45 protein-coding genes (2 of these 45 only partly in view) are annotated in these 57,671 nt (G+C 72.2%); 30 read left to right on the forward strand and 15 right to left on the reverse strand.

The window, feature by feature from the left end:
* Window positions 1-1,098: the 3' portion of a BTAD domain-containing putative transcriptional regulator gene (locus tag VF092_13250; GenBank protein HEX6748256.1), read on the forward strand. 1,539 nt of this gene lie to the left of the window's left edge; the window shows 1,098 of its 2,637 coding nt (coding positions 1,540-2,637); the start codon falls outside the window, past its left edge; its stop codon occupies window positions 1,096-1,098.
* Here the strand turns inward: VF092_13250 and VF092_13255 are convergent.
* Window positions 1,040-1,699: a hypothetical protein gene (locus VF092_13255; protein HEX6748257.1), complete on the reverse strand. Its 660-nt coding sequence runs from the start codon at window positions 1,697-1,699 to the stop codon at window positions 1,040-1,042. The two genes, VF092_13250 and VF092_13255, sit on opposite strands and share 59 nt — an antisense overlap.
* Before the next feature lie 281 nt (window positions 1,700-1,980).
* Window positions 1,981-2,265, reverse strand: a complete 285-nt coding sequence (locus tag VF092_13260) for a hypothetical protein (protein HEX6748258.1) — start codon at window positions 2,263-2,265, stop codon at window positions 1,981-1,983.
* A 30-nt stretch (window positions 2,266-2,295) separates the two neighbouring features.
* On the opposite strand from VF092_13260, the gene VF092_13265 reads away from it, so the two are divergent.
* Window positions 2,296-3,015, forward strand: a complete 720-nt coding sequence (locus VF092_13265; protein ID HEX6748259.1) for an NADPH-dependent F420 reductase — start codon at window positions 2,296-2,298, stop codon at window positions 3,013-3,015.
* 441 nt (window positions 3,016-3,456) lie between these two features.
* Complete coding sequence (locus tag VF092_13270; GenBank protein ID HEX6748260.1) at window positions 3,457-4,983, forward strand: hypothetical protein; 1,527 nt, start codon at window positions 3,457-3,459, stop codon at window positions 4,981-4,983.
* 379 nt (window positions 4,984-5,362) lie between these two features.
* Here the strand turns inward: VF092_13270 and VF092_13275 are convergent, their stop codons facing one another.
* A complete protein-coding gene (locus VF092_13275) occupies window positions 5,363-6,274 on the reverse strand; it encodes a LysR family transcriptional regulator (GenBank protein ID HEX6748261.1) in 912 nt (303 codons plus the stop codon).
* A 122-nt stretch (window positions 6,275-6,396) separates the two neighbouring features.
* Here VF092_13275 and VF092_13280 point away from each other — a divergent pair, with 122 nt between their 5' ends.
* The 5 genes from VF092_13280 to VF092_13300 all read left to right on the forward strand — a co-directional run bounded on the left by VF092_13280 (window position 6,397) and on the right by VF092_13300 (window position 10,443).
* On the forward strand, window positions 6,397-7,143 hold the full coding sequence (locus tag VF092_13280; GenBank protein HEX6748262.1) for an SDR family oxidoreductase: 747 nt from the start codon (window positions 6,397-6,399) through the stop codon (window positions 7,141-7,143).
* Between the two features lie 303 nt (window positions 7,144-7,446).
* Window positions 7,447-7,857, forward strand: a complete 411-nt coding sequence (locus VF092_13285; protein ID HEX6748263.1) for a cupin domain-containing protein — start codon at window positions 7,447-7,449, stop codon at window positions 7,855-7,857.
* A gap of 6 nt (window positions 7,858-7,863) precedes the next feature.
* On the forward strand, window positions 7,864-8,853 hold the full coding sequence (locus VF092_13290) for an aldo/keto reductase (GenBank protein HEX6748264.1): 990 nt from the start codon (window positions 7,864-7,866) through the stop codon (window positions 8,851-8,853).
* A 376-nt stretch (window positions 8,854-9,229) separates the two neighbouring features.
* Entirely contained in the window at window positions 9,230-9,943 is a 714-nt protein-coding gene (locus VF092_13295; GenBank protein ID HEX6748265.1) for a RibD family protein, read from the forward strand.
* Window positions 9,940-10,443 carry a GNAT family N-acetyltransferase gene (locus VF092_13300; protein ID HEX6748266.1) on the forward strand — a complete coding sequence of 168 codons (504 nt, stop codon included), beginning with the start codon at window positions 9,940-9,942 and terminating at the stop codon, window positions 10,441-10,443. The genes VF092_13295 and VF092_13300 overlap by 4 nt, the downstream gene beginning before the upstream one ends.
* 151 nt (window positions 10,444-10,594) lie before the next feature.
* On the opposite strand, the gene VF092_13305 is transcribed toward VF092_13300, so the two are convergent.
* The 4 genes from VF092_13305 to VF092_13320 form a co-directional block, all read right to left on the reverse strand.
* Window positions 10,595-12,508 (reverse strand): Ig-like domain-containing protein, encoded by a 1,914-nt coding sequence (locus VF092_13305; GenBank protein HEX6748267.1) that lies wholly within the window; start codon window positions 12,506-12,508, stop codon window positions 10,595-10,597.
* A gap of 253 nt (window positions 12,509-12,761) precedes the next feature.
* The gene (locus VF092_13310) at window positions 12,762-13,070 is read right to left on the reverse strand and encodes a hypothetical protein (protein HEX6748268.1); all 309 of its coding nucleotides are present in this window, start codon (window positions 13,068-13,070) and stop codon (window positions 12,762-12,764) included.
* A 118-nt stretch (window positions 13,071-13,188) separates the two neighbouring features.
* Window positions 13,189-14,319, reverse strand: coding sequence for an amidase domain-containing protein (locus VF092_13315; GenBank protein HEX6748269.1), 1,131 nt, complete (start codon window positions 14,317-14,319; stop codon window positions 13,189-13,191).
* A gap of 245 nt (window positions 14,320-14,564) precedes the next feature.
* Complete coding sequence (locus VF092_13320) at window positions 14,565-15,785, reverse strand: endonuclease/exonuclease/phosphatase family protein (protein HEX6748270.1); 1,221 nt, start codon at window positions 15,783-15,785, stop codon at window positions 14,565-14,567.
* A 117-nt stretch (window positions 15,786-15,902) separates the two neighbouring features.
* On the opposite strand from VF092_13320, the gene VF092_13325 reads away from it, so the two are divergent.
* From VF092_13325 to VF092_13430, 22 genes are all read left to right on the forward strand, one after another.
* Window positions 15,903-16,058, forward strand: a complete 156-nt coding sequence (locus VF092_13325; protein HEX6748271.1) for a hypothetical protein — start codon at window positions 15,903-15,905, stop codon at window positions 16,056-16,058.
* A 670-nt stretch (window positions 16,059-16,728) separates the two neighbouring features.
* Window positions 16,729-20,064 carry a hypothetical protein gene (locus tag VF092_13330; GenBank protein HEX6748272.1) on the forward strand — a complete coding sequence of 1,112 codons (3,336 nt, stop codon included), beginning with the start codon at window positions 16,729-16,731 and terminating at the stop codon, window positions 20,062-20,064.
* A gap of 9 nt (window positions 20,065-20,073) precedes the next feature.
* Window positions 20,074-23,175 carry a hypothetical protein gene (locus VF092_13335; protein ID HEX6748273.1) on the forward strand — a complete coding sequence of 1,034 codons (3,102 nt, stop codon included), beginning with the start codon at window positions 20,074-20,076 and terminating at the stop codon, window positions 23,173-23,175.
* Between the two features lie 28 nt (window positions 23,176-23,203).
* Window positions 23,204-27,028: a hypothetical protein gene (locus tag VF092_13340; protein HEX6748274.1), complete on the forward strand. Its 3,825-nt coding sequence runs from the start codon at window positions 23,204-23,206 to the stop codon at window positions 27,026-27,028.
* 96 nt (window positions 27,029-27,124) lie between these two features.
* The gene (locus VF092_13345; GenBank protein ID HEX6748275.1) at window positions 27,125-30,889 is read left to right on the forward strand and encodes a hypothetical protein; all 3,765 of its coding nucleotides are present in this window, start codon (window positions 27,125-27,127) and stop codon (window positions 30,887-30,889) included.
* A gap of 13 nt (window positions 30,890-30,902) precedes the next feature.
* The gene (locus tag VF092_13350) at window positions 30,903-31,499 is read left to right on the forward strand and encodes a hypothetical protein (protein ID HEX6748276.1); all 597 of its coding nucleotides are present in this window, start codon (window positions 30,903-30,905) and stop codon (window positions 31,497-31,499) included.
* A 1-nt stretch (window position 31,500) separates the two neighbouring features.
* Window positions 31,501-32,277: a hypothetical protein gene (locus tag VF092_13355; protein ID HEX6748277.1), complete on the forward strand. Its 777-nt coding sequence runs from the start codon at window positions 31,501-31,503 to the stop codon at window positions 32,275-32,277.
* Window positions 32,278-32,319: 42 nt separating this feature from the next.
* Window positions 32,320-33,756, forward strand: coding sequence for a phage tail sheath C-terminal domain-containing protein (locus VF092_13360; protein HEX6748278.1), 1,437 nt, complete (start codon window positions 32,320-32,322; stop codon window positions 33,754-33,756).
* A gap of 21 nt (window positions 33,757-33,777) precedes the next feature.
* A complete protein-coding gene (locus VF092_13365) occupies window positions 33,778-34,269 on the forward strand; it encodes a hypothetical protein (protein HEX6748279.1) in 492 nt (163 codons plus the stop codon).
* Between the two features lie 411 nt (window positions 34,270-34,680).
* Entirely contained in the window at window positions 34,681-35,178 is a 498-nt protein-coding gene (locus VF092_13370) for a hypothetical protein (protein HEX6748280.1), read from the forward strand.
* Window positions 35,175-36,386, forward strand: coding sequence for a hypothetical protein (locus VF092_13375; GenBank protein HEX6748281.1), 1,212 nt, complete (start codon window positions 35,175-35,177; stop codon window positions 36,384-36,386). The genes VF092_13370 and VF092_13375 overlap by 4 nt, the downstream gene beginning before the upstream one ends.
* Window positions 36,383-37,354, forward strand: a complete 972-nt coding sequence (locus VF092_13380; protein HEX6748282.1) for a hypothetical protein — start codon at window positions 36,383-36,385, stop codon at window positions 37,352-37,354. The genes VF092_13375 and VF092_13380 overlap by 4 nt, the downstream gene beginning before the upstream one ends.
* Window positions 37,351-38,025 carry a phage baseplate assembly protein V gene (locus VF092_13385; GenBank protein ID HEX6748283.1) on the forward strand — a complete coding sequence of 225 codons (675 nt, stop codon included), beginning with the start codon at window positions 37,351-37,353 and terminating at the stop codon, window positions 38,023-38,025. Before VF092_13380 ends, VF092_13385 begins: the two co-directional genes overlap by 4 nt.
* A gap of 36 nt (window positions 38,026-38,061) precedes the next feature.
* Window positions 38,062-38,394, forward strand: a complete 333-nt coding sequence (locus tag VF092_13390) for a hypothetical protein (protein HEX6748284.1) — start codon at window positions 38,062-38,064, stop codon at window positions 38,392-38,394.
* A gap of 272 nt (window positions 38,395-38,666) precedes the next feature.
* Window positions 38,667-39,146, forward strand: a complete 480-nt coding sequence (locus VF092_13395) for a GPW/gp25 family protein (GenBank protein ID HEX6748285.1) — start codon at window positions 38,667-38,669, stop codon at window positions 39,144-39,146.
* The gene (locus VF092_13400) at window positions 39,143-40,963 is read left to right on the forward strand and encodes a baseplate J/gp47 family protein (protein HEX6748286.1); all 1,821 of its coding nucleotides are present in this window, start codon (window positions 39,143-39,145) and stop codon (window positions 40,961-40,963) included. The genes VF092_13395 and VF092_13400 overlap by 4 nt, the downstream gene beginning before the upstream one ends.
* A 389-nt stretch (window positions 40,964-41,352) precedes the next feature.
* Window positions 41,353-44,319 carry a hypothetical protein gene (locus tag VF092_13405; GenBank protein ID HEX6748287.1) on the forward strand — a complete coding sequence of 989 codons (2,967 nt, stop codon included), beginning with the start codon at window positions 41,353-41,355 and terminating at the stop codon, window positions 44,317-44,319.
* Window positions 44,320-44,336: 17 nt separating this feature from the next.
* Window positions 44,337-45,059, forward strand: coding sequence for a PASTA domain-containing protein (locus tag VF092_13410; protein HEX6748288.1), 723 nt, complete (start codon window positions 44,337-44,339; stop codon window positions 45,057-45,059).
* Between the two features lie 49 nt (window positions 45,060-45,108).
* Window positions 45,109-45,549, forward strand: coding sequence for a hypothetical protein (locus VF092_13415; GenBank protein ID HEX6748289.1), 441 nt, complete (start codon window positions 45,109-45,111; stop codon window positions 45,547-45,549).
* A 155-nt stretch (window positions 45,550-45,704) separates the two neighbouring features.
* On the forward strand, window positions 45,705-47,408 hold the full coding sequence (locus VF092_13420) for a hypothetical protein (GenBank protein ID HEX6748290.1): 1,704 nt from the start codon (window positions 45,705-45,707) through the stop codon (window positions 47,406-47,408).
* 116 nt (window positions 47,409-47,524) lie between these two features.
* The gene (locus VF092_13425; protein HEX6748291.1) at window positions 47,525-48,964 is read left to right on the forward strand and encodes a hypothetical protein; all 1,440 of its coding nucleotides are present in this window, start codon (window positions 47,525-47,527) and stop codon (window positions 48,962-48,964) included.
* A 10-nt stretch (window positions 48,965-48,974) separates the two neighbouring features.
* Window positions 48,975-49,556 carry a TMEM165/GDT1 family protein gene (locus VF092_13430; GenBank protein HEX6748292.1) on the forward strand — a complete coding sequence of 194 codons (582 nt, stop codon included), beginning with the start codon at window positions 48,975-48,977 and terminating at the stop codon, window positions 49,554-49,556.
* 154 nt (window positions 49,557-49,710) lie between these two features.
* Here the strand turns inward: VF092_13430 and VF092_13435 are convergent, their stop codons facing one another.
* The 8 genes from VF092_13435 to VF092_13470 form a co-directional block, all read right to left on the reverse strand.
* Complete coding sequence (locus VF092_13435; protein HEX6748293.1) at window positions 49,711-50,292, reverse strand: DUF4126 domain-containing protein; 582 nt, start codon at window positions 50,290-50,292, stop codon at window positions 49,711-49,713.
* Between the two features lie 158 nt (window positions 50,293-50,450).
* Window positions 50,451-51,119 carry a YceH family protein gene (locus VF092_13440; protein ID HEX6748294.1) on the reverse strand — a complete coding sequence of 223 codons (669 nt, stop codon included), beginning with the start codon at window positions 51,117-51,119 and terminating at the stop codon, window positions 50,451-50,453.
* Between the two features lie 504 nt (window positions 51,120-51,623).
* Window positions 51,624-52,058 (reverse strand): hypothetical protein, encoded by a 435-nt coding sequence (locus VF092_13445; GenBank protein ID HEX6748295.1) that lies wholly within the window; start codon window positions 52,056-52,058, stop codon window positions 51,624-51,626.
* Window positions 52,059-52,243: 185 nt separating this feature from the next.
* The gene (locus VF092_13450) at window positions 52,244-53,152 is read right to left on the reverse strand and encodes an alpha/beta fold hydrolase (GenBank protein ID HEX6748296.1); all 909 of its coding nucleotides are present in this window, start codon (window positions 53,150-53,152) and stop codon (window positions 52,244-52,246) included.
* A gap of 81 nt (window positions 53,153-53,233) precedes the next feature.
* Window positions 53,234-54,025 (reverse strand): NAD(P)H-binding protein, encoded by a 792-nt coding sequence (locus VF092_13455; GenBank protein ID HEX6748297.1) that lies wholly within the window; start codon window positions 54,023-54,025, stop codon window positions 53,234-53,236.
* A gap of 13 nt (window positions 54,026-54,038) precedes the next feature.
* Entirely contained in the window at window positions 54,039-54,914 is an 876-nt protein-coding gene (locus VF092_13460; GenBank protein HEX6748298.1) for an alpha/beta hydrolase, read from the reverse strand.
* A gap of 431 nt (window positions 54,915-55,345) precedes the next feature.
* Window positions 55,346-57,025 carry an FAD-dependent oxidoreductase gene (locus tag VF092_13465; GenBank protein HEX6748299.1) on the reverse strand — a complete coding sequence of 560 codons (1,680 nt, stop codon included), beginning with the start codon at window positions 57,023-57,025 and terminating at the stop codon, window positions 55,346-55,348.
* On the reverse strand, window positions 57,022-57,671 hold the end of the coding sequence (locus tag VF092_13470) for a GAF domain-containing sensor histidine kinase (GenBank protein ID HEX6748300.1). It continues 694 nt past the right edge of the window; only the last 650 of its 1,344 coding nucleotides appear in the window; its start codon lies beyond the right edge, outside the window; it ends in the stop codon at window positions 57,022-57,024. The genes VF092_13465 and VF092_13470 overlap by 4 nt, the downstream gene beginning before the upstream one ends.

Consider the following 57,671-nt stretch of genomic DNA (forward strand, 5'->3'; position numbering starts at 1 on the left):
GAGCAGCTCCGCCGCGACGCGCGGGAGATGGAGGACGCGCGCGACACGCTCGACGCCGGCTCGGTGGCGCGGCTGCTGGCGCGCGCCGACTCGCTGCTGGCCGCGGCCGAGACGGCCGACCCGCGATGGGCGCGCGCGGCGCTGCTGCGCGGCTGGGTCGGCGCCGACCGCGCGGCCGTGGCGGGGATCCCAAGTGCGTCGGGCGATTCGCTGCTGCGCGACGCGGCGGGGCGGGCGGCGCGCGTCCTCGCCCGCGCGCCCGGCGACGCCGGGGCGCTGGAGCTGCGCGGCCTCGCCGTCTACCGCCTGGCGCTGGCCGCGGGCGACACCCTGCGCCAGCGCGCGCAGCTGGACGCCGCCGAGCGCGACCTGCGCGCCGCCGTGGCGCGCGACCCGTCGCTGGCCAGCGCGTGGGCCACGCTCAGCCAGCTCCTGCGCGTGCGCGGGCGCCTGGCCGAGAGCGACCTGGCCGCCCGCCGCGCGCTGGCCGAGGACGCGTACCTCGACGATGCCGCCGACATCCGCCACCGGCTCTTCTTCAGTACGCTGCGGATGGGCGACTATCCGCAGGCGCGCGCCGAGTGCGACGGGGGGCGCCGACAGTTCCCGACCGACTGGCGGTTCGTGGAGTGCGCGCTGACGCTGCTGGGCTCCGACCGCGCGCGCCCCGCCGACCCCGCGGCGGCGTGGCGGCTGGTGGCCGAGCTGGACCGGATGGACCCGCCCGGGCGCGCGCGGTCGCTGGGCCGCGCCTACAGCCCGGTGTACCGCCGCATGGTGGCGGCCGCCGTGCTGGCGCGCGCCGGGGCAGCCGACAGCGCCCGGGCCATCGTGGCCCGGGCGCGGCGGGAAGCGGGCGCCGACCCGGAGCTCGGCGCCTCGCTGGACTACGACGAGGCCTACGTGCGCCTGCTGCTGGCCGACACCGCCGGCGCGCGCCTGCTGCTGGAACGGGTGGCGGCGTACCGCCCCGCCCTCCGCCCGTACCTGGCGCGCGACCCGCTCTTCCGCGGCGTCATGACCGCGGCGCCGGCTTCCGCTACGGCCACACCAGGTCCAGCGCGTGCACGGCCCGGGCCTTCCCGTCCTTCCCCTTGATCGCCACGGCCAGGTCCGTCGGGAGCGGCCCATCGTCGGCCCTGGCCACGTACTCCGACTGGGGAAGGTGGATCAGCGCGAACACCTCGCCCTCCATCGGCGCCAGCTCGCTCGGCCCCCTGGCGCGCACGGTCACGGTGCTGCCGAGCAGCCCCAGCAGCCTCTCGATCTTCGTGACGGCGTGGCCGCCCGCCACCGAGGCGTAGTAGGGCAGCAGGAACTTCTCGACCGCCGACTGCGTCCAGAACACCGAGTCGCTCTTCATCGTCTCGCCGTCATGCCAAATCTCCAGCAGGTCTACGGCCTCCTTCCCGTCCTCGAACGGGCCGATCCAGGCGTACTCCACCGAATCGCGGTTCCCCCTCCCCTCTCCCACCACGGTGCCCACCACCAGGGCGCCCGGCCGCGGGGCGCCGTCCGGGACCTCCTCGATGCGGCCGTCGCCGTAGGCCGCCAGCCAGACGGTCACGCCCTTGCGCACGCCGCTGGCATACTCCGCCAGGCCGCGCAGGTCCGCGTAGGTGAGCAGCGGAGGGTCCACCGGGAGCGACGCCACGCCGTCGCCGTCGTTGGTGAGGGTGGCATTGATGGTCGTGCTCATGGTTTCTGTCTCCGGTCGGGGATGGGTGAAACCGCGGCACGGGGTGCGCCGCGCGGAAGACAATGTGCCGCAAGCGGATCAATCCCCCGTCAGTGCGGAGGTTGATGCGGCGGATCGGCGGAAAATGTCGGGGAGATGATGGGACTGCGGGGGATCGTTTCGACCTGACTGCGTTGCCTCACGCGGAGACGCGGAGTCGCGGAGAACTCAGCGCTGCGGTTAATTCTCCGCGCCTCCGCGTCTCCGCGTGAGGCCATGGAGATTATCATCGTATCGGGGGGTCAGTCCTTCGGTGCGCCTGGGGGAAGCAAGCGGGCGAGGCAGTCGCGGCCGGTCGCGGGAAGGTTCTCCTGCACGAACTCGCCGATCCCCGCGGCCGATTGGTCCAGCAGCCTGGAGTAGTCGTGCATCTGCTGGACGGAGACCTCGACCACGGCCTTGAACGTGCCGAGGATCAGGTCGCGCACGAAGCCGGGGAAATCGACCTCTTCCACGAGCCGCGTGAAGGCGTCGCTCCCCAGGTGCGCGCGGGAGCCGGCATCCGCGGCTGAATCCGTCGTGCTCATCGCTGTCGTCGCTCCGCGTTCGGGGTGACGGTGGGTGGTGCATCATGGATACCGCCGCGCCGGTCCCGCGTCCGTGGCACCGTCACCACTACGTCATCGGGGGATGGAAAGATGCGGATCGGAATCCTGGGGTCGGGGCTGATGGGCGGCAAGCTCGGGACGCTCTTCGCCCGCGCAGGCCACGAGGTGGTGTTCAGCTACTCGCACAGCCGCGAGAAGCTGGAGGGGCTCGCGCGCGACGCCGGCGGGAACGCGCGCCCCGGCACCCCGGCCGAGGCCGCGCGCGACGCGGACGCCCTCCTGCTCGCCGTGCACTGGTCGCGCTTCGGCGACGTGCTGGGGCAGGCCGGCGACCTCTCCGGCAAGGTCGTCGTCACCTGCTCGCTCCCGATGAGCGAGGACGACTCGCGGCTCGTCGTCGCCCACACCTCATCCGGCGCCGAGGATCTGGCCAAGCGGATCCCCAAGGCCCGCGTCGTCTCCGCGTTCAACACCGTGCCCAGCGAGGTGCTCTTCGACGTCTTCGAGCGCCGCGAGCACAAGACGCATCCCAGCCTCGTCTACTGCGGCGACGACGAGGGCGCGAAGAAGGTCGCCGCCGGGCTGATCCGCGACGTGGGCTTCGAGCCGGTCGACGCCGGCCCGCTGCGGATCGCCCGCTACACCGAGCCGTTCGCCCTCCTCGTCGCCCAGCTGGCGTACGAGGGGGACGAGCGACCCGAGCTGGCGTACCACTTCGAGCGATTCTGATCGCGCCTCCGCACGTCGAACGAGGAATCGGCGCGGGTGCCGAAAACCCTTGTAAATCCTAGATGTGCCCGAAGGGCCTCCCGGAAATCCCGCGCCACGATGCCGCACTTTCGCGGTAAACCTATCCCACAATCTATCCCATCCGCGCGGCTCGCCGTCGCAAAAGCTGCCGCCCGGCGCTACACCGTCTCCTATACCGAAGTCATCCGCGCCAAGCCAAGGGTGACAACGCTTCTGTGAACGCCACCTCGAAGGCCTCTCCGACCAGCCACCGGGTTGGATGCGTGCGATTTACTGGCGCTTGACGTTCGGGGGGAGGAGCATTATCTGGGTTGTAGGGGATTCGGCTATCCCCCTGAAAATGTAATTCTCGAACCTATGTTGCGGTCCCACCAGAGCACTCGCTCCTTTGTGTAGAGTATCCAAATGGAAACAGAAAAAATGGCCGCTGTGAGCGACTCGCCTCCGTTGCCTTGGTCGGGGGTACTCGCTTGGAAGCTCGCGGGATTTCTTACGAAACTGGTTTGGCAACTCTCGCTCGCGATCATCACATCAATTGGGGCAGGGCTGATTCTGCTCATTGGTGCCTACAACGTCATAAGTTTCGGCAGTCTCGGTGTGTCATTCGTCGGCGCACTCCTCCAGACGGCGATCAATTTGGTTTTCCTATTCCTTCTCAGCTTCATCGTGTCGTTCGTGGCTCTCGTTGCCATCATTCGCGCTTTGACTTATCTGTCGAGCCGCCGCATCCACTTCGGCCAGCGATGGAAGCTGCATTTGGTTCTACGGCAAGTTCGTCAGGGCGTGAGACGAATGCGAGCATTCGCTCGCACGCAACCTCGATCCGAACAGCTGGCGGCCGTCGCACGCGTCGTGTTGGTGATGACCGGTGTCCTGATGACCGTTTTCTTGAAAAGCTGCGACTCAGAGTCATGGAATGCCACCTTAAAGGTACGGTTATCGATGCGCGCTCCCGTCGGACGAATTGGTCGGAGCGCGACATCGGAACAAGTCTCAACCCTCTCCGACGTGTCCAACTACACAAAAGCTAGGCGTGACAAGGTCGCCACCCAAATAGGCGCTATGACACGGCTAGCGATCGCTCGCGGCAATCACCCGCTGATTTCTCGTTGCGGCAAAGCTTCTCCTCTCCACCCCGCAGAAGCGCGTCGTATCGCCGAATTGTATGTCGACTTGACGCAGGCTCCGCCGATCCTAAAGCGTGAGTATGTCCTAACGGAGGAACAACTGACAGCCACGCTATCATTGATACTCAGCGCGGATTCCGCGGCCTTGACCGTGGATTGCGTCGAACTCCATCCCGACTACATCCAGTTCTTTACGACATCTGTTGATTCCAATGGCTCTAGGCACAATCAGGCGCTCGGTATGTCAGTGGCCAAGGATGCCGGAAACCTCCGCATTGCGGTGGATCAGCTGTCAATCGGTCGCGCCTCGTTTCAGCTTGGCTGGTTGGGGCTCGGCGTCACTGGGGGCGGAGGAGGACTTGTGAGGGACGCCGAAGGACTGGAGTCGCTTGCAGAAACCTTGCAAGCCTTCGATTCTAGGGTCTTCAGTATCAAAGTGTTTGAAGGTTATCTGCGCATCGTGACTTGGCGCCTTCCTTCGGTATTTGCCGCCAGAGCTGCCATCGACGTTGGCTATGTGCAACAAGCGGTTGAGCACAGAGTTGAACCAAGGAATGACGCTGACTCCTTAGGTGTTATTCGCACCGGCGATGTCGTCTACGTCCTCGAACGTACGGACGAGTGGCTGTACGTGTGCTCGGAAGTTAGCGGGCGTTTGGGTTGGTTGCCGAAGGCCGCGTTTACGAGTCTAGAGAGTTGGCCAGGTCAGGCTCAGCCGCAGCGCGAAGCAGGCCCACTCCTCGGCCGAGGGCTCCATCGAGAACTCGGCCAGCGCGGCGATAGCGCGCCGGATGGAGACACGACGAAAGCACCTCAATAGTTAACGGTTTCGCTTCGCTCACGCGAACAGCGCCGCGTTTACCGCATCTCCGGCCACACCGATAGCGCTACGCGGGAACGCATCTACCAAAACCCGAACAACGAGCGGGTGCGGACCAAGGCGGCGGAGGCAACGCCGCAGCATGCGCGCTAATCTTGCGGAGGGTGAACGCCACCTAAAGAAAACCGTATGAACCTATCACACATCTATCCACCCCTAGAGTGCCGCATTTCGCCGGGTTGCGTAGATTGCAGCTAAAACAGCATTAGCAGCGGTTGAAACGATTGTGGGAGGGGTGACACGGAGGAAACGAAGGACTTTGGTCTTTCCTCCGTTCCCTCGGTTTCCTCCGTGTGAGCCTTCTCGATCTTTATGGGGATCAGGGAACGGGCGGCTCCTCCTGCCGCAGCCGCAGCAGGTAGTCGATCAGCGCGCGCAGCGCGGGTGAGGCGGTGCGGCGCTGCGGGTAGTAGAGGTAGAAGCCGGGGAACGGCGTGGAGAACTCGCCCAGCACCTCCACCAGCTCGCCGCGCGCGATGGAGGGGCGGACGATCTCCTCCATCGCCATCGCCAGGCCCACGCCGGTGCGCGCGAGGTGGACGATCAGCGGCACGTCGTTCGTCACCACCCGCGCTTCGAAGCCGACGGAGAAGTCGTGGCCGTCCTCGGTGAACTCCCAGCGATACGGCGGCGCGCCCGGCCCCGCGTGCCAGTTGATGCAGGCGTGCGAGGTGAGGTCGCGCGGGTGCGCTGGCGCGCCGTGCCGTGCGAGGTAGGCGGGTGAGGCGACGACCACCATTCGCTGTTTGCCGGACGCGGGCACGGCGACCATGTCCTGCTCGATCATCTCGCCCAGCTGCACGCCGGCGTCGTAGCCGCCCGCCACGATGTCCGCCGGCCCCCGCCCCACGATCAGGTCGAGCCGCACCTCGGGATACGCGCGCAGGAAGCCCTCGAGCACCGGTCCGCGCAGGAAGCTCTCCGCCGAGCCGGACACGCTGAGCCGCAGCGTCCCCCGCGGCTGGTCCGCCATCTCCCCCACCGCCTGCACCGCGGCGCGCACCTCGTCCAGCGCGGGGCGCACGGCCGCGTAGAGCCGCTCGCCCGCCTCGGTCAGCCGCACGCTGCGCGTGGTGCGCTGCACCAGCGCCACGCCCAGCCGCTCCTCCAGCCGCCGCAGCGCCTGGCTCACCGCCGAGCCGCTCACGCCCAGCCGCGCGCCCGCCGCGCGGAACCCCTTCGCGTCCGCGACCGCCACGAAGGTGGCGATCCCATCCAGGTCGTCTTCCATTGTGAAGGAGAGCTTATCACCCTGCGAAGCGTTGTCAAGTTTATCCCCCATCTCCCTTCCGTTAGCTTCTTCTCCCGGAGTGAGAAGGCGCGGCAGACGGCTCGAAGAGGAGAACCAGGGAGATGAGCAACAACATCGCGGGGAAAGTCATCGTCATCACCGGCGCCAGCAGCGGGCTGGGCGAGGCGGCCGCGCGGCTGCTGTCGGCGGAGGGCGCGGCGGTGGTGCTGGGCGCGCGGCGCGGGGATCGCATCCGGGCGCTGGCCGACGAGCTGAACGCCACCGGCGGCCGCGCGCTCGCCATCGAGACCGACGTCACCGACCGCGCGCAGGTGCAGCGGCTGGTGGACGCGGCGGTGGAGGCGTACGGGCGCGTCGACGTTGTCGTCAACAACGCCGGGCTGATGCCGCAGTCGCTGCTGGAGCGGCTGAAGGTGGACGAGTGGGACCGGATGATCGACGTCAACATCAAGGGCGTGCTGTACGGGATCGCCGCGGCGCTGCCGCACATGCAGCGGCAGAAGGGCGGGCACATCGTCAACGTCTCCTCCGTGGCGGGCCACAAGGTGGGCCCAGGGAGCGCCGTCTACGCGGCCACGAAGCACGCGGTGCGCGCGCTCTCCGAGGGGCTGCGGCAGGAGGTCAAGCCGCACAACATCCGCACCACGGTGATCTCGCCGGGCGCGGTGGCCACCGAGCTGCCGGGCACCATCACCGACGCGGACGTGGCCGCGCGCGTCAACCAGCTCTACGACGACGTGGCGATCCCCGCCGACTCGTTCGCGCGGGCCGTCGCCTTCGCCATCGCCCAGCCGGAGGACGTGGACATCAACGAGATCCTGTTCCGCCCCACGCGGCAGGAATACTGAGAATCGATGTGCGGGAGTGCGCTCCGCCGGCTGTCATCCTGAGGGCGCGGAGCACCGTGATCGCGGCCGCACGAATCCTTGCGCGCCCGAAGGATCTTGCATGGCCGGCTGGATGTCGGCTCGAACGGGCAGGCCTTTCCGCGGGGGCGAGCAGATCCTTCGGTCGGCGCCAACCGATGGTGCGATGGAAGGTTAGGCACGGCGCCTCCCTCAGGATGACATCGGAGGGGGTTCGGGATCCTGGTTTGGTGACGTCACCAGGATACTGTGCCGGTGACTGGTTCGAGAAAGGGAGAAACGATCATGGAGATCATGCGAGCGGGGTCGCGGCCGTCCGGGAAGGGGCCGGCGGACTGGTTCACGGGGACGGTGCGCATCGACCCGCTGTTCAACGCGCCCGAGCCGGCGCGGGTGGCCGGCGCGCACGTCACCTTCGAGCCGGGCGCGCGCACCGCGTGGCACACGCACCCGCTGGGGCAGACGCTGATCGTCACCTCCGGGCGCGGCCTGGCCCAGCGCGAGGGCGGCCCGATCGAGGAGATCCGCCCCGGCGACGTGGTCTGGTTCCCCGCGGGCGAGAAGCACTGGCACGGCGCGTCGCCCACCACGGCGATGACGCACATCGCCGTGCAGGAGACGCTCGACGGGAAGGCGGTCGAGTGGATGGAACACGTCACCGACGAGCAGTACGGCTCAAGTAATCCAGGGAGATAGAAGACGATGCAGAAGCGGCAACTGGGCAGCAGCGGCCTCGAAGTCTCCGCGCTCGGCCTGGGGTGCATGGGGCTGAGCTTCGGCCTGGGCCCGGCCACGGACCGGCAGCAGGCCATCGCGCTGATCCGCGCGGCGGTGGAGCGCGGTGTCACCTTCTTCGACACCGCGCAGGTCTACGGCCCGTTCGTCAACGAGGAGGTGGTGGGCGAGGCGCTGGCGCCCTTCCGCGGCCAGGTGGTGATCGCCACCAAGTTCGGCTTCGCGTTCGACGACGAGGGGAAGCAGACGGGCCTCAGCAGCCACCCGAACTACATCCGGCGGATGACGGAAGGGTCGCTGAAGCGGCTGGGCGTGGAGGCCATCGACCTCTACTACCAGCACCGCGTGGACCCGAACGTGCCGATCGAGGAGGTCGCGGGAACGGTGAAGGAGCTGATCGCCGAGGGAAAGGTGAAGCACTTCGGCCTCTCCGAGGCGGGCGCGCGCACCATCCGCCGCGCCCACGCGGTGCAGCCGGTGACGGCGCTGCAGAGCGAGTATTCGCTCTGGTGGCGCGAGCCCGAGGCGGAGATCATCCCCACCCTCGAGGAGCTGGGGATCGGCTTCGTCCCCTTCAGCCCGCTGGGAAAGGGGTTCCTGACGGGGAAGATCGACGAGACCACGACCTTCGACAACAGCGACTTCCGCAACACCGTCCCGCGCTTCTCGCCCGAGAACCGACGGGCGAACCAAGCGATGATCAACCTGCTGACGAGAATCGCGGCGCGGAAGCGGGCCACGCCGGCCCAGATCGCGCTCGCCTGGCTGCTGTCGCGCAAGCCGTGGATCGTGCCCATCCCCGGCACCACGAAGCTGCACCGCCTGGAGGAGAACCTGGGCGCCGCGGCCGTCGAGCTCACGCCCGACGACCTCCGCGAGATCGAGAGCGCCGCGTCGCGCATCGACGTCCACGGCGCGCGCTACTCCGAGACCGCGCAGCGGATGATCGATCGGTGAGAGAAGGATGCGCGCGACGTTCCCTCTCCGTGCCCTCGATGGCTACGATATCCGCTTGTCGATGCCGTCGGCCGACCCAACGCTGACGTCATCCTGAGGCCGGCCAGACCGTAACCAGCGTCTGCACGAACGGTTGCAGGCCGAAGGATCTGTAGCCGGCTCAGCACGCGATCTGACTGGACGCGGCCGATACCAGGTCCGGGTGAGGTAATGGTGCGTCCAACCGAATCCTGTGCAGACGCGATGATAGATCCTTCGGCCTGCAAACGCTTGCGTAGACGCTGATTGCGGTCTGACCGGCCTCAGGATGACGTCAGCGTGGGATCGGTCCGGCGCATCAACCAAATTCCCGGAGCGGAGGACGAGGAGATCAGGGATGGAGATTTCGGAGAAGCGCCCGCGGGTGATCTGCCACATGCTGGCGTCGGTCGATGGACGGATCGTGGTCGACCGCTGGCCGATTTCTGCCGAGGGGCGGCGCGAGTACGAGCGCGTGCACGCGAGCTACGAGCCCGATGGATGGATCTGCGGCCGCGTGACGATGGAGCCGTTCGCGGGGGGCGTGCGCCCCGACGCCGAGGTCGCGCGCGAGCACGGGGGCGGCGCGCCGCGTGAGGACTTCGTCGCGCCGGGGGAGCACGACTCCTTCGCCTTCGCGGTCGACGCGCACGGGCGGCTCGCCTGGGCGTCGAACGACATCGACGGCGACCACGTCGTGGCCATCCTCTCCGAGCGCGTGCCGGACGAGTACCTCGCCTTCCTGCGCGAGCGCGGCGTGTCGTACCTCCTCGCCGGAGCGCGCGACGTGGACCTGCCGCTGGCGCTGGAGAAGATCGCCGCGCGGTTTGGCGTGCGCACGCTGATGCTTGAGGGCGGCGGCCGCATCAACGGCGCCATGCTGCGCGCGGGGCTGATCGACGAGGTGAGCCTGCTGGTCGCCCCCGTCGCCGACGGACGCATGGGGATGGCCGCGCTCTTCGACGTGGACGGCGACGACGGGGCGCCGCGCCGCCTCGCGCTCGAATCCGTCGAGCGGCGCGCGGACGACGTCCTCTGGCTGCGCTACCGGGTGGAGGCGGAGGCGTCGTGAGCGCCGATCCCGCCATCGTCGTCCGCCCCGCGGAGGCCGCGGACATGCCGGCCGTCGGACGGCTCGGCGCGCTGCTGGTGCGCACGCACCACGAGTTCGACCCGCAGCGCTTCATCCCCGCCACGCCGCGCACGGAGCACGGCTACGCATCGTTCCTCGGCTCGCAGCTGGGCGAGCCGAGCGTCGTCGTGCTCGTCGCCGAGCGGGCGGGCGAGGTGCTGGGCTACACCTTCGCGGGCGTGGAGGGATGGGACTACATGTCGCTGCGCGGGCCGGCGGGCGTGCTGCACGACATCGTGGTCGACCCCACCCATCGCGGCCGGGGCGTCGGCCGGATGCTGCTCGATGCGACGCTGGCGGCGCTCGAGGCGAAGGGCGCGCCGCGGGTCGTGCTCTCCACCGCGGCGCGCAACGAGCCCGCGCAGCGCCTGTTCGCCCGCGCCGGCTTCCGCCGCACGATGATCGAGATGACGCGGGAGATGGACGGCGAGGCGACGTGAGCCGCGCCCTCAGCAGGTCTCATCCTTACAAATAAATCCGGGGAAAGAAGCTGTCTCACGGAGAGCAGCAGAGGCAGCGGAGAACTCATCTCTGCTGCCTCTGCTGCTCTGCGTGAGGCAATCTTTTTCCGAATTCGTTATTCCCCCACCTCTACGGCGTGACCTGGAGCGTGGTGGCATACCCCAGCGCCTGCAGGCTGCCCGTGCGCACCTCCCGCGAGTTGCCGACGGCGTCGAACAGCACCACCCCTTCCACCGCCCACGTTCCCGCTTCGGCAACGTCGCTGAACCCGATCCGGCACTCGAACACGCCGAATGCCGCCGTGCCGCCGGCCAGCGTGGACCGGGCGCAGCTCGCTCGCTGGTTGTACGTCGGCGCCCTGAACTCCGCGACCACGCGGTCCACGCCCGCTCCGGCGTCGGCCGTGCCGATGGTGACGGTCAGCGAATCCACCCGCGACACGGTGGAGGAGAAGGCGATGCTGCGCAGCGTGGGCGCCGTGGTGTCCGGCGCCGGGCCGGCCACGGGGATCACGAACGTGCCTCCGTCGATGTCGGAGTTGCCGGTCCGGTCGGTCATGAAGATGCCGGAGAGCTGCCAGTTCCCTGGACGCGAGCCCGCGGGGATCGGGATCTTGCAGGTGTAGGTCCCGCTGTTCGCCGTCCCCGCCACGGGCGTCGTGGCCGTGCACGTCAGCTGCCGGCCCGCCGGGTCGTCGATCCCCGCCTGGACGCTGGCCACGCCGGTTCCCGCGTCGCTCACCTGCACCGTAAAGGTCAGCGAATCGCCCACGTTGGCGGAGGGCGGCGTGACCGTCTCGCCCACCAGCGCCGGGGGGACGGTGTCGGGCGTGGGATTGGTGACCGTGAACCCGGTGGGCAGCCCCGCCGCAGAGAGACCCGCCGTGTTGAACGTGCGGAAATTGCCGCGGAGATCCACGACGCTCACCTGCGAGAACGTCCACGGCCCGTTGTCGGCGCCCGGCGGCAGGGGCACCCGGCAGGCGAAGGTGCCGGCGGCGCGCGTGCCGGCCGACGGCGCGAACGCGGAGCAGCTCACCCGCAGCGCGAACGATCCCGGCCGCGGGAGGAGAATGGTCCCCGTGACGCTGGCCACGCCCGTCCCGGCGTCGGAGGCCGCGAAGGAGACGGTCACCGTGTCGCCCGGGGCCGCGGTGTCGGGCGAGAAGTCGATGCCGGTGAGGTCCGGCTGCGTAACGTCCAGCGCCGCCACGGTCACCTGCGTGCTCCCCGTGCGCGGGCCGCTGGTGGCGGTGATGGTGGCGGTGCCGGCCGCCACCGCGGTGACCCTGCCGGACGCGTCCACCGTGGCCACGCTGCTGTCGGAGGTGGCCCAGGCGACGGGCGCGTCCTCCACCTCCGCCCCGGAGCCGCTGAACACCAGGGCGACGAGCGGCCGGCTCTGCCCGGGCGCCATGGCCAGGCTGGAGAAGCTGACCACGTCCACCCAGCCATTTTCCCTGGGAAGCGGGGCGGAGACGTACACCACGAAGGTGAAGAAGGTGACGCCCGGGTCCAGGTGGAACTGCCACGTCTTCGCGGCCGAGGTGGCGCCGGGCGCCAGGATGCCGGGGTAGGCGAAGTACGGCTGCCCCGAGGCGGTGAAGATGTCGGTGCCGTCCGCGTTCTGCACGGTCACGCTTCCCGTGCCGCCGGTGGTGGCGGGCTGCGCCGCGAAGAAGATGCGCACCCCGGCGGGCGCCGGCGTGGTGCCGTCGGTGGTGCCCATCGGCTGCGCCAGCAGGTTCTGCAGCGAGACGTCGGCGCTGAGCGTCGGCGCGCTGAACGCCACGTTGGTCGACCGCAGCTTCACGAAGAAATCCTGCCCGCCCAACAGCAGGTCACCACGCGACGCGGCGGGCGCCGGCCCGCCGCACGTCATGGTGCCGCCGCGCACGTCCACGTCGCACCTCAGCTGCGCGACGGCTGGCGCAGGCGACGGGCCGGAAGGCGGCTCGCCGGCGACCGGCGTGCGGTCGGCGCAGGCCGTGGCCACCGCCGGGATCAGGGCGCACGCGGCGAGAAGGGATCGGATCGATTTCATCACGGGGGCATCTCGGGCGGGATGATCAAGGAGGGAACCGTCGGACCAGAAAATTGGCGCGGAAGGTTTTTAAAGCAAGCCTGGAGAGGTGAGCGCGCGTTGTGCTCCACCGTCAGCTCGACAGCTGATGGTCGAGATGACGGGGAGATGGGAAGAGAGACGTCTGAGCGCCGAGGTCGGCGGCGGAGAACGCGCCCGGAGACGAGGATGGCCCGGCAGCGGGGTGGCTGCCGGGCCGATCGCCGGTGCAGCCTTACGGGGTTGCACCCCGGGAGCGCACGGACCGCAGCAGCAGGAGCGCGGCCGAGGCCACGGCAGTCCAGAGCACCCAGTTCTGCAGGAAATAGAACGCGTTGAACCCCGAGCGGGCGCCCTCACCCGCGAAGCCCTCCCAGGAGAAAAGGTAGGATCGAGGGAAGCCGCGCCAGTGGTGCGTCCCGGTGCCCGCCGTACGCTCCCCGGACACCAGCAGCGACGCGAGGCACAGTCCCAGGCCACCCGCCGCCGCCGCGGCGAGCAGCCGGCCCACGCCGCGACGCCCGGAAGTGCTCGTTCGGTCCATGGCCCTCCTCCGTCTTTTCCTGACCTGTCCTCATCGACTGCGCGCCCCGGCCTCCGGGGCCCGCAAGCCACGTGCGAACGGGGCCGGCCCGGAAAGGCCGGCCCCGTATCGCGCCCCGTCAGAAGCTGTACCAGAGCCAGTGGCCGTAGTAGCGCGTGCTCGACGACACCTGCGACTGGAAGGTGGTGAACGGCTTGTCGAGCGTGTTGCTCGTGTGATAGGAGAGATAGATCATGCCGTTCGCGTCCTTCTTGGTCACGATCGTCGTGTGGTCGATGTCGCCGTTGGCGTCGAAGTCCATCTGCAGCACGTCGCCGGGTTCCAGGTTGTAGACGTTGTCCGCCCGCGACGCCCGGTTGTTGCTCGTCCAGACGTAGAAGTAGTGGGCGTTCACCCAGGTGTACGTCTGGGTGAAGGTGTCGTACCACCACGCCTCGTAGCCGGTGCGGTTCAGGTATCCGCCCACGTCCGGCCACCCGCCCGCGCGCATCGCCTGGGATGCGAAGTTCGTGCAGTCGCCCCCCTGGGTTCCGGAGTTGTTGAAGTCGCGGTAGCTGCCGTTGTAGCTGAGGGCGTAGCTGCGCGCGTAGGAGACCACGGCGCTCGGGTTCAGGGTCCCGAACGTCCGCGCGCCGAACAGCGTCGCCGGCGGGAGATAGCCGCCGCCGGCGGGACGCGCGCGCGGCGGAGTGCGCTTCGGTCCGTTCCGGTCCACCGATGACGGTCCGGGCAGCGCCGGCGGCGCCACTCGCGGGAACGTATCCTGTACCGCCTGCCGGAACGGGTCCGATACGCGGTCTTCCACGAGCTCCCACTGGCCGTTGCGCCGCTCGTAGGTGAAGACGTGCGGCATGGTCTCCACCGTGCGGTCGGGCGCGCCCTGGACGCCGCCCAGGTGCACCGTGGTCTGCACGTTCGCGGTGACGGTGGCGCGCTCTCCCTCCACCCGCGTGTCGGTCACCCGCACCTGCGACTCCACGCGGGGAATCTGGAGCCTGGCTGCCGTGTATCCCTGCCGCTCCGTCGCGGCCGACTGGAACGGCGCGGCCATCGCCGCCCGGATCTGCTGTGCCCGCGCGTTCCCCTGCAGCGCGGCCTCTGCCGAGCGGCCCATGAGCACCTGGCCGCGTGCCTCCATGGCGGCCTCGGCGATCGCCCGCAGCTCGTCGGCCTGCGCCCCGGCCTGCGGCGGCATCACCGCCGCGCCGACGAGCAGCATGCCCACCGCCAATGCGCTCCGGATCCTCATGACGCCTCCTTTGATGGGAAGGTTACGTCTCCAGACCGTCCGTACTGGCGCATTGCGGACTATGCAGTCTGCGTGCCATTCGCTCTAAATCAGCTTTTAGACGAGTAAGTCAATCAGACACTTGAGATTACACAGATGGGCATGCCGCCATCGGCACTCTCCGTGATCTTACAGACAGGCGGAAAGTATTATCGCCACCGAGCGAGCAGTGCTCGGTGGCGGCAGATTGCGCCGGCGTTTCCCGTCTACCGTCTTTCGAGGAGCTGCAGGTCGGCGATGACGGGGTGGTGGTCCGAGCCCGCGGCGTCGGGGCTGGTGGAGATCCGGCGCGCGCGCCAGCCGCGGCCCATCAGCACGTGGTCGATGCGCACGCGGATCCATCCGTTGTCCTTGGTCCACCCGAACCCGCGCCCGGCCGCCTCCCACGCGTCGGTGAGGCCGCTCCAGTGCTCCTGGAAGATGCGGCTCTCCACCGGCGTGTTGAAATCGCCCACCACCAGCCGCGGCGCGGTGCCGCCGTCCACCCACGCGCGGGCCAGGTGCGCCTCGATGGCGCGCAGCTCCGTGTTGGTGCGCATGGCCGTCCAGCCGAAGCCCGCCAGCGCCTCGAAGCCCTTCCGCGGCGTCTCCAGGTGGACGTTGGTGAGGGAGACGGGGCCCGCGGGCGTCCGCAGGGTGTAGCGGATCACGATCCCCGTGCCGCCGACGGACGAGGTCTCGGCCACGTGCAGCAGCGCCGAGCGGTCCATCATCTCCGCCGCCACGATGGGGTAGCGGCTGAGCAGGCAGAGGCTGTCCTTCTCGTGGTGGTGCCAGCCCGGGAGCGCGGGGATCGCTTCGGCCAGCGGCCCGCCGCACTCCTGGAATGCGACCACGTCCGGGCGCCAGGTCTCGAGCAGGTCCGGCAGGCGCACCCAGGCGCCGGCGCCGCCGTCGGCGTTGAAGGTGACCACGCGCAGGGGCATCCGCACGTCGCCGCCGGCCGGGAGCCGCACGCCCGCACGCCACCCCATCACCCCCACCAGCACCACCCCCGCGGCGGCCGCGAGCGGGAGCAGGAGCCGTGCGCGGAGCCCGACCGCGAGCGGCACGAGCACCGCCAGCGGCAGCAGGAGCGGCCATTTCCCCGCGAAGAGGAACGCCGTCGCTGGCACCCACCGGTCCCCCAGCCCCCACAGGACCGCGCAGGCGGCGATCGCCGCGGCCAGGTAGCCCCACGACACGCGCTCCACCCACCGCGCGAGCCTGGCCCGCGCGCCGCCCTCCACCCGCGGACCGGAACGCCGCCGCGGCCTGGCTTTCGGCTGCGAGGGAGGCCTCGGCTCCGCCGTCTCGCGGCGCGTGGGCGCCGCCTGCACGCGCACGGGGAGCACCACGACGCGCCCGCAGCGGCACCGCAGCCGCCGGCCGGCGTGCGACTCCTCGGCGTGGAAGACTTCTCCGCACTGACAGCGGGCGGTCAGCATCGGAAGGGGAGAGGTGAGGGCGGCGGGGGCGACAGCGTACCAAACTTCCGATCATCTCCCCGCGAGACAAGGATCTCCGCCGATCGTGGTTCTCCGTGCCCTCTGCGTGAAGCCTGGATGGCTGATACCGACTCGCCGGATCAACTGTGCATTGGCGGAAGGAACAGGCATGTCATTCCGAAGGCGCTGCGCCGCCCTGTCTTCCACGCCGAAGCCATGGCGCCCGGCATTGGCGCGGTTGAAGATCCGGAGCAGCGGCGCCGCTCGGAATGACATCCGATCGGAATGCACAATCAATTGCGGCAGCCGGTATTTGATACCGGAGATATTTCTGAATTCGCATTCGATCCCCGACGCGGCGCGTTTCTGTCGCCCCCCCATCGAGCGGCAGGGGGCGTCGGGGACACATCGACGGCCCATCCCGCCATTGTGTCTGCGACGGAATCGCGTGGCAGATGATTTCTGGAATTCCGGTTTTTCGCTTCTTCATCTCCTGCATCTCAATATTTTACATCGTCTTACAGACACTTCCGCTACGAATTTTCAAATTTTCGTCTGGTGGGACACGGCCGCCGGGGCGTCGATGTCGCAGTGGGGTGTCCAAACCCCAGAACTGCGACGGGGTTTGTGGAAACCGACGTTTTCAGGCGTAAAGCGTAGCTCCGCTGGGTGGAACGGCTTCGCTCACATGGAGCCCGCGCGTGCCGTGCATGGCGTGCTTGTTGCGCCCGCCGACCGCTCGCCACCGGGCGCCCCCTGCCCGGAACGGGCCGCCGCCCGCCGCGCCCGCGGACCCCCCGCGAGCCCCGGGAAGCGCGTCCCCTCCGCCGCCGCCCGCCGGCCCGCGGCACCCCCCGGCGCCCGCCGCACCGGCCCGCGCCGCGCCACCCTTCTTCCCCCTCCTCCGCGCCTTGGCGAACCCCCAGACTCTCCCGGCCGACTGATGCCGACGCTGCAGGCCAACCTCACGGTGAAGCTGGACGTGGGCTCGCTGGTGGGCGGGCTGGGCGGCACGCTGGCCGGCCCCGCCGGCAGGCTCACCGCCATCGCCTCGCCCGCGTCGGAGCAGGAGATCGGCGCCACGGCCGAGCTCGCCGGCAGCGTGGAGATCGGCGGCATCGGCAACGTGGCCGGCCAGGTGGCCGCGGCCGCGGGCGGCGCGCTGCAGGGGCTCCCCGGCGCGCAGGAGGTGATCCGCCCGGTGACCGACGCGCTGGCGCTGGTGCAGACGGTGAGCGCCGGCGACCTGGAGGCGCAGCTGCGCGGGCTGGGCGAGCGGCTTTCCACCGAGTTCGACCCCGAGAGCCACGGCGGCACCCTGGGCGCCCTCCTGAACGTGGGGCAGGTGCTCTCCTCCGCCCCCGAGGGGCGGGTGCTGCTGGAGCTGCTCACCTCGTTCCTGGGCCGCGCCGGCGTGGACGTGTCGCCGAGCGCGCTGACGGGGGGCGACGTGATGCCCGCGCTCGCCGGCGGGCTGCAGGTGATCGCGGGGATGATGTGCATCGAGTCGGTGCTGGCCGAGGCCGAGCGGCTGACCGGGATCATGGCCGCGCAGCTGGACCCCGGCTCCATCCGCCCCGAGCTGTCGGCGGTGCGCGCCTGCCTGTCGGAGAACGGGCTGGCCGCCTTCGTGTCGACGGTGGACGTGGGCGACGCCGCGCAGGTGGACGCCGCGGCCGCCGCCATCGTGGCCTGCGGCGCGCGGCTCGACGCGCTGCGCTCCAAGCTCTCCGCCGCGCTGGGGTTCGGCGAGGCCACGCTGGTGCACATGGACGTGGACCGGGTGCAGGCCGAGGTCCGCGCCGGTCTGGACCTGGTGCGCACGGGCGACCTGGAGCCGCTGGGGCGGCTGGTGGCGCGGCTGCTGGAGCGGCTGCAGCCGGTGTTCGCGCTCGACGTGTCGGGCGAGGTGGCGGGCGGGCTGGACGGGGTGCTGCGGGGGATCGAGGAGCAGGTGGAGACGCTGGCCGCGGCCATCCGCGCCTTCGACACCTCGGCGCTCTCCGACCCGCTGGCGCAGGGGCTGGGCGCCGTCTCGGGCGTGGCCTCCACCGTCACCAGCGCCATCGACGGCGCCAGCGGCGCGGTGCGGGGCGCGCTGGCGCAGGTGACCGCCGCCATCCGCGCGCTGCCGCTGGACGAGATGGCCGACGCCATCCGGGCGGTGATGGACCGCGTGGGCCAGGCGCTCGACGCGGTGCGCGCGCTGGTGCACACCATCCAGACCGCGCTCGAGGCCGCCGGCGGCGAGGTGACCGGCGCGCTGGAAGAGGTGGAGGGCGTGCTCGACACCTTCCAACACGACGTCGACGCCTTCTTCGCCGAGGCCCGGACCTTCGTGGAGAGCCTGGACCTGGACGCGCTGCTGGGCGGGGTGACCCAGGCGGTGACCGCGCTGAGCGAGGCCGTGGCCGGCAACCAGCTGCACGCCGTGTTCGACACCACCGTCGACGCCATCGGCGGCGCGGCCGACGTGGTGGGCAACATCCCCTTCGGGCTGATCCCCGACTCGATGAAGGGCGAGCTGGACGCCGCGGTGCGCCCCATCAAGGAGGCCGACGCGGCCGCCGCGCGCGACCAGGTACTGGAGCTGCTGGCCATCCGCGACGGCCACTTCGAGATGACCGCCGACCTCACCGTGGCCGTCGAAGAGGTGCAGGCGCAGATCGACGCGGTGCTGGCCGCGGTGCGCGGGCTGGACCCGCGCGGGCACCTGCGGCAGCTGGACGAGTCGCTGCACGCCCTGGCCGAGAAGATCCGCACGCTGGCGCCCGACCTGGCGCTGGAGCCGGTGCAGGCGGCGGTCGACTCGGTGCGCGAGGCGCTGGCGGGCTTCGACCTCGAGGCGCAGCTGGCGCCGGTGCAGGCGGCCTTCGACCAGGTGCTGGCGGCCATCGACGAGTACTCGCCGGTGCGGCTGATCACGCCGGTGGAAGAGGCGCTGGACGAGGCGCGCGGCAAGCTGGTGGAGCTGGTGCGGCTGGCCGAGTGGGAGCCCACGCTGGACGGGATGGTGGAGCAGGCGAAGGGGCTGCTGGACCGCTTCGACCCCGCGCTGCTGGAGCCGCGCATCCGCGCCGCGCTGGACGAGGCCACCGCGCTCCTCGACCTCCTCCCCGACCTCCCCCTCGGCACGGGGCTCGGCTCCCTCGTCGCTGCCCTCTTCTCCGGCAGCGGGCGCATCATCTACGGCTCGTCGTTCGGCCCCGTGATGGCGTGGCTGGGCGGCGGCGCCTCGGGCACCGCCGAGCTGAACGCGCGGGCGCTGCGCGTCTCCGACAACGTGCAGCGCACCCAGGGCGCCGTGGCCGAGCTGGAGCTCGACGCCGCGGCCGCCGACACCGCCGCCGGCCACCGCGCGCTGCTGGCGGCGATCGCCGCGCTCCCCGCGGGCGCCGGGCGCGACCGCCTGCGCGCCGCCGCCGAGGCCATCGCCGCCGAGGAGGTGATGGCGGCGCTGGTGGCAGGGCGCGCGCGCTACCAGCAGCGGCTCGCGACGTCGGCCGCGGCGGCGGAGACGCTCCGGCGCACGGGGTTCTCGGAGATCGACGTGGGCGCCGGGCGCTTCCGCGCGGCGGCCACGCCGTTCGGCACGCTGGGCGGCTTCCTGCGCGGGATCCTGGCCCGGCTGGGGATCACCGGCGTCGAGGACGGCCTCCCCGGCATCGCCCGCTCGCTCCTCGCCGTCGTCACCCCCGAGCGGCTGGCGGGGATCGTGGTTCCCATCTACGCCGCCTTCCGCGAGCGCATCGAGGGGCTGATCGACGCGGTGGCCAACCCGGTGCGCGACGCCATCCACCAGATCACCCAGCTGGTGAACGCGGTGGACCTGACCCCGCTGCGCGAGGCGGTGCAGGAGGCGGTGGACGCGGCGAAGGAGGAGGTGTCCGCCTTCTCCCCCGCCGTCCTGCTGGCGACGCCGATCGCCTCCTTCAAGGCGCTGCAGGAGGAGCTGGCGGGGTTCAACCCCGTGGGCGAGATCGTGGCGCTGCTCGAGGCCATCCGCGACGCCGCCGCCCGCGTGCTCGACAAGCTGTCGGCCGAGCGGCTGCTGGCCAGCGCGCTGGCCATCTACGACCACGTGCTGGCCGAGCTGGAGAAGCTGGACGTGGCCGACCTGGTGGTGGACCTGCTGGCGGCGCTCGACGCGGTGGCCGCCGGGGTGGAAGACGGGCTGGAGCGCACGGTGGAGGCGTTCCAGCGGCTGCAGGCCGCGCTCCCCGGCGGCGGCGGAGGCTCGTCGGTCTCCGTGTCCGCCTCCGTTTCCCTGGCCGCCTGAGAGGCGCCGATGGCCGGACCCGTGACCCACGCGGCGGTGCTGCTGCTGGCGCGCGACCGCATCGCCGAGATCCGCGACACGCTGCAGGGGCGCAAGGACGCCGGGGTGCCGCTGAACCCGGTGGAGGAGAACATCCGCGCGCTGGCCGACACCACGCTGCTGCTGCTGACGCGGGTGAACTCGCACCCCGGGTCGCTGCCGGTGCGGCCGCTGGGCACCACCGTGGGCGAGGGGATCTCGCGCTTCGCGCTGCTGGGCGCCATGGGCCCCGCCATCCCCTCCTTCTCCACCCTCCTCACCCCCTACCAGGACTGGGTGGCGCGCGTGGTCCACTCGGGCAACGCCGACCCCAACCGCGAGCGGGTGCTGTCGCAGAGCACCGACTTCGCCTTCCGCTTCTGGACCGAGGCGCAGCGCGAGATCGGCCTGCTTCCGGCGGGCGACCGGGTGGCGGCCACGCAGAAGATGCAGGCCTTCGTGCTGGGCTGGCTGTCGCACGTGGCCACCGACGTGGTGACCGCGCCCTTCCTGGACGCCTACCGCTGGAGCCTGCGCCCCAAGTCGCGGCTGCGCTTCAGCGAGGACGGGAGGTCGGCGGTGGAGGCCGAGGCGCACCTGGACGCCCTCGTCTCCAGGCAGGTGATGCTGCGCTCCAGCACCCGCTCGGGGCCCGGGTGGAGCGACTGGTTTCCCGCCACCGACCAGGTGGAGGACTGGTTCTACTCGGCCTATCACGAGGCGCTGAAGCGGGCGTACGACACCGAGCGCAACCCGCCGCGCGGCTACAGCGAGTTCGAGGAGCGCTACGACGACTATCCCCGCCCCGGCGAGTCGAAGGCCTTCCTGAAGAGCGGCTACCGCACCTTCCGCGACTGGGCCATGCCGCTGGCCTACGACCACACGGTGGGCAGCTTCTGGCTGTGGATCTCGGGGATCTTCTTCGCCTGGCCGCTGATGGCGGTGCCGCCCTTCATCCTGCTGCTGAAGGAGGGGCGCAAGCGACTCCTCCCCCGCGACGCGAACCACGGGTCCGAGCAGGCGTGGTACGAGCTCCTTTCCCTCCCCCTCTTCCTGGGCGGGTGGATTCCCCCCATCGCCGGGCCGGCGCTGTTCAACCCGCTGACCACGCGCGAGGGCGGCGTCTATTTCTGGCTCTCCTGGGCGCTGTCGGTGATCAGCTTCGTCCTCTCCTCCGTCTCCTTCGGCTACGCGGTGGACAGCGACGCCGACGATCCCAGCGCCGGGGTACGCTGGGCGCTGCTGCTGGGGGTGCCGCTGGGGCTCCTGGTCGTGCACCTGATCTTCATCTTCCGCGACCTGGGCTACAACGAGCGGCGCGCGCACCGGCTGCTGCCGTTCATCTTCCTGATCCCCTTCTTCATCTGGGCGTTCAGCCTGGCGCTGCACCTGATCCTGCACGTGCTGCTGGCCGAGGAGGCCGCCGAGTCGGGCGACCTGACCGCCGCCGCGCCCTTCTGGCTGACCTGGGCGGGGTGGCTGGTGGTGGCCATCGTGCTCTGGCTGGTGGTGGCGTTCTGGCTGCGCGACTGGATCGTCCCCGAGTACGCCGGGCAGCACGCGGCGCTGCGGCCGCGCACGGTGCGCCTCTTCGACGAGGCCACCCTCTACCGCCTTCCCGACCCCAACGGCGGCACCTTCTTCCCCTCCGGCCGCCGCAAGCTGATGAAGCTGTGGTGGGAGGGGGGCGGGGAGATGTTCGTGCGCTCCGAGCGCAACCGCCTGCTCTTCAGCCGCACCTCCGACGGCGCCAACCCGCAGGAGATCCCCGCGCCGCTGGCGCCGATGCGGGTGGCCGAGTACGGCGACTTCCTGACCCGCCGGGTGCTGGACGAGGGCACCGCCGGCAAGCTGCGCTGGCAGGTGGCCGACGTGCGCGACGCGGGGCTCGATTACGAGCTCCCCGCCGGCGCCACCTTCGCCGACACGGGCGACGAGGACGACACCGAGCTGTCGAAGCACGACGTGAAGGCGGCCAAGTGGGTGAAGCTGGCCGCCAGCGCCGACGCCAGCGACTACTACCTCTACCACGCCCCCAAGCCCGTCCTCGCCGTGCACTGGGGTCCCGGCGGACCGGTGGCGGCCGACCGCTTCCGCACCCTGTCGGCGGGGGCCGCGCCGGCGGGAAGCACGGTGGAGGTGCCCGCTGCGGACCTGCGCTCCGTCGTCGGTACGAACACCACCTTCGCCACCTTCTTCCGCCCCGGCGACGTGATCAAGGTGGGCGACGAGAAGCGCGCCGTGCAGGAGGTGGTGAGCGACACCCGCCTGCGCGTCTCCCTGGCCTTCCCGGCGGCGGTGGCGGCGGGGGCCGACTACACGCGCCTGTCGCAGGACCGCTTCCACGACGTGGATGGCCCGGGAAGCGTGGAGGGGGTGAGCGACGGCGGCGGCTTCACGCTGAAGGGAAACGGGACGCGCTTCGGCGAGACCTTCATCCCCGGCGACCGCATCCGCGTGCACGACGGCGACTTCTGGCAGGTGCGCACGGTGCACACGATCGTCTCCAACACGCTGCTGAGCGTGGACCAGGCCTTCCGCCCCACCATCGGCTCGCCGCTGATCGGGGGGAAGGACTACGAGCGGCTGGGCGCCGAGGACGCGCTGGGCTACGCCTTCGCCCCCAACTCGCCCGACGGCGACGAGCCCGACGACACGCTGCTGGCCAACGCCGCCGACCTGGCCGCGCTGCTGTGCATGGGCGGCGCCTCGCACGTGCAGGACGCGGTGCCGCTGGTGGGCGACCGGGTGTGGCAGGTGTTCCGCAACTGGAACCTGGACCGCCGCCGCGTCAACGAGTGGCAGATGCTGGTGGCCGGCTCGGCGGTCAGCGAGAAGGACCCCGCCAACCCCGCGGCGCGCGACGCCGCCATGCACCCCGACGCGGTGCCCACCCGCACCCCCGACGGCGAGAAGACGGCCACCCGCCACGGCTGGGTGCCGGTGCTGCGCAAGTGGCTGGAGATGCACCGCCGGGGCGCCGACCCGCTGAGCACCTCCATCCGCCGCCGTCCGGGCGACCCCACCAACCACGAGCTGACGCAGGCGATGGGGTTCCTGCTGAACCAGGACGTGCCCGCCGGGCACGCCTGACTCGTCGACCACACCGCGTTTCGCGAGCATGTCCGACATCGTCGACGACCCCCTGGCGCGCACCGCCGCCTTCTACCGCCGCATGGGGCTGAGCGAGAACAGCTACGCCACCACGGTGGACGGCGCGATCCGGCACGCCACCGCGGGCGCCGCCGCGCCGCCGGCGCACCACTGGGTGCCCATCGGCCCGCGCAGCATCGGCGGCCGGGTGCGCACGCTGGCGCAGCACCCCCGCGAGCCGCTGCGGCTGTACGCGGGGAGCGCGCACGGCGGGGTGTGGCGCAGCGCCGACGGCGGCGACAGCTGGACGCCGGTGGGGAACCCCGATCACGCCATGCCGGTGGGCGCGGTGGCGTGCTCGCCCACCGACCCCGACGTGGTGTACGTGGGGAGCGGCGACCCCGTCCCCTTCAAGGCCGGCGGGCGCGGGCTCTTCCGCTTCGACCTGGCGCCCGGCGCGCCCTTCCCCTTCCTGCGCGTGGTGCCGGCCGCCACCACGCTGCGCTACTGCGCGCTGGCGGTGGACCCGCACGACGGCGACCGCCTGTGGGGCGCCTCGCCCGACGGGCTGTGGCGGGTGCAGATGGCGCCGCCCGGCGCGCCGGGGGGTGCGCCGGTACCCACCGTGACGCCGGAGTTCGGCCCCGCGGCGGGCGTGCCGGGCGGGCCGCCCGCTGGCGAGCCGGCGCTGGCCGCGTATCCCGCGCCGGTGGTGGCGGTGGCGGCCAACGGAAGCTACGCCACCGACGTGGTGGTGGTGCCCGACACCCGCAGCGCGGCCACGGTGATGCTCGGCGGGCGCGGCCCCTTCCCCCAGTTCCTGCTGGTCTACGTGGGCGTGTGGGGGCGCGGGGTGTACCGCGGCCGGCTGGACCGCGGCGCCGCGGCGCCCTTCCCCATGCAGTGGCGCGACCGTCTCCCCGTCCCCTTCCCCGGCAACTACGGGCGCGTGCTGGTGGCGGCGTGCCGCAACCACCCCGAGCACCTGTACGCGGTGGTGGGTACGGCCAGCAAGGTCACGCGGGTGGGCGAGGACAGCGAGGCCAGCGAGCTCTACTACTCGAAGGACCACGGCGACAGCTGGGAGAAGCGGGGGCGGCTTCCCGACCGGGGGCAGGCGTGGTACAGCATGGTGCTGTTCGTCCACCCCGAGAACCCGCGGGTGGTGGTCCACGGCACGGTGAACCTCTACTACAGCTCCGACGCGGGCGAAAACTGGTCCACGCTGATCGACTGGCTGGACTACGACCGCGGCGACCGGGCGCGCCACGCCGACCAGCACTGGGGGTTCTTCGACCGCTTCGACCCCGCGCGGCTGTGGATCGTGAACGACGGCGGCATCTCCCTCGCCGACACCCGCCGCCCCCCAGCCTCGCGCGGCTTCTGGCGCAAGCGCAGCCACGGCATCTCGGCCGCGCAGTTCCAGGACGTGACCGTGCACCCCGCGCACACCTTCATCACCGGCGGCGGGCTGCAGGACAACGGCACCTACCTGAGCTACGGGGGCGACTCGTGGTACCGGGTGGGCGGCGGCGACGGCGGCTCGCTCTCGTTCGAGCCCAACGACCCGCGGCGCTACTACACCTCCACCGCCGGCAGCCCCGAGGGGGGATGGATGTGGCGCGCGGACGTGAGCTCGGCGCCGGTGAAGGTGTCCGACGACTCGTACGTGACCTACGCCATGCCCGAGGCGCCGGTGGCCAGCGGCGTCTACAAGGTGCTCACCGGCACGATGTCCCTCCCCGACGGCAGCCTGTTCAGCCCGGCGAAGAACGGGCTGTTCTACGGGATCCACGCGCACCACCCCTCGCGCACGGGGCACCTGCTGGTGGGGCGCAAGGAGGCCGCCTGGCTCACCACCGCCGGGGGGAACGGCTGGCGGAAGATGAACACGGGCGCCTTCCACCCGTCGAACGCCGAGGTCAGCGTGGTGGCGTACTCGCCCGGCCTTCCCGACGACGAGTTCTGGATCGGCACCACCGGCGGCGAGGTGTTCCGCACCGCCAACGGCTCGGTGGCGCTGGGGGGGAGCGACCCCGCGTGGAACGACATGTCGCCGCGCAACCCCGTGCCGCCCGGCGGGGCGGGGCCGGGTGTGCTGCGCTGGGGCGCCTCCTCGGTGCTGGGGATCGACTTCGACGCCACGCGCAACCGCGACCCGGCGGGGCGCCCCGGACGGGTGGCGGTGGCGGTGGGCGGCCGGGTATGGCTGTGGGACGACGGGTGGGCGGGCGACGGGTGGATCGAAATCACCGGCGCAGGCCCCACCGGGCTCCCCCCCGGCCCCGTCTCCGGCCTGGCCTTCGACCCGCTCGACCGCAACGTGCTGTACGTGGGAACGCTGGCCGGCGTGTACAGGCTGATGAGCGCCCTTCCCCCGGTGCCCGCGCCGCCGCCGCCCGGCCCCGGCGGCGCCAAGCCCGCGGCCCCCGCCTTCGCCGCCACCTGGGCGCCCTTCCACGCGGGGATGCCGCTGGTCGTCGTCACCGACCTGCAGGTGATCCGCGACCCGTTCCCGCCCGCCGCGGCGCCGGCGCGGTCGCTGCTGCGCGCGGCCACCTACGGCCGGGGGATGTTCGAGTGCCACCTGCCGCCCACGCCCGACGCCAGCTGGCAGACGATCCTCTACATCCGCCAGTACTCCATCGACGACGGGCTGCACCCGCGCCAGGCGCCCGCCGCGCTGAACGCCGCGCCGCTCAACGGCGATCCCCGCGCGCCGGCCGGGCAGCTCCCCTTCAACCTCTTCAGCGGCTACGACATCCGCGTCGACGCGCCGCCGTACACCTGGCTGGAGGACACGGTCGATCCCGTCGAGTTCGACGAGGACCTGCCGACCGATCCGCTCGTAGTCGGCGAGGTGAACTTCGTCTACGTGCAGGTGCACAACCGCGGGTGGGACACTGCCGCGGCCACGGAGGTGCACCTCTTCTTCGCCCCCGTCGCCGTCCCTGCCCCGGGCGCGGACCCGGCGCTCCCCGCGCTCCCCGCCTGGGGCGGCTTCCCCGCCGACCCCGTCCCCGCGCCGTGGGTGCGGGTGGGCGCCGCGCCGCTCGCCGTGGACCTGCGGCCGGGAGATCCGCGGGTGGTGCGCTTCGACTTCGTCCCCCCGGCGACCGTCGCGGGGCAGCGCGTCGCGCTCCTCGCCGTCGCCAGCCGCGCCGGGGACGTCCCCGTGCTTCCCGCGGCGGGGCGCGCGATGGCCGACTTCCTGGCCGACGAGCGGCGGGCGTCGCTGCGCATCGTCTCCGCGGGCGACTTCTTCCCCGTCTACATCCGCGACGGGGTGGAGGACAGCGGGCACTCGGGCGACGTGGCCTGGGGCGGCCGCAGCCCCGACATCATCATCATCCCCCCCGCCGGTCCGGTCCCCGGCGACCCGCACGCGGCCTTCGCCAACCGCGCCGACCCGCGCGCCGACGACAAGCTGACGGGCGGGGGCGACAACACGATCTTCGTCCGCGTCTTCAACCCCTCGCAGCTCGACGTGGACGTGGAGGTGGAGCTCTTCCAGGCCGTCGCCGACCACGACGGCTTCCGCCGCGACCAGTGGACCGCCGTCACCCCCATCACCCCCGTCGCTGGGCGCGCGACCCACGCCGCGCTGCACGTGCTGAAGGGCGGAGACCACGCGGTGGCCGGCTTCCGCTTCAACCCGCCCGACCCCGACGCCGGCGGCGACCCCGCGTACAAGGCGTACCTGCTGGTGGCGCTGGTGCACCTGCCGCCCGCGTCGCCCCTCCCCGACCCGGCGGGCGTGGACGCGGTGCCGAAGTTCTGGGACCTGGTGCGCTCGTCCCTGGCCGCCAAGCGCGCGGCACTCAGGGCGGTGCGCTGGGTCCCCGCCCCGTGAGATACGAGAAGAAGAAGATGGAGATGGAGATGGAGATGACGATCACCCCGGCGCCGCGTCCGGCGCCGCGCAACCCGTAACGGATCCCGCGCCCGCATGTCCGACGACGTCGTCGACGATCCGCCCGCACGCACCAGCGCCTTCCTGGACTACATGGCGCTCAGCGCGAACGACTACCCCGACAAGCTGGACGGGGCGGTCGCGCACGCCACGGCGGCCGGGGCCGCCGCGCCGCCCGCGCACCACTGGGTGCCCATCGGGCCGCGCAGCGTGGGCGGGCGCGTGCGCTCGCTGGCGCAGCACCCCAACCAGCCGCTGCGGCTGTACGCGGGAAGCGCCACCGGCGGGCTGTGGCGCAGCACCGACGGCGGCGACACCTGGGCGCCCGGGGGCGACCCCGCCCACGCGCTGCCGGTGGGCGCCATCGGCGTGTCGGCGCAGCACCCCGAGGTGGTCTACGCGGGGACGGGCGACCCCGTGGCCCACAAGCCGGGCGGCCGCGGGCTCTTTCGCTTCGACTTCGGCGCCGGGCCGGCGCCCGTGCCGCTGCGGATGGCGGCGCACGGGATCACCGCGCGCTACACCGCCATCGCCGTGGACCCCGACGACGGCAACCGCTTCTGGGGCGCGTCGCCCGACGGGCTCTGGCGCTTCCAGTTCGTGGCGCCGGTGGGCGCCGCGGCGCACGCGCCGCCGACGCGCGAGTTTCCCGCCGCCGCCATGGCCGGCCCCCCCGCGGGCGAGCCGGCGCTGGCCGCGGCCAACGTCCCCGCGCTGGGCGCGGACGACTACGCCACCGACGTGCTCGTCGTCCACGACACCCGCAGCGCCGCCACCGTGAACCTGGGCTTCGGCGCGGTTCCCCAGTACCTCCTGCTGTACGTGGGGATCTGGGGCGAGGGGGTGTTCCGCGGGCGGCTGGACCGCGGCGTGGCGGCGCCATTCCCCATGGAGTGGCGGGCGAAGCTCCCCGTGCCCACCCCCGGTTCCTTCGGCCGCGTGCTGCTGGCGGCGTGCCGCAAGCACCCCGAGCACGTCTACGCCGTCGTCGGCACGGGCGACGACAACAAGACGGCCAGCGAGGTCTACCACTCGTCGGACCGCGGCGACACCTGGAAGAAGCGGGGGAAGCTCCCCGAGAGCAGCCAGGCCAACTACAGCATGGTGCTGTTCGTCCACCCCGAGAACCCCGCCGTCGTCGTCCATGGGACCGTCGACCTCTACTACAGCTCCGACTCGGGGGAGAGCTGGAAACGGATGCTGGATTGGGAGGACTACGACCGCGGCGACCGTGCGCGCCACGCCGACCAGCAGTGGGGGTTCTTCGACCGCTTCGACCCGTACCGCATCTGGATCGCCAACGACGGCGGGATCTCGGCGGCCGACACCCGCCGCCCGCCCGCCTCGCGCGGCTTCTGGCGCAAGCGCAGCCACGGGATCGCCGCCGCGCAGTTCCAGGACGTGACCGTGCACCCCAGCCTGCGCTTCATCACCGGCGGCGGGCTGCACGACAACGGCAGCTACGTGAGCTACGGCGGCGACTCGTGGTACCACGTGGGCGGCGGCGACGGCGGCGCGGTGGCGTTCGAGCCCAACGACCCGCGGCGCTACTACTTCGCCGCGGCGATGACGCCGGGCGGGCGCATCTACCGCGGCGACGTGGGCACCGCGCACCAGAAGGTGCCCGGCTCCTCGAAGGTGAGCTACGTGATGCCCGAGGCGCCGGTGGCCAGCGGCGTCTACAAGATCCTGCTGAAGACCATCAACCCCGACGCGGAGGCGAAGGGGCTCTTCTACGGGATCCAGACGCACCACCCCACGCTCGCCGGGCACATGCTGGCGGGGCGCAAGGGCGCGGCCTGGCTCACCACCAACTCGGGCGACGACTGGCGGAAGATGAAGACGGGGGACTTCCACCCCGACGACGCGCTGGTGGCGTCGCTGGCCTACGCGCCCAACGCGGCCGGCGAGGAGTGGTGGATCGGCACCAACCGCGGCGAGGTGTTCCGCACCGCCAACGGTTCCGTCGCCTCGGGCGCCAATCCCACGGACCCGACGTGGAACGACATGACCTCGCGCAACGCGCCGGCGGTGGGCGCGGCCGGGCCGGGGAACCCGCGCTGGGGACGGCGGCCGGTGCGGGGGATCGACTTCGACGCCACCCGCAACCGCGACGCGGCGGGGCGCCCCGGGCGGGCGGCCATCGCCGTGGACGAGAACGTGTGGCTGTGGGACGACGGGTGGCTGGGCGACGGATGGATCGACATCACCGGCGCGGGCGCCACCGGGCTCCCGTCGTCGCCGATCACCGCGGTGGTGTTCGACCCGCTGGACCGCAACGTCCTGTACGCGGGGACGCTGGCCGGGGTGTACGTGCTGATGAGCCCGCTCCCGCCGGTGCCCGCGCCGCCGCCGCCCGGCCCCGGCGGCGCCAAGCCCGCCGCGCCCGCCTTCGTGCCCCGGTGGGCCCCCTTCCACGTGGGGATGCCGATCGTCGTCGTCACCGACCTGCAGGTGATCCCCGACCCGCTCTCGCCCGCGGCGGGGCCGGCGCAGTCGCTGCTGCGCGCGGCCACCTGGGGGCGGGGGATGTTCGAATGCCACCTGCCGCCGACGCCCGACGCCAGCTGGCAGACGCTCCTCTACGTCCGCCAGTACTCCATCGACGACGGGCTGCATCCCCGGCAGGCGCCCGCCGCGCTCAACGCCGCGCCGCTCAATGGCGATCCCCGCGCGCCGGCCGGGCAGCTCCCTTTCGACCTGTTCAGCGGCTACGACATCCGCGTCGACGCGCCGCCGTACACCTGGCTGGAGGACACGGTCGATCCCGTCGAGTTCGACGAGGACCTGCCGACGGACCCGCTCGTCGTCGGCGAGGTGAACTTCGTCTACGTGCAGGTGCACAACCGCGGGTGGGACACGGCGGCGGCCACGCAGGTGCACCTCTTCTTCGCCCCCGTGCCCGTCCCCGCGCCGGGCGCGGACCCGGCGGTCCCCCAGCTCCCCGCCTGGGCCGGCTTCCCGGCGGACCCCGTCCCCGCGCCGTGGGTGCGCGTCGGCGCCGCCGCGCTCGCCGTCGACTTGCGTCCGGGCGAGCCGCGGGTGGTGCGCTTCGACTTCATCCCCCCCGCATCGGTCGCGGGACAGCGGGTCGCGCTCCTCGCCGTCGCCTCGCGCGCGGGGGACGTTCCTTCGCCCATCGGCGCGGCGACGGGGGTGGACGCGTTCCTCACCGGCGAGCGGCGGGCGTCGCTGCGCGTGGTCTCCGCGGGCGACTTCTTCCCCGTCTACGTGCGCGACGGCGTCGAGGACAGCGGGCACTCGGGCGACGTGGCCTGGGGCGGCCGCAGCCCCGACATCATCATCATCCCCCCCGCCGGCCCCGTCCCCGGCGACCCGCACGCGGCCTTCGCCAACCGCGCCGACCCGCGGGCGGACGACAAGCTGAAGGGCGGGGGCGACAACACCCTCTTCGTGCGCGTCTTCAACCCCTCGCGGCTCGACGTGGACGTGGAGGTGGAGCTCTTCCAGGCCGTGGCCGACGACGACGGCTTCAAGCAGGCGCAGTGGACCGCCGTCACCCCCGTCACCCCGGTCGCGGGACGGGCGACGCACAGCGCGCTGCACGTGGCGGCGCAGGACCACGCGCTGGCCCCGTTCCGCTTCAACCCGCCCGACCCCGACGCGGGCGGCGACCCCGCGTACAAGGCGTACCTGCTGGTGGCGCTGGTGCATCACCCCGCGAACTCGCCCTTGCCCGACCCGGCAGGCGTCGACGCGGTGCCGAAGTTCTGGGAGCTGGTCCGCTCGTCCCTGGCCGCCAAGCGCGCGGCGCTGCGGGCGGTGCGGTGGGAAGCGTGAGAAAGGCGACACCATGATCGTCCGTCCCATGATCGGCGGGTGGGAGCCGCCCATGATCGAGCGCATCGCGGCCGTCGAGGCGCGCCGCCTGGCGGTGCTCCCCGTCCCCGGCCTCTCCGGCGACCTGCACCAGGACCTGGGGCGCGGCGCGCTGGCGGTGGAGATCACCGGCTCGATGAACGGCGACGAGGCGCGCGACGCCTTCCTGAAGGAGGTGCGCACGCGCTTCCTGGCCGGCGACCCGGTGGACTTCGTGGCCGACATCGTGGCCGAGAGCGAGCTGGAGCAGGTGCTGATCGAGGAGCTGCGGGTGGAGGAGGTGGCGGGGAGCGCCGACTCGTTCCGCTACCACGTGGTGCTGCGCGAGTACACCGAGCCCCCCGAGCCCCCCACCCCGTCGATGGACCTGGGGCTGGAGCTCGACGCCGACCTGGACCTGCTGGCGGACCTCGGGCTCGACATGCTCGACATCCCCGCCATCCTCCCCGACCTCCCGCAGATCGGCGACCTGCTGCAGCCGCTGCAGCCCGCCGCCGAGGAGCTGAAGGGAACGCTGGCGGGCGCCGCCTCGCTGCTGGACCCGCTGAAGAACCTGCTGGGAGGCGAGTGAGATGTCCGAGCGCTCCTTCCTTGCCGCGGTGCGCACGCACCTCTCCGGCGCGGGGCTGTCTCCCGCCCCGGCGCAGGTGGGCCCCGCCGAGCCCGACGACGCCGACGACCTCCCCGCCCTGGTGCTGTCGCTGGACGAGACCAGCGTGGCGGGGAACGGCGTGGGCGAGCGCAGCAGCCTGATGACGGGGGCGCTGCGCTGGGAGGCGACGATCGACGTCGCCCATCCCGTGCTCCCCGACGACCCGTCGTTCAACCTGCTCGACGGCACGCGGAAGATCCTGGTCCTCCCGCACGGTGGGCTGGTGCGCGCCGACGGCACCGAGGGGCCGCTGGGGCCGGGCGACCTGGCGGTGACGCTGAACGGCAACCCGCGCGCGGTGACGGCGGACGCGGGGACGGGAACGCTGACCTTCGCCACCGCGCTGCCGCCCACGGGGACCGTGGTCGCGCAGTACTTCGTGGGCCAGTGGGAGCGGCGGGTGGAGCGGCTGGCGGGGGTGCTGCGGGTGGACGCCTGCGCCGCGACGGCGGCCGACGCGGCGTCGCTGTCGGACGCGGCGCTCGACGCGCTCTCGGGCGAGCGGGTGCGCCAGGGGGTGCAGCGGCTGCTGAGCTTCGGGGTGGCCGGGGTGGGCTCCATCGGGCCCACCGAGCAGGGAACGGGCGCGCGGCGGCGGACGATGCGCTTCGCGTTCGTGCACGAGCAGGACATCGACCGTCCGGACAGCTCGGGCGGCGTCATCCGCGGCATTCCGATCACCACGCACCTGGGCTGACGCGCCCCGAGGCGTCCCTATCCAACCTGCAAGGAGCGGACGATGAGCGAGACCATAGGCGAGATGATCATCCCCGGCACCTACATCGAGGTGCGCTCGGAGGGGCTGATCGGGGTTTCGGGGATCAGCACCGGCAACGTGGGGGTGGTGGGCACCGCCAACCGCGGCCCGCTGAACCAGGTGAAGGTGCTGGGCAGCTACGCCGAGGCGCTCGACACCTTCGGCAGCTACGACGCCTGGCCGGCCGACAAGGCCGACATCCCCAGGGCGCTCTCCCTGGTGCGGGCGCTGGAGCAGCTGTTCAAGGGCGGCGCGCAGACCGTGTACGCGGTGCGCGTGGCCAACACCGGCGTGACCGAGATGGCCAGCACCACCTGGCAGGTGAAGACGGGCACCAGCAACGCCTTCACCCTGACCGCCACTTCGCCGGGCACCTGGGCCAACGACATCGTGGCCAAGATCGAGACCACGGGCGACCCGGCCAGCTCGGCCACCCTCACCCTGCAGCTGGGACGGGTGAAGGAGAGCTTCACCGCCGCCACGGCCGAGGCGCTGGCCGCGCAGGTCAACGAGGGGAGCCGCTTCGTCACCGCCGGCGCGGTGGCCTCGGCGCAGAAGACCAAGGTCCCCACCGCGGTCGAGGCGCCGACCGCGGTGGGCACCAACGGCGACCCCATCACCACGGTGGAGCTGGCCGCGGGGCTGAACCTGCTGGCCTCGCAGCCGGTGAACATCGTCACCGCGGGGGGGATGGACATCAAGACCGCGGCGGGGGCGATCCTCGCCCACCTCGAGGCCACGGAGAACGACGGCCGCGAGCGGATCGCCGTGCTCGGCGCCTCGACCGACGCGCCCGACGTGATCGCCGACGCGGCGGCGGGCGACGCCAGCCGGGGCTCCAACCCGCGGCTGGTGCTGGTGGCGCCGGGGATCCTGGCCGACGACGCGGCGCGCACCGGCGCCAACCGCCAGGTGAAGCTCACCGCGCCCTACGCGGCCGCGCTCGTCGCCGGGCGGATGTCGACGCTGGCGCCGCACGTGAGCCTGACCAACAAGGACGTGGCGGCCGACGGGCTGACGCGCGTGTACACCCGCGCCGAGCAGAAGATGCTGCTGGGCGGCCAGGCGATGGTGCTGGTGCAGAACCTGGGGATCCGGGTGCTGAAGGGGATCACCACCGACACCGGCGCGTTCCGGCAGGTGTCGGTGCGGCGGGTGGTCGACTACGCCAAGGAAGGGGTGCGGCGCGGCTCCAACCCGTACATCGGCCGGCTGAACAACCCGCGGGTGCGGGCGGCGCTCAAGGCAACCCTCGACGGCTTCCTGTCGGGGATGGTGCTGGACGAGATGCTGACCGGCTACGCCCTCGACGTGACGGCCACCCGCGCGCAGGAGATCACGGGCCAGGCCATCGTCACCATGACCCTCCAGCCCACCTTCTCGATCGACTTCGTGAAGGTCATCATGAACCTGCAGTAGCCGCCCGGAGGCTGAAGAGAGATGCCGAACACGGTCTATTCGGGAGCCGACGGCTCCATCGCGGTGGCGGTCGACGCGGGTCCCGCGGGCGACAAGGCCAAGGAGATCGCCGACCGGTACCAGATGACCCCCGTGGGGCGGGTGACGGGGGTGACGGTGCGGGTGACCAACGACGTGAAGCCCTTCCACGAGCTGGGGCAGCGCTTCGCCACCGAGCTGCGCTCGGGGAATCTGAACGTCTACGGCACCATCGAGCGGGCGTACATCAACGGCGCGCTGCTGCGGCTGATGCTGGGCGACGCGGCCGACAGCCGCCCGGCGGGCGCGTTCGTGGGCCCGCAGTTCAACCTCAGCCTGCGCCTGCAGGACCCCGCCATCCCCGACGCCAGCACCACGGTCACGGTGATGGGGGTGCAGCTGAGCGAGTGGAACTACTCCATCCCCGAAGACGACTTCGTGATGGAGCGCCTGTCGTTCCGCGCGCTCTGGATCAAGGCCGACGAGACGGGGTGAGGCTGATCGCCGGCAGAATCCTCTCCCGTCGGCGATGAAGATCCGCGGGAGAGGCGGATGACGGGGTCATCCGGGCGTCAGCGTACGAACCACGCCGACACCCGTCCGGCGTCATCATGAGGCTGTGCGCCAATCACGCGCACACCCCGCCCGACGTCATCCTGAGGCCGGCCACGCCGCAACCGGCGTGTGCACGAGTGGTTGCAGGCCGAAGGATCTGTGGCCTGGTCAGCGCCGAAGTCGGAGGAAACGCACAGGCTCCGGCGAGCGGTCATCACGACGCGGTGGAAGGAAGACGGACGCGCATCGCCGCGGGTCCATCTCCCGATCCCCCCTGATCGACGCAGTTTCAGATGACGGGGCTCCGCGACGGCGGCGGCTCCATCCACATCAACCCCGGCAGGGGCGCGCATGGCAACGCAACTCACGGCCGAGGACCTGCTCGCGGGCGGGTCGGTCACGCACACGGTGCGGCTTCCCGCGGCGCTGCTGCGGCCGTCGTCCAACGGCGACGCGCCCGACGGCGACGGTGGCGAGGTGGTGCTGCGCCCGCTGCTGGTGCGCGACGTGGAGCGCGTGGTGCGCGCGGCGAAAGAGCAGCGCGTGCTGGCCAGCGTGCTGATGGTGCAGCAGTCGCTGGTGTCGCCGAAGCTCACGGTGGAGCAGGTGGGCGAGCTTCCCGCCGGCCTCGTGCAGTCGCTGCTGGAGAAGGTGAACGCCATCAGCGGCCTGGCGGTGGGCGACGACGACCTGGAGCGCGCGGTGAAGGCGCCGCTGGCCCGCGCCTGCTTCGTGCTGGCGCGCGAGTTCGGGTGGACGCCGGCGGAGTGCTCGGAGCTCACGGTGGGCCAGGTGCTGCTGTACCTGGAGATGCTGGCCCGCGACGGCCAGGGCGGAGGCGCGGCGTGACGCGCGCCCCGCACCCGGCGCTGCGCCGCCTGCTGGCGGCGGCCGCGGCCTCCGCGCGGGCAGTGGAGGCGCTCGACGCGCCGCGCGCGCGGCTGATGGCCCTGCAGCGCGAGCCCGGCGAGCTGGACGCGCTGGCCGAATCCGCGCTGGGTCCGCTCGCCGGCGGCGTGGACCTGGGCGCCGTCTTGGGCCGCGTGCTGGAGCCGCGGACGGACGGAGCCGCCGCGGCGATCGTCCCCGCGCGCGACCGGCGGGCTGCGCGTCCGCTGGTGGGGCTCGGGGGGGATGATGAAGCCCGTCGCGCCGACGCCCCATCGCGCGCGGGAGATGAGCGGCCGGCGCCGCGCCGGGCGCCCATCTCCAGCGGCGGAGATACGGAAGGTCGCGCCGCGCGGGCGCCGTCGCTCGCACACGATGCCGAGGCGGTGGAGCGCGTGCTGGCGCCGTATCTCCCCGGCGAGACGCGGCGATCTACGGCGGGCGCCGTCCCGAGCGATCGTCGCGCCGGGGACCGAGCCGCGCCCGAAGCATCGCCCGTCACGGCTGGGCGCGCGGCGCGAGGGATAGCATCGGAAGCGAGCCATCTCCCGACCGCGCTGCCCTCGCGCGCGGAGGCTGCGGAGGCGCTGCGGCGGCGCGGGCCGAACGGGGCGATGGAGACGCCGGTCGCCGCGGGCGAGCCGCTGCCGCGCGTGGCCGCCCTCCTCGCCAGCGCCGCTGAGGACGCGCGGCGGGAGGCCTCGGGCCGCGCCTCGTTCGCCCGCTCGGCGGACGTCGCCGCGCCCCCGGCGGAGGACGCGGCCACCCCGCCCGATCCCGCGTCGCGGCTGGCGGACGCGCTGCAGCGGGTGTCCGCCGCGCGCGCCCGATCGCATCCCCCCGTGGAGGGGCGCGGCGAGCCGGGCGGGATCGGCGGCGGGTGGCCCTCCGCGGCCTCGGCCGACGCGCCGTCTCCCCCCATCTCCCCCATCCCCCCGACGCCCCCGATGCCGGCGGTCGGCGGGCTGCGCGGGCTGGTGGCGCGCGCCGAGGCGGCGGGGCAGACCCTTCCCGCGCCCTCCACGCCGCATCCGTCGCGCACCGGCGAGGCGCCCGCCGGGGTGCTGGCCGCGCGGCTGGAGGAGGCCGAGCTGGCCGAGCGGCTGGACCGCCTCCTCCGCCGCGAGGCGCTGCGCCAGGGGATCGACCTGGATGGAGTGGGGCCATGAGCCTGTCGAAGCCCCGCGCCGTCGTCACCCTCGACGGCCGCTCGCTCACCTCCGCCGAGGCCGCCGTGGCCCGCATCCGCGTGCTGCTGGCCTCGGGCGCGCACGACCGCGCCGAGGTGCTGGCCTGGCCCGCGTCCAAGCTCACCGATGCCACCCCCGGCAGCACGCTCGCCCTCGCGCTGGGGGACGAGGGTGACGAGGAGGACGTGTGGAGCGGCGAGGTGGTGGAGGTGGCCGCGGGCGAGGACGGCGTGGCGCTCGACGGGCTGGCGGGGACGCTGGAGCTGTCGCGGCAGCGCGTCTCGCGCACCTACCTCGACCAGTCGGTGGCCGACGTGGTGAACGACCTCGCATCCCCCGTGAGCGTGGACAAGGTGGGCGGCGACGTGAAGCTCTCGGCCTACACCGTCGACGACCGGCGCACCGTGTGGGCGCACCTGCTGGAGCTGGCCGCCCTCTCCGGCGCCGACGTGGGCTCCGCGCCCGACGGCTCGCTCCGCTTCGTGCCCCCGCGCACCGGCGCCGCCGACCACCGCTTCCGCTACGGCGCCGACGTGCTGTCGTGGCGCACCTCGGCCGCGTCGGCGCCCACCGCGGGTGGCGTGGCGGCCTACGGCGCGGCCAGCGAGGCGGGCGCCGAGCAGTGGCACTGGCTGCTGCGGGAGCCCGCGGGCACCGCGCCGCTGCGCGTGGTCCCGGCGCTGCGCACCCGCGAGGCCGCCGAGGCGCTGGCCGACGCGCTGGCCGCCCGCGCCGCCCGCGCCGCCGTGCGCGGAACGCTGCGGCTGCGCGGCGCGCCCGAGGTGCGCCCGGGCGACCTGGTGGAGGTGCAGGACCTTCCCTCGGCGGACCCGGGGACGCTGCGGGTGACGGGGGTGGAGCACGTGCTCGACGGCCGCGCGGGGTTCGTCACCACGCTGCGGGTGGAGGGCTCGGGCGGGGGCGGCGGGCTGGGAGGGCTCCTGTGAGCGACCTCATCGCCACCCTGCGCGCCGTGGTGCGCGACGAGCTGTCCCGCCGCTACGCCCCCGAGCTGGGCGTGGTCACCCAGGCGTGGCCGCGCGACGGCGACGGCAGCAAGAGCAACCACCAGGTCAACCTCAAGCTCCGCTCCAGCGGGGTGGAGCTGCAGCGGGTGCCGGTGGCGGTGTCGCGGCTGGGGCTCTCCGCCCTCCCCAACGAGGGCGACCTGATGCTGGTGGCCTTCGTGGGCGGCGACCTGAACGCGCCGGTGGCGGTGGGGTGCGTGTACGACGACACCGCGCATCCGCCCGTGGCCCAGGCGCACGAGGTGGTCTATCAGCCGCCCGACGACGAGGAATCGGGGGTGCGCCGCTTCCACCTGGAGCTGCAGAACGGCAGCACCCTCACGGTGGACGACGAGTCGCTCAAGATCACCCTGGGCGACACCGCGGTGGAGGTGGGGAAGGACGGCGACGTCACCATCAAGGCCAAGGGGAAGATCCGCTTCGAGTCGCAGGCCGACATCGAGCTCGAGGCGCAGGGCGCCATCAAGCTCACCGCGCAGGGCGATCTGGCCGCGAAGGGGATGTCGGCCACGATCGAGGGGCAGAGCGCCGCCAAGCTCAAAGGCGCGCAGGTGTCGCTGGCCGGGATGACGCAGTTCGCCGCGTCGTAGCGGCGACCGTCGAGATCGAGTCCGCAGGAGGGGGAGATGCCGGGACCGCCGGTGAGCATGGGGTGCGCGGTGCTGCTGAGCCCGGGGGCCGCGGGGCCGCCCGACAGCGGGGTGATCTCCGTGATCACCCAGACGACGGCGACCGCCAACGGGATGCCGCTGGCCACGGTGGGGAGCCTGTGCCAGATGGTGAACTCCGTCTCCGGCGCGCCCTACGTGCTTCCCATCGGCCAGGGCGGCTCGTCGGGGGTGACCATCGACGGGCAGGCGCTGGTGCGGCTGGGCGACATGATCCCCTCCGGGCCGGGGGTGATGACGATCCTGGGCCCGCCCGCGGCGCCGTTCGTCAGCGATACGAATGGACCGTAGGGGAAGTGCGAAAGTGCGGAAGTGCGGAAGTGCGGAAGTGCGGGATGATACGAAATCCGGGAATTGGGTCGATGCACCCGGACCGATGCCACGCCGACGTCATCCTGAGGCCGGCCAGACCGTAATCAGCGTCTGCGCAAGCGTTTGCAGGCCGAAGGATCCATGATCGCGGCAGCACGGAGATTCGGTCGGACGCACCGATACTTCACCCGGACCTGGAAGATGAGGGTGATGGGGATGGAGCCGATTCCTGAGCGCGATCCGGGGGAGCGATGAGGCGTTCGCGATACGAGATCATCGAGCCGCTGCTGGGCACCGACCTGGCGCTGGAGTACGCCTTGGCCGGCGGCTTCTTCGAGGATGCCGACCTGGCCACGCCGCCGCTCGACCCGGTGCGCCGCCGGCGCGACCTGGGCGTGGCCGCGGGGATCGACAACCTCACGCAGGCCCTGGCCAACCGGCTCAAGACCCGCAAGGGCGAGCTGGCCCCGCTCGGCCACCCCGACTACGGCTCGCGCCACCACGAGCTGCTGGGCGAGCCCAACGTCCCCCGCACCCGCAACCTCATCAAGCTCTACGTGCTGCAGGCGCTGCGCGACGAGCCGCGCGTGGAGGCGGTGCTGAAGGCCGACGTCAAACCCGAGCACAATCCCCCGCGCGACACCGTGCGCATCGAGCTCAGCGTGCAGCTGGCCGGCGTGCCCTCGCCGCTCAACCTGGTGGTTCCCTTCTCCCTGGAGGCCGCGCCGTGAGCTACGTGGCCGAGCCCTACGCCCAGTTCGTCGACGACCTCCTCCGCTCGCTCACGGGCGGAGTGGCGCGCGAGCAGTTCGTCTTCGTCCCCGAGGAAGGTCCCTTCCAGCTGGACCCGGCCGGGCCCCTCCTCGCCGCCACCGTCGACGTGTTCGGCCAGGCCGCCGGGCTGTTCGCGCGCTTCCGCCGCGACCGCGACTGGTCGCTGGGCGCGGGGAACACCGTGGTCTGGCTGGCCCGCGCCGACGGCACCCCCGCGCCCGACGCGGTGTGGCCCGACGAGGGCACCGACTTCTTCGTCAACTACGACATGGCGGTGCCCCCGGGCGGCGCCGTGCCCGTGCTCACCGACCGCAACCCGGGGAGCATCACCCGCCTCCTGGCCGAGAGCCTGGCGCGCGAGTTCGCCGTCCTTTCCCGGCAGCTCGAGTCCGTCTACCAGGCCGGTTTCGTCGCGACGGCGGGCGGGCGCGACCTGGACCAGCTGGCCGCGCTGGTGGGGGTCGACCGGCGCAACCGCACCTACGCGGTGGGCACCGTCGTCTTCTCCCGCGCCACCCCCGCCATCGGCGACGTCCCCGTCCCCGCGGGAACGCGGCTCTCCACCGCCGAGCCCCCCGCCGTCGTCTTCGAGACCACCGCCGACCGCACCCTGCGCCGCGGCGAGCTCTCCGTGGAGGTGCCGGTGCAGGCCACGGTGAGCGGCACCGCGGGGGTGGTGCCGGCGCGGGCGGTCACCGTCATCCACCGCCCCATCCTGGGCGTCGAGACCGTCACCAACCCGCAGGCCACCGAGCTGCGCGGCGACGACGAGACCGACGAGGCGCTGCGCGAGCGCATCCGCAACGCGCTGGAGGGCTACGGCCGCGCCACCCGCGGCGCCGTGCTGGCCGCGCTCACCACGCTGCCCGGCGTGCGCGAGAAGGACGTGCGCATCCACGAAGACCCGCTGGCGCGCCCCGGCGTGATCACCGTGAGCATCGCCGCCGAGCTCGACGCCGACGACGCCGAGCGCGCCGTGTCGCTGATCGAGGAGGCGCGCCCCGTGGGGATCCGCGTGCTGCACAACCTCGACGCGCCGCACACCATCCTGGCCGCCTCGCTCCCGCCCAACGTGGTCGACGACGCCAGCGACCCGGCGGTGAGCGACACGGTGGAGCCCGACGGGCTGTACCTGCCGGTGCACGTGCACGCCATGCTCCTTCCCGCCGCGCCCTCGCTGACCCCGGCCGACCGCACCGCGCTGCAGAACCGCGGACGCGAGACGGTGCGCGCCTTCGTGAAGGAGGCGGGGATCGGCGAGACGCTGGTCTACAACCGCCTGGTGGCCGCGCTGATGGCGCTCGACGGCGTGCTGGACGTGGTGGTGGAGCTCTACCGTGTGCCCAAGCCGGGCGCCCCGCCCGAGCCCCGGCGCCGCAACCTGGTTCCCGGCGAGGCGCTGCGGCCGCGGCTGGACGACGCCGAGCTGGTGGTGGAGGTGGCGGGCGAGATCGTGGCCTTCGACGTGGAGGTCACCGTGGAGCTCACCGCACTGGGCCAGCTGGGCGACCCGCAGGCCAACCTCGAGGCCGCGCGCCTGGAGATCGCCGCGCGCCTGCAGGATGGCATCTCCACCCTGCAGACGGTCGACGCCACCACGCTGCCGCCGCTGGCCAGGGACACCGAGAACTACCGCGTCACCGCCCTCCACTACGGCGTGGAGTACCTCGAGGCCGGCCTGCGCATCCGCGACCCCGACCAGCCCGTTCCTCTCACCGAGCTGGAGCGGCCATGGATCCGCGCGGTCAGGCTGGTGGCGCCGGCGGAGGCGTAGGGAGGGACAGAAAGTCCTAAGTCCTAAGTCCTAAGTCCTGAGTCCTAAGTGCTGAGTGCTGATACGGAATCCGGACTCGCGTCGAGGCACCGACGCCGATCCCCACGCCGGACGTCATCCTGAGGCCGGCCAGACCGTAACCAGCGTCTGCACAAGAGCTTGCAGGCCGAAGGATCTATAGCCGCGTCAGCACGCGATTCAGTGGGCCGCACCAATACCTCGCCCGGACCCGGGATGAGGTGAGCGGTGGAAGAAGGAAGTCGAGGTGATGGTGATCTGGTGATATGGGATGGTGATGGAGATGGGATTTCGGGGGCGGTGGTGATGCGGTCGCGATGGTGAACGAAAGCCGGGCGACGACGTTCGTCCTTTCACCTTCCATTCCGGCGATGAGCGGCAGAACCCAAGTGGTGCTGGGGCGGTTTCCCGCCCACCTCGAGGCGGCCCGGCCCGGCAAGCAGCTGGAGCGGGTGGTCGGCGCGCTGGTGGCGCCGCTCGACCTCCTTTCCGCCGAGATGGCCTCGGTGCGCCGCGCCCACCGCCTGGCGCACGCCGACACCGTGGCCGACGTGCTGCGCACCGGCGCCATCCACGGCATCGGCGCCGCCGACCTGGCGCTGCTCTTCCGCCGCGCCGCGCGCACCCGCGAGCTGGCCGCCGCCCTCGACGCGGCCGCCACCTCCGGCGACGCCGACGCCCGCGACGAGGCCGTCACCTCCCTGCTGGCGCTATGGGGCGTCCCCGGCGGGGCGGAGGCGCTCTCCCTCTTCGCGGCGCCCGGCGCCGCGCCCGACCCGGCCGAGGCCGCGCGGCGGATGGCGCGGGCCTTCCGCGCCGCGACCGACTACCGCGCCACCGTCGAGGGCGCGCGCCGCCGCGTGGGGTGGATCTCGCGCCTGCACGCCGCCGGCAACGGCACCGTGCGCGCGGTGCTCGAGGCCGCCGCCTCGGCGCTCGACCTGGAGCTCGACACCGACCGCAACGCCGCGGCCAAGGCCGCCGTGCGCCCCGTGGTCACCGTCGCCCCCGGCGGCGCGGCCGGGCGCACGGCGTGGTCGTACGTGGTCGTCGCCCGCTCGCTCACCCGCTGCGACCCGGCCATCAGCGCCGTGGCCGGCACCCTGCGCGGCGCCGCCACGCTCTCCGAGACCGACTTCAACCTCCTGCGCTGGGAGCCCGTCCCCGACGCGGTGGACTATCTGGTCTTCCGCGTCGCCGCGGGCGGCACCCCGGCCGGCACGGGCCTCGTCACCCCCGAGCCGCTGGCGGCCGACGCCGCCGAGTTCCGCGACACCGGCCTCGAGGCGGGGGTGCCGCTGCCGCCGCAGCAGGCCGGCGACGGGATCTTCCACAGCCGCGACCTGTTCTGGCACTCCACCTTCGTCCGCGACCGTGCCCGCCCGGTGCGCCGCGTCGACCCCGAGCCGCCCGCGCGGGCCGTGGCGGTCGACGGCGACATCTCCCTCGACGACCTGGCCGAGGCAATCGATGTCCTGCCGGACGCCCTCATCGCCCGCATGCAGGAGCTGGAGGCCACGGCCGACGCGGTCGACGCCACCCTCTCCGCCGCCACCGCGCGCGAGACCTCCATCCGCCTGGGCAGCGCGGGGATCGGGGAGGCGGAGACGGCGGCGCAGCTGGCCGCGCGGCTCAGCGACCCCGGCCGCCCCGTCACCCGCCGCGACGTCTACCGCGCGCTGATCGCGCTCGACGCCGCGGGCGTCGCCGTCGGCATCCGCTTCGAGGCCGCGGCGCCGCCGGAGCCGCCGGAGGCGGAGACGCTCACCGAGCTGCTCTTCGCGCTGGACGAGCGCGAGGGCACCCCCGACGCCGTCGACGCCACCCTCGACGTACCCACCGCGCGCGCGGCGGCCATCCGCCTGGGCGGCCGCGGCTCGGGCGGCGAGGAGACGGCCGGCGCGCTGGCCGCGCGGCTGAACGTTCCCGCCCGCACGGTCACCCGCGCCGACGTGTACGCCACGCTGGCCGACATCCTCGGCTCCGGCGTCGCGGTGGAGGTCACCTTCCGCCGCGTGGCCGCCGAGGTGCTCGCGGCGGACCGGGGCTTCGCCGTCGTCGAGCCGCGCCGCGTCCCCGTGTTCGAGGGGATGACGGCGACGGACCTGGCCCGCCGCGCCGGCGTTCCCCCCGCCGCCGTCGCCGCGCTGCTGGAGGGCGATGCCGATCTCCTGGCCCCGCTGGAGGTGGACGAGGCGAAGCGGATCGCGGGAGAGCTGGGGAAGGAGCCGTTCGACGAGCAGCTGCTGCGCATCGGCCAGACCGTCACCGTCGCCGAGCTGGCGGGGCGGATGGGCGCCCGCGTGCGCGACGCGCAACGCCAGCTCCGCGTCCTGGGGATGGAAGATCCCCAGGGGACGACGCGGCTGGACGGCGCCATGGCGGCCCAGCTGGCGCGCTGGCGGGGCTACGGGGTGGAGCAGCCGCTCCCCGACGTCCCCGAGCTGCTGGGGATCGAGGAGAACCCGCTACGGCGAGAGGGCGGCGAGCCGCGCGGCTGGTTCAGCGGCGAGCGCTTCGCCGTGCGCCGCCGCGGCTTCGGGCGGGTGATGCTGCGCGCCTCCATCACCGGCGTGGGGAAGAAGACCGTGGGCCCCATGCTGGTGAACCGCGACGAGGGGCACGGCATCGCCTTCGCCGGCGCCGTCCCCGACGGGCAGACGCTGGTGTTCGCCGAGGACGGGCACGTGCGGCTGGAGGGCGTGGAGGTCACGGGGATGGCCTGGGCGTGGAAGGGCGCCTGCTTCGCGGGAAACGACGACAGCACGGTGCGCCCGCGCGACTTCGTGTTCGCCGGCCCCGGCGCCGACCAATCGCGCCTGGCCCGCTTCGCCGTCACCACCCCCGCGGGCGCCTTCTCGCCGGACTTCGTCTTCCCCCACGCGGCAACGCCCATCCCCATGCCCGGCGTGGGGCTGGGCGAGACGCGCTTCGCCTTCTTCACCCAGCAGGCGCACTTCGCGGGGACGGACGAAGACGGCGACCCGCTGCCGCCGCTCCCCCGCACCGAGGTGGGGTTCGCCGACGGCTCGGTGCACGACAGCCCGGCGGTGCGCCCCGAGGCGGCCCGCATCGCCCTCTCCTGGCTGGAGCACGAGGCGTACGCGGTGCGGCTGCTGATCCCCGCGCGCTTCCGCGAGCTGTACGACGAGGAGAACGGCGCGCTGGCGCGGGTGCGCGACGCGCTGGAGCGGCACCGCCCGGCCGGCGTGGACGTGCGCGTGGAGTACCTGGAAGACCGCTGGATCCTGGGCGACGGCGCCCTGGAAGAGACCACCGACCCCCTGCTGGGCCTGCGCGGCGGCACCGTGCTGTGGGCGCCGCCCGTCACCCCCTGAACCGGAGCTGAACTCCCATGCCCCTCGACTTCATCCGCACCCACGTGGAACCCGGCGACCCGGTGACCGCCGAGGCGTGGAACGCCATGGTGGACGGCCTGTTCGACGCGCAGGCGGTGCTCAAGGCCGCCGCCGGCGTGGGCCACGTGCGGCTCACCGGCCAGGGGCTGGACCCGCAGCGGGCCCGCGTGACCGCCACCCGCGAGGGCGCGCCCCCGGTCGAGGCGCTGCGCCCCGTCGGCGCCGAGCCGGACTTCATCTTCCCCCGCCTGGCCGAGGGCGCCTACGCGGTGCACGCCGAGGCGCCGGGATTCAACCCGGCCGACGGCGCGCTGACCGTCTCCGCCACCGGCGAGGTCACCCCCGACCCGCTGGAGCTGGCGCTGACCGCCGTGCGCCCCGCCATGCCCAACGTGCTGGGGCTGATGCTGCCGCAGGCGGTGCAGGCGCTGGCGGCGGTCAAGATCCGCATCCTCGACGTCACGGGGAAGTCGCTCCCCACCTCGGGCTTTCCCGCCGACTACAACGACAACCCGGTGCTGATGCAGTGGCCCTCGCCGGGCGAGCTGGCGCCGCCCGCGGGCACCGACGCGCTGGTGGTGGTGTCGGCCCAGGTGGCCGCCGAGATCGTGACCGTACCCAACCTCTCCGGGCTCAGCGTGGCGCAGGCCACCGCCGAGCTCGACAAGGTGGGCCTCAAGCTCCAGGTGGTCGAGAGCGGCGGCAGGCCCACGATCTGAGCCGACCCGACCGTCACCACGCGCAACCCCAACCGGAAGGAACCGAGCCATGGCCGCAACCGCCGGCACCACCGCCACCGCCATGCAGCTGGACGCCACCACGCTGGCCCGCGCCGCGGCCGCGCTCCCCGTGCAGCGGCTGGTCGTCTCCACGCAGACCCCGCAGGCCGGCGCGCCGCTGCGCAAGGGCGCCACCGTGCAGGTCACGCTGATCGACCTCAACAACATCCCCATCATCCTGCTGCACCCCGATCTGCCCACCAGCATGCAGGGGGTGACGGTGGGCGACGCGGCGAAGATGGTGGAGGCCAGCCCCGACCTGAAGACCGCCGTCACCACCCCGACCACGGTCACCCCCACCAAGGCCGCGGAGCTGATCAATGCCACCGGCACCACCGCCACCGGCGGCAAGGCGCTGACGGCCGACGAGGCCAGCCGGACCCTGATCGCGCTGAAGTCCATCAGCACGCTCGGCGGCTTCCGCTTCTAAGTAGGTAGTCCTAAGTCCTAAGTCCTGAGTCCCAAGTCCTGAGTTGCCGGATTGCTATCGTTTGTGCAGTTCAACACTTAGGACTTAGGACTTAGGACTTAGGACCTGGGAGTCGACAAAACTTTTAAGCACCTGCTTAGCAGAAGGAGCGCGCGATGGCGCAGATCCGGGGATCGTCCGTGACGGAGGGGCTGACCGTGGGCGGAACGGGAACGATGGCCGCCGAAGCCTTCTTCGTGCCGTGGGAGGAGACCTTCATCAAGGCGTGGTTCGCCCAGGTCTCCACCGACGGCGTGTCGTCGCGCACGCTGCCGCTCAAGCTCCACCGCAACGCGCTGGTGCGGCGCTACGACGTCACCGTCACCGCCGCGGGCGCCGAGGCGGTGCTGCTGAAGGACGCCGCCAAGCTGCGCCGGCAGGAGGGCGCTCCGGCGGGGACGGTGGACCTGGTGGCCGACTTCGGCGCCCTCTTCACCGTGGCCAGCGTGGGGGTGCTGAGCGCGCTCTCGCCGGTGCGCATCACCGCCGTGTTCGCGTGGACGGGGGTGGGGTTCTCGCCCCAGGCGCTCCCGCTCACCGGGCTGTCGGGCTTCGAGTTCCCGCCCGCGGTGGGGGTGGCCAACTTCAACGAGGTGCGCACCGAGCGGCTGCGGATCGTGATGACCGGCGTGGGGAGCCGCAAGGTCGAGGACGAGCTGTGGGTGGCGCTTCCCGACCCGCCCTCGGACCTGGAGCTGAGGATCGACGGCGGGGCGCCGGTGTGGCGCTTTCCCGGGCCGGTGCGCGCGGGGACGGGGGGATGGACGGCCGACGCCAGGCAGACGGTGGACATCTCCGCCGCGCTGGCGGCGCTGGCGGGCGACCCCGACCGCGACGAGGAAGCCACCTTCACCCTCTCGCTCACCTCGCGCACCCCGGGCCGCCTGGACCTCGCCACGGGGACGAAGGAGCTGCGCTACCTCACCCGCCCCACCTCGGGCGACCCGGCGCCGGTGGAGTTCGACATCGAGGGGCGGCGCACGGTCCCCCTCGCGCTCCCCTCGTGGGTGCAGACGGTGGAGCGGATCGGGATGACGGTGGCGGGGGCGCTGCCGCCCGAGCGCGCGGACCCGCCGGTGGGGCCGCCGGTGGCCACGCGGCTGGGCACGGGCGGCGTGGTGCCCGACGGGGTGGCCGAGCTGGTGCTGGACGTGGACCGCTCCGCCGCGGTGCGCCTTCCCGCGGGGGCCGGGCTGCTGGAGGAGCTGGTCGCCATCCGCCTTCCCCTGCGCGCGGAGGCCGGCGGGGCCGAGGCGCGCGTCGTCCTCCTGGCCGCGCGCGAGGACACCAGCGAGCCGGGCGAGCCGATGGAGGGCGGCGCCAGCAAGGCGGCCACCTGGGAGGAGGGCGACGAGTACGGCTGGACGACCTTCGAGTTCGCCAGGCCGGTGAAGCTGGACCCCGCGGTTCCGCTCCCCTGGGCGGCGCTGGCGGTGGCGCGCGGGCGGGTGGCCTGGCCGCTCGCCGTCGCCTCCGCCCCCGCGGCCGACGCGAACGCCGCCGTGCGCCGCGGGCCCCCCGCCGGGCCCTGGCAGCGGCTTCCGGCGCTGGTCACCCACGACACCAGCGTGGGCGGCGCGCTGCGGGTGATCGGCCACGCCGGCCGCGACCACCCGCTGGCGCCGGTCACGCTCGAGGTGGCGGGAGCAACCGGCACCGTGGCCGTCACCCCGGCGGCGAAGCCGGTGGCGGTGGAGTGGCCGCCCGCGCCGCAGGTGGGCGCCGTGCACCCCGCCGCCGGCGCGGTGAGCCTGGTGGTCACCAGCCGCGTGGGCGGCACCCTGACCCTGGCCGACATCATCGTCACCGCGACGCGGTAGGCGCCGTCGCCCGGACGCACTCACGCACTCACGCACTCACGCACTTTCGCACTCTCGCACTCTCGCACTCTCGCACTCTCGCACTCTCGCACCTTCGCACTGCTTTCGAGGGATCCATGGCAATCCAGGAAGCCCACACCCGCTTCGTAGACGGCCTGCGCGTGACGGCCGACCATCTCCAGCACCTGCAGGACCGGCTGCTGGAGGGCATCGTGGACCTGCGGCGGGTGGTGGGATGCGGACAGGTCGGATGGGGGCTGGTGGCCTCCGTGGACGGCGACAGCGTGCGGGTGGCACCGGGGCTGGCCTTCACCCGCGGCGGCATGCGGCTGGCGGTCGACGCGCCCATCGAGCTGGACGTGCCCGCGGACAAGGCCACGTGGAACCTGGTGCTGAAGGCCGCCAACGCCGACATCGAGTCGCTGCGCGTGGGGAACACGCAAACGGTGGTCACGCTCGACGTCTCCGCCGAGCTGCGCCCCGCCGACGACGCGGTGGACACGGCCGCCGAGCTGGCCATCGCCGTCGTCAAGCGGGCGACGAAGGTTACGGTCAAGCAGGACGACGCGCTGTTCGTGGCCGCCGGCCGGCACGGGCACTCCGGCGAGCACTTCCAGGACGAGGACGGCCGCTGGTACTACGACGGCCCCAAGCTGACCTCCGGAGGCGGCGGCACGGGCGAGGCCGGCCCCGCGGGCCCGCAGGGCGAGCAAGGCGAGCCGGGAGAGCCCGGGCCCCAAGGTGAGCCCGGGCCTCAGGGCGAGCCGGGACCCGCCGGCCCCCCGGGACCGCAGGGGGAGAAGGGCGACAAGGGAGATGCGGGAGACGCGGGCGCCGCTGGTCCCGCCGGTCCCGCGGGCGAGAAGGGCGATGCGGGTCCCGCCGGCGCGAAGGGCGACAAGGGCGATCAGGGGAATCCCGGTCCCGCGGGTCCGGCCGGGCCGGCGGGCGAGAAGGGTGCGGCAGGTCCCGCCGGTCCTGCTGGCCCCGCCGGTCCGCAGGGACCTCCCGGACCCCAGGGGCCTCCGGGACCGCAAGGACCGGCGGGGACGTCGAACGTCGACGTCGCGTGGCCGCAGGTGACGGGGCTCTCGTGGCCGCACAACGGCACGCTGTCGCCGCAGCACGCGGCGGAGCGGCTGGCCGCGCTCACCTTCACGCTCGAATCGCCGCTGCACCCCGACCTGGTCAAGGCGCCGCCGCCGGTGGTGCAGGTGTGGGTGGAGACCTCCAACGCGCAGGCGGCCATGCCGGTCGTCAGCCTGGCTGGCGCGGTCAAGCTCGACGCGCAGACGGTGGCGTGGACCTCGGGGATGACCGCCGACCTGCTGATCAAGTCGCTGCCGCTGGGCGCGCGCGTCATCCTGCGGCTGCACTGCGGCTGGCTGTTCGACGCCAACAAGCGGCCCTACTCGTCCACCTCCGCCGCGCTGCTGGGGATTCCCGTCCCGCGGGTGCCGGGAGGCGTGTTCGAGAGCTGGTTCTTCGTCGGCGTGGAAACCATCCGCTCGCCGTTCACCTTCGACGCGACGGTCCTCCGTCGGCCGCTCGGCTGACCGCTGACGCATGGAACCGCTCCTCATCGCCGCGACGGCGTACGTCGCCGTGCTCACCGCCGAGCTGATCGGCGACAAGATGGTGTTCACGGCGGCGTCGCTCTCGGCGCGCTACCGGCCGGCGGTCGTGCTGGCGGGGCTGATCCCCGCGCAGATGCTGAAGATGGGCGTGGCGGTGCTCGCGGGAGACGTGATCCGGCATCTTCCCCCACTGATGGTGGCCGCGGTCAGCGTCTGCACCTTCGCCGCGACGGCCGCGTACCTGTGGCCGAAGGAGGGCGCCGTCCCGCCGACGCCCGCCGCGGCGCAGCCCGAACCCGACGGGCGGCGCGGCGTGCTGCTGGCCTTCTCGGCGGTGTTCCTGGCCGAATGGGGCGACGTGGGCCAGCTGACCGCCGCGGCGCTCACCGCGCGCTTCCACCTGCCGCTGCTGGTCTGGTGCGCGGCCACCGCCGCGATGGTGACCAAGAGCGTGCTGGCCGTGTGGCTGGGGTTCGGGCTGCGGCGCTACGTCCCCCGGCGCACGGCACGCGTCGCCGCCGCCGTCATGTGCATGGTGATGGCGGTCCTCTCCGCGTTCAACGTGCGGTGACGGCGCGTCCGGCGGGGCGGGTGACCGTGCACTCGATCCATAAAAGAGGGCTCACACGGAGGAAACGGAGGGAACGGAGGGACTCAGATCGGTCCTCGTTTCCTCCGTGTGATTTTTCGTTCCTGCTTCGAATGCGGTGGGAGGAAGCGGACGTTCAGCTCCCCGCCCGCATGGTCGCCCGGCGGCGCCGGCGCACCCGCAACGCCAGCCGCACGATGAAAAAGATCGTCACCGCCATCAGCACCAGCGCAAGCAGGGGCGCCAGGAAGCCGAGGATGATGGACGCGACGGCCGCCACGTCCTCCGCGATGCTGAGGAGCGGGTTGCCCACGCCGGCGGTCGTGGCCGTGCTGCCCAGACGCGCGGTGGCCTTGGCCGAGTGTACCCCCAGCGCCAGCGGCGCGCCCAGCAGAATGCCGATGGCGACCGAGTATTCGGGTGCGACCTGGTACAGGAACGGAGTCGCCGCCAGCACCGCCAGCACGGGCTTGGTAAGCACCTGCACGGCGTCCAGCGCGTGGTCGACCACGGGGATCTTGTCGCCCAGGATCTCCAGCAGCGTCGCCACGCCGAAGATCAGCACCGTCTGCGGCCTTTCGAGCCACGCGAGGTTGCCGGGCAGCGGCAGATCCGTCATCCACGCGGCCAGGCTGGCGCTGAACACCGGGAGAAAGGCGCGCAGGCCCGCCGTGGCCGCCAGCACCACGCCGAGCGCGGCGGCGGAAAGAGCATCCATCAGCGCACCCTCGTCATCCAGGTTCCCGAACGCGCGATCCCCCCGGCGCCCGCGCGAGGTGGAACGCGGCGCGGCCATCGCTGCCCAGGCCGCCACGGCGGGCAGAAGAACGGCGGCAACCACGCGTTTCCGTCAAAGCCGTTTGCGATCCCACCCGGCTATTGAAATTGCGCGCGGAACGCGTCGAGCTCGGCGCGCAGGGCCGCGACCTCCGCCCGCAGCGCCTCCACCGTCCGTTCCAGCGCCGCGATCCGGTCGTCCTCCGCATCCGCGCGGCGGGTGGGGAGGGCCGGCTCGTCCGCCATTCCGGGCGCATCGGCCTCCGCGGGCTCGCCGCCGAGCAGGTGCGCGTAACGGACCTCCTTCTGTCCAGGCCGGCGGGGGAGCCGCGCGACGAGCGGCTCCGGCTCGCGCGCGATCAGCGACTCCAGCACCCCCTCCAGGTCGGCGATATCGGCGAACGACGCAAGCCGCGCGGTCCGAGCATGCAGCTCGCCCGGCGTCTGCGGGCCGCGCAGCATCAGCACGCCGAGCGCCGCGAGCTGGCGCGGGTCGAGCTTCAGCTCTTCCGCCATCAGGTGCTGGAACTTGGTCACGCGCGAGCCCACCGGCTGGATCTGGTGCAGCAGGCCACCGCGGCGGAGGGCGATGATGGCGTGCCACGCCGTGTCTTCGTCGAGCCGCATGACGGGGTCCCGGTTGGTCGTCTGGTTGCACGCCGCCAGGAGCGCGTTCAGCGAAAGCGGATAGTATTCCGGGGTCGTCACCTCCTTCTCGAGGAGAGCGCCGAGGATTCGTACCGCGACATCGGTGAGCGGAGAGTTCACGATCGATTTCCCCTGTCCATGATCTTTTGTCGGAGATCATCCGGGCGGCGCACAACGAAGATGGCACCGCTCCCGCGCGCTCTCAACCTCCACGCCACACACAGCAAGGCGCGGCATTCCTCCGCGAGACGGATGCTCCGGATAGTGCCGCCGCGTAAACCTATCCCACCCCCCTCCGGGCAAGCGAAAGCCCCGGCAGCCAGATGGCTGCCGGGACTTTGACGGAAGCGCCCGCGGTAGGACTCGAATCTACGACCCCCTGATTAACAGGGATTGATCCCGTAACGCGGAAGAGGCCAAGTGCATTTAAAATCACGCATTTACCACGTCTAGACATCGAAGCTCGGAGTCGGTTTTCGCGACTTTTCACGCTCAACTCATACCCCACATACCCCAGTTCTCCAAGCGGCGCCCGCCCCCACCGCCGACGCCACCGCTTGATGTTGCCGCTCCGCACGCCCTCTACGGCTTCTCTTCACGTGGGTCAGCCCGTTTCGCGCTGACTCAAACGGGAGTCCGTGGCGCGGTCTGGACCCTGGGGAAGTAGCGGATCACGAACAGCAGGTACAACAGCCAGAGTGCGAACCACGCCAACCCGACGACTACGAGCCGGACCGAGAAGAGGATCAGGCTCGGATCCAGGAACAGCAAGCTGTAGCCGAGCAGCCAGAAGCGATCGCCCCAGCGGGAGTGGACGGCTCGCTCCGCATCGTCCATCCGGCCGCCAAGCGAAGCACCGTAGTAATGGAGGGACGCGAACACGAAGGAGAACGTCGCCACGCCCAGTACGACCAGCGTGGCTTGAAACAGAAAGGGCTCGATCTCGCCGCTCCTGAACCTCGGGTACAGAAAGAACAGTGTGAAGGTGAAGATCGCGATGCTCGTCGCGCCGAGCGAATACGCGCGAGTGACGTTCGTTGCGGCAAGTTCATCGCCCATGGGAATACCTCCTCGGCCGCGGGTGCTATCGCCCGGCGCGCGCGTGACCACCCTGGACAGCTCACGGGCACGCCCAGGACGGAGCGTCGGTCGGCCGGCGGGTTGAAACAACGGGCCGGTGGGCAGCCGCCACCCACCGGCCTGGAGCGGCACCGTCGAGCCGCCGACGTCGGGGCGGAACGCGGTCACGACGGCGAGGCCGCGCCCTGCAGCACCGGCGCGTCGGGCAGACGAAGGGTCGGAGCAGCGTCAGGCTCCACGCTCGGCGAGACCGCGTGCCGCTGGGCCCACGAGAGCGCGTAGTCGGCGATCTCCTCCCAGCCGCGCTGCGCGGGGAGCAGGTGGGAGCGCCCCTCGAACACCGTCACCTCGGTGAGCGTCTCCGCCTTGTAGTGCGCCGCGTTCGAGTGCTGCACGATCGGCGGCATCAGGTGGTCCTCGCCGCCGGAGATGAACAGCAGCGGCGGCCGCGCCGCGTTGTGGTAGTCGACCCACGTCTCCTGCGGCCCGGGCTCGAAGTTCGCGAGCACGCTCCCCCAGAAAATGCCGCCCGACGCGGGCACGTGATACCGCTCGTACGTGGCGCGCGCCTCCTCCTCGGGGAACGTGTTCGTGAAGGTGTAGCGCCACTGCTCGTAGGTGAGGCCGACCGCGCGGTGCCGGTTCGCCGGGTTCTTGAGCACCGGGAACGACGCCCGGATCTGCGACCACGGCGCGACGAGGACGCCCTCGGTCGGCGCGGAGTTCATCACCACCCCCGCGGCGCCGAAGCCGTGGTCGAGCAGGATCTGCACGAACGTGCCGCCCGCCGAGTGCCCCATGAGAATCGGAGGGGCGTCGAGCCCTCCGATGATCGACTCCAGCTGCGCGATGATCGCGGGGACCGTGAGCCGCTCGACCGGCGTCGGGTCGGCGTTGAGCGCCTCGACCTCGACTTCGAAGCCGGGGTAGGCGGGGGCGAGGACTCGGTAGCCCTTCGCCTCGTAGTGCGTGATCCAGTGCTCCCAGCTGCGCGGCGTCACCCAGAAGCCGTGGACCAGCACGATCGTGTCGGGAGAGCGCTCCGAGGCGCGCGGTGTGGTTGGCGTCGACATGTCCGCTCCTTGGGGTGAAAGGTGGGGTGCTCGCGTCGCGTCGGCACGCGCATGGGTGTCGGGACCATCGGGACCGCGCGATCAGGCCGGAACCGCTACCGGCCGTGCATCCGCATCCACCTTCGGAGGCGCGGAATGAGCGAGCCAGTCGCCGAAGCGCGTCTTCCCGAGCCGGGCGCCGGGCCCGGGAACGAGCGAGCGCTCGCCCAGCTCCGTGCCGAAGTAGCGGGCGTGCGGATCGGCCACGACCTCGCGCGGATCGTCGCGCGCGCTCAGCCCCTGCCGGATCAGCTCGTCGAAACGGAACTGCTCCGGCCCCGCCACCTCGACGGTGCCGTTCAGCGGGGCTTCCGTGGCGACGACGGCTACCGCGCTCGCGACGTCTTCGGCCGCCATCGGCTGGAACAGCACGGGCGCGATGCGCACGGTGCCGCCCTCGGTCGCTCCGTCGGCGATGCGCGCGACGAACTCGAAGAACTGCGTCGCGCGGACGATGGACCACGGGATCGCCGAGGCCTTGATCAGCGCCTCCTGGGCGGTCTTGGCGCGCATGTAGCCGCTCTCCGGCAACAGGTCGGTGCCCACGATCGACAGCGCCACGTGATGCCCCACGCCCGCCGCCGCCTCGGCCCGGAGGAGATTGCCGGTCGCCGTCTCGAAGAAGTGCAGCACCGCCGCGTCCTCGAACGAGGGAGAGTTCGACACGTCGACGACGACCGCCGCACCCTCGAGGGCCTCGGCCAGTCCCTCCCCGGTGAGGGTGTTGACGCCGGAATCGGGCGAGGCCGCGACGACCTCGTGGCCCTGCTCGCGGAGCCTGGCGGCGAGCTTGGACCCGATGAGCCCGCTTCCGCCGATGATCACGATCTTCATGGTGAGGCTCCTTTCAGCCGGCGACCGCGGCGCCGGCCATCGTCAACTCGGGGAGCCCCCGGGACGGCAAGCTCCGCAGGAACTTCAGCAGGTCCGCGTCCAGCTGATCCTGGTGGGTCTCGGTGATGCCGTGCGGCGCGGCCGGATAGAAGATGGCCTGGGCACCCGTGACCAGCCTGGCGGTCTTCCGTGCCGTGATGTCGATCGGCACGACCTGGTCGTCCTCCCCGTGAAGCACGAGCGTGGGGACGTCGAACTTCTTCAGGTCTTCCGTGAAATCCGTCTCCGAGAATGCCTTGACGCATTCGTAGGAGCTCTTCAGGCCCGTCTGCATGCACAACCGCCACAACTGGTCGAGCACCGGTTGCGAGATGTTCGCGCCGGGCCGGTTCGTGCCGTAGAACAGGGCCGCGAACTCGCGGTAGAGCTGGCCGCGATTGCGGGCGAGACCGGCGCGGAAGCCGTCGAACAGCTCCATGGGCAGGCCCTCGGGGTTGGAAGGGCTCCGCGCCATGATCGGCGGCACGGCCGAGATGAGCACGGCTCCGGCCACGCGGCGGGTGCCGTGCCGGCCGATGTAGCGGGCGACTTCGCCGCCGCCCGTCGAATGCCCGACCATCGTGATGCCGTGGAGATCGAGCGCCTCGAACAGGGTCTCGAGGTCGTCGGCATACGTGTCCATGTCGTTGCCGCTCGAGGCCTGGGTGGACCGCCCGTGCCCGCGGCGGTCATGCGCGATCGTCCGGAACCCATTCTGCGTGAGGAAGAGCATGTGCGCGTCCCACGCATCCGCGTTCAGCGGCCAGCCGTGCGAGAACGTCACGACCGGACCCTCGCCCCAGTCCTTGTAATAGATCTCGGTGCCGTCCCTCGTGGTGATCGTGCTCATGGCGCTCTCCTTCCCTGGATGGTGAAAGGTGGGGTGCAAGGTCGCCTCCCCGTTGCCCGGATCGAGTCCGTCGAACGCCCCAGTCGTTGCGGCTGGCTCCGTGGGGCATCACGTGGCGCTGTCGATCGTGGGCACCGACCAGTTGCCGGAGAGTGCGCATGAGCGACAGGAGCGCTTCGCGGTCCAGCTCGATCACCTCGCCCGGCTCGCTCGCTCTCGCCCGCACGAGCGAAGGCCGGCCGGCGAGCAGGGCTTGGAAGGCAAAGCGAACATCCGAGTTTGTAACGGATTCGCCACCATCGGATCACGCTGCCGCAGCCCTGCACGGGGAGTCCGGATTACCGTCGGGACGATGGCACGCCGTACTGGGTGGAACGCGTGATCGATCCGGTCGCAGATCCCGCGCGCGGCCGTCGGCATGGTCCACCTCCTCATTCCTTGAGCACCTGGTGGACGAACGCGATGGCGATCGATCCCTCTCCCACCGCCGACGCCACCCGCTTGATGTTGCCGCTGCGCACGTCGCCCACGGCGAACACCCCCGGCAGGCTCGTCTCCAGGAGGTGGGGAGCCCGGGCGAGCGGCCAGCGCGCGGCCGCCAGGTCCTCGGGCGAGAGGTCCGGTCCCGTCTTGATGAACCCCTTCGCGTCCAGCGCCACGCACCCGTCCAGCCAGCGGGTGTTGGGGGTGGCGCCCGCCATGACGAAGACGTGGCGGACGTCGAGCGTGCCGGTGTCCCCGGTCTGGTTGTGCCGCCAGCGGACGCGCTCCAGGTGGTCCTCGCCTTCAACCGCGACGAGTTCCGCGTGGGTCCGCACCTCGATGGCGGGATTGTCCTCGATCCGCTGGACCAGGTAGCGCGACATGCTGGCCGCCAGCCCGCCGGAGCGGACCAGCATGTGCACCCGGCCGGACGTCTGGGCCAGGAAGACCGCGGCCTGGCCGGCGGAGTTGCCTCCCCCCACCACGATCACCTCCTCGCCCCGGCACATCTGCGATTCCATGGCGGTGGCGGCGTAGTACACGCCGGCGCCCACGAACCGCGCCAGGTCCGGCCCGGGCGGCTTCCGGTACTCCGCGCCGGTCGCGATCACCACCGTGCGCGTGGGCACCCGCGCACCGTCGTTCATCACGACCATGAAGGGCTTCCGATCGCAGACGAGCTCCCCGGCACCCCGCGCGATCATCACCTGGGCGCCGAACTTCTGCGCCTGGGCATACGCGCGCCCGGTCAGGTCCAGCCCCGAGATGCCGGTGGGAAAGCCCAGGTAGTTCTCGATCCTCGAGCTCGTCCCGGCCTGTCCTCCCGGCGAGTCCGCCTCGAGCACCAGCACGTCCAGCCCCTCCGAGGCGCCGTACACGGCCGCGGCCAGCCCGGCCGGCCCGCCGCCCACGATCACCACGTCCCGGAGGTGCGCCGGGTCGACGGCCTCGTTGAACCCGAGCCGCGCGGCGATCTCCTGGTTGCCGGGATTGCGCAGCACGACCTCGCCGCGCCAGATCAGCACCGGCACGTCGGCGGCGGCGACGTGGAACTGCGCCAGGAGCTCCTCCACGCCCTCGTCGCGGTCGAGGTCGACGTAGGCGTACGGATGCCCGTTGCGCGTCAGGAACTCCTTCACGCGCAGCGTTCCGGCGCAGTGCTCCGACCCCAGCAGCACGGTGTCTCCGATTCCGCGCGCGACCAGCTCCACCCGGCGCAGGATGAAGGCCCGCAGGAGGATCTCCCCGAGCTCCACGTCGGTGCGCATGAGCGACAGGAGCGTCTCGCGGTCTAGCTCGATCACCTCGCCCGCCTCGCTCGCTCTCGCCCGCACGAGCGAGGGCCGGCCGGCGAGCAGGGCCGCCTCGCCGGTGAACCCGCCCGGCCCGTGCGTGACCACGAGCTCCTCGCCGGCCGCGGAGGGCCGGACGATCTCCACGTGCCCGTGCGTGACCACGAAGAAGGGAATCGCGCGATCCCCCGGCTCGACCAGCACCTCGCCGCGGTGGATCGGGCGCGCGCGCCCGTGCACGGCGAGCCGCGCGACCTGGGTGGGGGTGAGACTCGGGAACGCGTGATCGATCCGCGCGCTCACGGTCCCGCCCAGTGCCGGAGCGATCTCGCTCATGCGACCTCATGGATTCTGTCGTCCGCGACGCCCGCGTGTCGGCTCGCCGGGAGCGTGAACTGGAACCTGCTCCCGCGGGCCGGCTCGCTCTCGACCCAGACCCGCCCGCCGTGCGCTTCCACCAACCCCTTCACGATGGCGAGGCCGAGTCCCAGCCCGCGCCGGTCGGACCGGCGGGCCTGCCAGAACCGGTCGAAGAGGTGGGGGAGGTGCTCCGGCGGGATCCCGGGCCCACTGTCCTCCACCCACCAGCGTACCTCTTCTCCCTCCGCGGACGCCCCCACCTCGACCCGCCCGCCGGCGGGGGTGAACTTGACGGCGTTCGCGAGCAGGTTGCCGAGCACCTGGAGGACGCGGTCGCGGTCGGCCATCACCGGGGGAAGCGGGTCGTCCAGGCGGAAGCCGAGCTCGATCCCCTGCTCCTCGGCGCTCCCCCGGTGCGTCTCGATCGCCTCGCGCACGATCGGCCCCACCGGCTCAGGCGCGGGGTCGATGGCCAGCCGGCCCGACTCGATCCGCGAGATGTCGAGCAGGTCCTCGATCATCCGGTTCGCGCGCCCCGTCGAGCGCAGGATGGTGCGCAGGGTGCGGCCGAACACCCCATCCCGGAGCTCCTGCGTGGCCTCTTCCAGCAGGTACGAGGCGC

It is taken from the genome of Longimicrobium sp., from assembly GCA_036377595.1.
Taxonomy (GTDB): domain Bacteria; phylum Gemmatimonadota; class Gemmatimonadetes; order Longimicrobiales; family Longimicrobiaceae; genus Longimicrobium.

Excerpts from the sequence above, each read along its gene's own strand:
- VF092_13255 (HEX6748257.1), bottom strand. The coding sequence starts at position 1,699 with ATGAGCACGACCATCAATGCCACCCTCACCAACGACGGCGACGGCGTG.
- VF092_13260 (HEX6748258.1), bottom strand. The coding sequence starts at position 2,265 with ATGAGCACGACGGATTCAGCCGCGGATGCCGGCTCCCGCGCGCACCTG.
- VF092_13270 (HEX6748260.1), top strand. The coding sequence starts at position 3,457 with ATGGCCGCTGTGAGCGACTCGCCTCCGTTGCCTTGGTCGGGGGTACTC.
- VF092_13275 (HEX6748261.1), bottom strand. The coding sequence starts at position 6,274 with ATGGAAGACGACCTGGATGGGATCGCCACCTTCGTGGCGGTCGCGGAC.
- VF092_13280 (HEX6748262.1), top strand. The coding sequence starts at position 6,397 with ATGAGCAACAACATCGCGGGGAAAGTCATCGTCATCACCGGCGCCAGC.
- VF092_13285 (HEX6748263.1), top strand. The coding sequence starts at position 7,447 with ATGGAGATCATGCGAGCGGGGTCGCGGCCGTCCGGGAAGGGGCCGGCG.
- VF092_13290 (HEX6748264.1), top strand. The coding sequence starts at position 7,864 with ATGCAGAAGCGGCAACTGGGCAGCAGCGGCCTCGAAGTCTCCGCGCTC.
- VF092_13295 (HEX6748265.1), top strand. The coding sequence starts at position 9,230 with ATGGAGATTTCGGAGAAGCGCCCGCGGGTGATCTGCCACATGCTGGCG.
- VF092_13305 (HEX6748267.1), bottom strand. The coding sequence starts at position 12,508 with ATGAAATCGATCCGATCCCTTCTCGCCGCGTGCGCCCTGATCCCGGCG.
- VF092_13310 (HEX6748268.1), bottom strand. The coding sequence starts at position 13,070 with ATGGACCGAACGAGCACTTCCGGGCGTCGCGGCGTGGGCCGGCTGCTC.
- VF092_13315 (HEX6748269.1), bottom strand. The coding sequence starts at position 14,319 with ATGAGGATCCGGAGCGCATTGGCGGTGGGCATGCTGCTCGTCGGCGCG.
- VF092_13320 (HEX6748270.1), bottom strand. The coding sequence starts at position 15,785 with ATGCTGACCGCCCGCTGTCAGTGCGGAGAAGTCTTCCACGCCGAGGAG.
- VF092_13325 (HEX6748271.1), top strand. The coding sequence starts at position 15,903 with ATGGCTGATACCGACTCGCCGGATCAACTGTGCATTGGCGGAAGGAAC.
- VF092_13330 (HEX6748272.1), top strand. The coding sequence starts at position 16,729 with ATGCCGACGCTGCAGGCCAACCTCACGGTGAAGCTGGACGTGGGCTCG.
- VF092_13335 (HEX6748273.1), top strand. The coding sequence starts at position 20,074 with ATGGCCGGACCCGTGACCCACGCGGCGGTGCTGCTGCTGGCGCGCGAC.
- VF092_13340 (HEX6748274.1), top strand. The coding sequence starts at position 23,204 with ATGTCCGACATCGTCGACGACCCCCTGGCGCGCACCGCCGCCTTCTAC.
- VF092_13345 (HEX6748275.1), top strand. The coding sequence starts at position 27,125 with ATGTCCGACGACGTCGTCGACGATCCGCCCGCACGCACCAGCGCCTTC.
- VF092_13350 (HEX6748276.1), top strand. The coding sequence starts at position 30,903 with ATGATCGTCCGTCCCATGATCGGCGGGTGGGAGCCGCCCATGATCGAG.
- VF092_13355 (HEX6748277.1), top strand. The coding sequence starts at position 31,501 with ATGTCCGAGCGCTCCTTCCTTGCCGCGGTGCGCACGCACCTCTCCGGC.
- VF092_13360 (HEX6748278.1), top strand. The coding sequence starts at position 32,320 with ATGAGCGAGACCATAGGCGAGATGATCATCCCCGGCACCTACATCGAG.
- VF092_13365 (HEX6748279.1), top strand. The coding sequence starts at position 33,778 with ATGCCGAACACGGTCTATTCGGGAGCCGACGGCTCCATCGCGGTGGCG.
- VF092_13370 (HEX6748280.1), top strand. The coding sequence starts at position 34,681 with ATGGCAACGCAACTCACGGCCGAGGACCTGCTCGCGGGCGGGTCGGTC.
- VF092_13380 (HEX6748282.1), top strand. The coding sequence starts at position 36,383 with ATGAGCCTGTCGAAGCCCCGCGCCGTCGTCACCCTCGACGGCCGCTCG.
- VF092_13390 (HEX6748284.1), top strand. The coding sequence starts at position 38,062 with ATGCCGGGACCGCCGGTGAGCATGGGGTGCGCGGTGCTGCTGAGCCCG.
- VF092_13395 (HEX6748285.1), top strand. The coding sequence starts at position 38,667 with ATGAGGCGTTCGCGATACGAGATCATCGAGCCGCTGCTGGGCACCGAC.
- VF092_13405 (HEX6748287.1), top strand. The coding sequence starts at position 41,353 with ATGAGCGGCAGAACCCAAGTGGTGCTGGGGCGGTTTCCCGCCCACCTC.
- VF092_13410 (HEX6748288.1), top strand. The coding sequence starts at position 44,337 with ATGCCCCTCGACTTCATCCGCACCCACGTGGAACCCGGCGACCCGGTG.
- VF092_13415 (HEX6748289.1), top strand. The coding sequence starts at position 45,109 with ATGGCCGCAACCGCCGGCACCACCGCCACCGCCATGCAGCTGGACGCC.
- VF092_13420 (HEX6748290.1), top strand. The coding sequence starts at position 45,705 with ATGGCGCAGATCCGGGGATCGTCCGTGACGGAGGGGCTGACCGTGGGC.
- VF092_13425 (HEX6748291.1), top strand. The coding sequence starts at position 47,525 with ATGGCAATCCAGGAAGCCCACACCCGCTTCGTAGACGGCCTGCGCGTG.
- VF092_13430 (HEX6748292.1), top strand. The coding sequence starts at position 48,975 with ATGGAACCGCTCCTCATCGCCGCGACGGCGTACGTCGCCGTGCTCACC.
- VF092_13435 (HEX6748293.1), bottom strand. The coding sequence starts at position 50,292 with ATGGATGCTCTTTCCGCCGCCGCGCTCGGCGTGGTGCTGGCGGCCACG.
- VF092_13445 (HEX6748295.1), bottom strand. The coding sequence starts at position 52,058 with ATGGGCGATGAACTTGCCGCAACGAACGTCACTCGCGCGTATTCGCTC.
- VF092_13450 (HEX6748296.1), bottom strand. The coding sequence starts at position 53,152 with ATGTCGACGCCAACCACACCGCGCGCCTCGGAGCGCTCTCCCGACACG.
- VF092_13455 (HEX6748297.1), bottom strand. The coding sequence starts at position 54,025 with ATGAAGATCGTGATCATCGGCGGAAGCGGGCTCATCGGGTCCAAGCTC.
- VF092_13460 (HEX6748298.1), bottom strand. The coding sequence starts at position 54,914 with ATGAGCACGATCACCACGAGGGACGGCACCGAGATCTATTACAAGGAC.
- VF092_13465 (HEX6748299.1), bottom strand. The coding sequence starts at position 57,025 with ATGAGCGAGATCGCTCCGGCACTGGGCGGGACCGTGAGCGCGCGGATC.